56 protein-coding genes, 1 tRNA gene, 1 other RNA gene and 2 pseudogenes (2 of these 60 cut by a window edge) are annotated in these 57671 nt (G+C 30.6%); 48 read left to right on the plus strand and 12 right to left on the minus strand.

Annotation, left to right across the window (positions count from 1 at the left end; translation table 11 throughout):
• The 9 genes and pseudogenes from AJ886_RS06055 to AJ886_RS06095 form a co-directional block, all read left to right on the plus strand.
• Positions 1-8: transfer RNA gene (locus AJ886_RS06055), tRNA-Arg, on the plus strand; it begins 69 nt to the left of the window's first position.
• A gap of 17 nt (positions 9-25) precedes the next feature.
• Positions 26-175, plus strand: coding sequence for a hypothetical protein (locus AJ886_RS06060; RefSeq protein WP_004306029.1), 150 nt, complete (start codon positions 26-28; stop codon positions 173-175).
• Between the two features lie 3 nt (positions 176-178).
• Positions 179-871 (plus strand): tRNA1(Val) (adenine(37)-N6)-methyltransferase, encoded by a 693-nt coding sequence (locus AJ886_RS06065; protein WP_070287378.1) that lies wholly within the window; start codon positions 179-181, stop codon positions 869-871.
• The gene (locus AJ886_RS06070) at positions 861-1235 is read left to right on the plus strand and encodes a YkgJ family cysteine cluster protein (protein WP_002933038.1); all 375 of its coding nucleotides are present in this window, start codon (positions 861-863) and stop codon (positions 1233-1235) included. The genes AJ886_RS06065 and AJ886_RS06070 overlap by 11 nt, the downstream gene beginning before the upstream one ends.
• Positions 1208-2485: a tetratricopeptide repeat protein gene (locus tag AJ886_RS06075; protein WP_002861227.1), complete on the plus strand. Its 1278-nt coding sequence runs from the start codon at positions 1208-1210 to the stop codon at positions 2483-2485. Before AJ886_RS06070 ends, AJ886_RS06075 begins: the two co-directional genes overlap by 28 nt.
• Positions 2482-3258: an indole-3-glycerol phosphate synthase TrpC gene (gene trpC, locus AJ886_RS06080; RefSeq protein WP_070287381.1), complete on the plus strand. Its 777-nt coding sequence runs from the start codon at positions 2482-2484 to the stop codon at positions 3256-3258. The genes AJ886_RS06075 and trpC overlap by 4 nt, the downstream gene beginning before the upstream one ends.
• 9 nt (positions 3259-3267) lie before the next feature.
• A complete protein-coding gene (locus AJ886_RS06085; RefSeq protein ID WP_044778774.1) occupies positions 3268-3753 on the plus strand; it encodes an HIT family protein in 486 nt (161 codons plus the stop codon).
• Entirely contained in the window at positions 3743-4741 is a 999-nt protein-coding gene (mnmH, locus tag AJ886_RS06090) for a tRNA 2-selenouridine(34) synthase MnmH (protein WP_070287419.1), read from the plus strand. Before AJ886_RS06085 ends, mnmH begins: the two co-directional genes overlap by 11 nt.
• Positions 4742-5078: 337 nt before the next feature.
• A pseudogene (locus tag AJ886_RS06095) lies at positions 5079-5670 on the plus strand (hypothetical protein).
• A 66-nt stretch (positions 5671-5736) separates the two neighbouring features.
• On the opposite strand, the gene hemH reads toward AJ886_RS06095, so the two are convergent.
• The 3 genes from hemH to AJ886_RS06110 are packed head-to-tail and all read right to left on the minus strand — an operon-like array spanning position 5737 to position 8595.
• Positions 5737-6654, minus strand: coding sequence for a ferrochelatase (gene hemH, locus AJ886_RS06100; RefSeq protein ID WP_044778773.1), 918 nt, complete (start codon positions 6652-6654; stop codon positions 5737-5739).
• Entirely contained in the window at positions 6651-7517 is an 867-nt protein-coding gene (locus AJ886_RS06105; protein WP_070233408.1) for a Gfo/Idh/MocA family protein, read from the minus strand. Before AJ886_RS06105 ends, hemH begins: the two co-directional genes overlap by 4 nt.
• Before the next feature lie 4 nt (positions 7518-7521).
• Positions 7522-8595 (minus strand): DegT/DnrJ/EryC1/StrS family aminotransferase, encoded by a 1074-nt coding sequence (locus AJ886_RS06110; protein ID WP_070233409.1) that lies wholly within the window; start codon positions 8593-8595, stop codon positions 7522-7524.
• A 114-nt stretch (positions 8596-8709) separates the two neighbouring features.
• Here AJ886_RS06110 and alaS point away from each other — a divergent pair, with 114 nt between their 5' ends.
• From alaS to AJ886_RS06130, 4 genes are read left to right on the plus strand one after another with little or no spacing between them, the layout of a single operon-like run.
• The gene (gene alaS, locus AJ886_RS06115) at positions 8710-11238 is read left to right on the plus strand and encodes an alanine--tRNA ligase (RefSeq protein ID WP_070287384.1); all 2529 of its coding nucleotides are present in this window, start codon (positions 8710-8712) and stop codon (positions 11236-11238) included.
• Positions 11238-11789, plus strand: a complete 552-nt coding sequence (maf, locus tag AJ886_RS06120) for a septum formation inhibitor Maf (RefSeq protein WP_070287388.1) — start codon at positions 11238-11240, stop codon at positions 11787-11789. The genes alaS and maf overlap by 1 nt, the downstream gene beginning before the upstream one ends.
• The gene (locus tag AJ886_RS06125; protein WP_070287390.1) at positions 11786-13717 is read left to right on the plus strand and encodes a penicillin-binding protein 1A; all 1932 of its coding nucleotides are present in this window, start codon (positions 11786-11788) and stop codon (positions 13715-13717) included. The genes maf and AJ886_RS06125 overlap by 4 nt, the downstream gene beginning before the upstream one ends.
• A 24-nt stretch (positions 13718-13741) precedes the next feature.
• Positions 13742-14638 carry an FkbM family methyltransferase gene (locus tag AJ886_RS06130; RefSeq protein ID WP_070287393.1) on the plus strand — a complete coding sequence of 299 codons (897 nt, stop codon included), beginning with the start codon at positions 13742-13744 and terminating at the stop codon, positions 14636-14638.
• Between the two features lie 17 nt (positions 14639-14655).
• Here AJ886_RS06130 and AJ886_RS06135 read toward each other — a convergent pair whose 3' ends face one another.
• Both AJ886_RS06135 and AJ886_RS06140 read right to left on the minus strand, forming a co-directional pair.
• Positions 14656-17229 carry an ATP-dependent Clp protease ATP-binding subunit gene (locus AJ886_RS06135; protein ID WP_070287395.1) on the minus strand — a complete coding sequence of 858 codons (2574 nt, stop codon included), beginning with the start codon at positions 17227-17229 and terminating at the stop codon, positions 14656-14658.
• 111 nt (positions 17230-17340) lie between these two features.
• Positions 17341-17631, minus strand: coding sequence for a metal-sensing transcriptional repressor (locus AJ886_RS06140; protein ID WP_002859054.1), 291 nt, complete (start codon positions 17629-17631; stop codon positions 17341-17343).
• Between the two features lie 117 nt (positions 17632-17748).
• On the opposite strand from AJ886_RS06140, the gene AJ886_RS06145 reads away from it, so the two are divergent.
• From AJ886_RS06145 to AJ886_RS06195, 11 genes and pseudogenes are all read left to right on the plus strand, one after another.
• On the plus strand, positions 17749-19083 hold the full coding sequence (locus AJ886_RS06145) for a S41 family peptidase (RefSeq protein WP_083267246.1): 1335 nt from the start codon (positions 17749-17751) through the stop codon (positions 19081-19083).
• A gap of 1 nt (position 19084) precedes the next feature.
• The gene (gene purC / locus AJ886_RS06150; protein ID WP_070276585.1) at positions 19085-19795 is read left to right on the plus strand and encodes a phosphoribosylaminoimidazolesuccinocarboxamide synthase; all 711 of its coding nucleotides are present in this window, start codon (positions 19085-19087) and stop codon (positions 19793-19795) included.
• 8 nt (positions 19796-19803) lie between these two features.
• Positions 19804-20049, plus strand: coding sequence for a phosphoribosylformylglycinamidine synthase subunit PurS (gene purS, locus AJ886_RS06155; RefSeq protein ID WP_002858611.1), 246 nt, complete (start codon positions 19804-19806; stop codon positions 20047-20049).
• Between the two features lies 1 nt (position 20050).
• Positions 20051-20723: pseudogene (gene purQ / locus AJ886_RS06160) on the plus strand (phosphoribosylformylglycinamidine synthase I).
• Complete coding sequence (locus tag AJ886_RS06165; RefSeq protein WP_070276581.1) at positions 20695-21891, plus strand: SH3 domain-containing protein; 1197 nt, start codon at positions 20695-20697, stop codon at positions 21889-21891. The pseudogene purQ and the gene AJ886_RS06165 overlap by 29 nt, the downstream one beginning before the upstream one ends.
• Entirely contained in the window at positions 21872-22564 is a 693-nt protein-coding gene (locus AJ886_RS06170; RefSeq protein ID WP_070276579.1) for a lysophospholipid acyltransferase family protein, read from the plus strand. The genes AJ886_RS06165 and AJ886_RS06170 overlap by 20 nt, the downstream gene beginning before the upstream one ends.
• Positions 22558-22926, plus strand: a complete 369-nt coding sequence (gene crcB, locus AJ886_RS06175; protein WP_070276576.1) for a fluoride efflux transporter CrcB — start codon at positions 22558-22560, stop codon at positions 22924-22926. Before AJ886_RS06170 ends, crcB begins: the two co-directional genes overlap by 7 nt.
• Before the next feature lie 72 nt (positions 22927-22998).
• Positions 22999-24825, plus strand: coding sequence for a molecular chaperone HtpG (htpG, locus tag AJ886_RS06180; protein ID WP_002921604.1), 1827 nt, complete (start codon positions 22999-23001; stop codon positions 24823-24825).
• Positions 24822-25139, plus strand: coding sequence for a rhodanese-like domain-containing protein (locus tag AJ886_RS06185; protein ID WP_002872637.1), 318 nt, complete (start codon positions 24822-24824; stop codon positions 25137-25139). Before htpG ends, AJ886_RS06185 begins: the two co-directional genes overlap by 4 nt.
• On the plus strand, positions 25139-25573 hold the full coding sequence (locus tag AJ886_RS06190) for a hypothetical protein (RefSeq protein WP_044778764.1): 435 nt from the start codon (positions 25139-25141) through the stop codon (positions 25571-25573). Before AJ886_RS06185 ends, AJ886_RS06190 begins: the two co-directional genes overlap by 1 nt.
• A 3-nt stretch (positions 25574-25576) precedes the next feature.
• Complete coding sequence (locus AJ886_RS06195) at positions 25577-27346, plus strand: Na/Pi cotransporter family protein (RefSeq protein ID WP_052857920.1); 1770 nt, start codon at positions 25577-25579, stop codon at positions 27344-27346.
• Here the strand turns inward: AJ886_RS06195 and AJ886_RS06200 are convergent.
• The 5 genes from AJ886_RS06200 to mltG form a co-directional block, all read right to left on the minus strand.
• Complete coding sequence (locus tag AJ886_RS06200) at positions 27343-29151, minus strand: peptidoglycan D,D-transpeptidase FtsI family protein (RefSeq protein ID WP_002870954.1); 1809 nt, start codon at positions 29149-29151, stop codon at positions 27343-27345. The genes AJ886_RS06195 and AJ886_RS06200 overlap by 4 nt on opposite strands.
• Before the next feature lie 6 nt (positions 29152-29157).
• The gene (fliE, locus tag AJ886_RS06205; protein WP_002856884.1) at positions 29158-29454 is read right to left on the minus strand and encodes a flagellar hook-basal body complex protein FliE; all 297 of its coding nucleotides are present in this window, start codon (positions 29452-29454) and stop codon (positions 29158-29160) included.
• 6 nt (positions 29455-29460) lie between these two features.
• On the minus strand, positions 29461-29955 hold the full coding sequence (gene flgC, locus AJ886_RS06210; RefSeq protein WP_002855235.1) for a flagellar basal body rod protein FlgC: 495 nt from the start codon (positions 29953-29955) through the stop codon (positions 29461-29463).
• 9 nt (positions 29956-29964) lie between these two features.
• Positions 29965-30396, minus strand: coding sequence for a flagellar basal body rod protein FlgB (gene flgB / locus AJ886_RS06215; RefSeq protein ID WP_002854879.1), 432 nt, complete (start codon positions 30394-30396; stop codon positions 29965-29967).
• Positions 30397-30475: 79 nt separating this feature from the next.
• A complete protein-coding gene (mltG, locus tag AJ886_RS06220) occupies positions 30476-31477 on the minus strand; it encodes an endolytic transglycosylase MltG (protein WP_044778761.1) in 1002 nt (333 codons plus the stop codon).
• On the opposite strand from mltG, the gene AJ886_RS06225 reads away from it, so the two are divergent.
• The 21 genes from AJ886_RS06225 (at position 31392) to AJ886_RS06325 (ending at position 53135) form a co-directional block, all read left to right on the plus strand.
• On the plus strand, positions 31392-33962 hold the full coding sequence (locus AJ886_RS06225) for a DUF3971 domain-containing protein (RefSeq protein ID WP_070276572.1): 2571 nt from the start codon (positions 31392-31394) through the stop codon (positions 33960-33962). The two genes, mltG and AJ886_RS06225, sit on opposite strands and share 86 nt — an antisense overlap.
• A 115-nt stretch (positions 33963-34077) precedes the next feature.
• Positions 34078-36282 carry an NADP-dependent isocitrate dehydrogenase gene (locus AJ886_RS06230; protein ID WP_070276570.1) on the plus strand — a complete coding sequence of 735 codons (2205 nt, stop codon included), beginning with the start codon at positions 34078-34080 and terminating at the stop codon, positions 36280-36282.
• Positions 36279-37181: a malate dehydrogenase gene (locus AJ886_RS06235; RefSeq protein WP_053872536.1), complete on the plus strand. Its 903-nt coding sequence runs from the start codon at positions 36279-36281 to the stop codon at positions 37179-37181. The genes AJ886_RS06230 and AJ886_RS06235 overlap by 4 nt, the downstream gene beginning before the upstream one ends.
• Positions 37182-38345 (plus strand): ADP-forming succinate--CoA ligase subunit beta, encoded by a 1164-nt coding sequence (gene sucC / locus AJ886_RS06240; RefSeq protein ID WP_002855069.1) that lies wholly within the window; start codon positions 37182-37184, stop codon positions 38343-38345. It abuts the gene before it with no gap.
• Positions 38346-38354: 9 nt separating this feature from the next.
• Complete coding sequence (sucD, locus tag AJ886_RS06245) at positions 38355-39224, plus strand: succinate--CoA ligase subunit alpha (protein ID WP_044779927.1); 870 nt, start codon at positions 38355-38357, stop codon at positions 39222-39224.
• A 12-nt stretch (positions 39225-39236) separates the two neighbouring features.
• Positions 39237-39548 (plus strand): 4Fe-4S binding protein, encoded by a 312-nt coding sequence (locus tag AJ886_RS06250; RefSeq protein ID WP_070287401.1) that lies wholly within the window; start codon positions 39237-39239, stop codon positions 39546-39548.
• A gap of 8 nt (positions 39549-39556) precedes the next feature.
• Positions 39557-40681 carry a 2-oxoglutarate synthase subunit alpha gene (locus AJ886_RS06255; RefSeq protein ID WP_070276566.1) on the plus strand — a complete coding sequence of 375 codons (1125 nt, stop codon included), beginning with the start codon at positions 39557-39559 and terminating at the stop codon, positions 40679-40681.
• Positions 40682-41527, plus strand: coding sequence for a 2-oxoglutarate ferredoxin oxidoreductase subunit beta (locus AJ886_RS06260; protein WP_070240561.1), 846 nt, complete (start codon positions 40682-40684; stop codon positions 41525-41527). It abuts the gene before it with no gap.
• A complete protein-coding gene (locus AJ886_RS06265) occupies positions 41524-42081 on the plus strand; it encodes a 2-oxoacid:acceptor oxidoreductase family protein (RefSeq protein WP_002870949.1) in 558 nt (185 codons plus the stop codon). The genes AJ886_RS06260 and AJ886_RS06265 overlap by 4 nt, the downstream gene beginning before the upstream one ends.
• Positions 42082-42219: 138 nt before the next feature.
• Positions 42220-42483 (plus strand): DUF2018 family protein, encoded by a 264-nt coding sequence (locus AJ886_RS06270; RefSeq protein ID WP_002854834.1) that lies wholly within the window; start codon positions 42220-42222, stop codon positions 42481-42483.
• A 2-nt stretch (positions 42484-42485) separates the two neighbouring features.
• Positions 42486-43022 carry a hypothetical protein gene (locus AJ886_RS06275; protein ID WP_044778759.1) on the plus strand — a complete coding sequence of 179 codons (537 nt, stop codon included), beginning with the start codon at positions 42486-42488 and terminating at the stop codon, positions 43020-43022.
• A 13-nt stretch (positions 43023-43035) separates the two neighbouring features.
• Positions 43036-43929: a hexaprenyl-diphosphate synthase gene (locus AJ886_RS06280; protein WP_044778758.1), complete on the plus strand. Its 894-nt coding sequence runs from the start codon at positions 43036-43038 to the stop codon at positions 43927-43929.
• Complete coding sequence (gene hemA / locus AJ886_RS06285) at positions 43929-45227, plus strand: glutamyl-tRNA reductase (RefSeq protein ID WP_070287403.1); 1299 nt, start codon at positions 43929-43931, stop codon at positions 45225-45227. Before AJ886_RS06280 ends, hemA begins: the two co-directional genes overlap by 1 nt.
• Entirely contained in the window at positions 45211-46920 is a 1710-nt protein-coding gene (locus tag AJ886_RS06290; RefSeq protein WP_083267247.1) for a proline--tRNA ligase, read from the plus strand. The genes hemA and AJ886_RS06290 overlap by 17 nt, the downstream gene beginning before the upstream one ends.
• Positions 46917-47306, plus strand: a complete 390-nt coding sequence (gene fxsA, locus AJ886_RS06295; RefSeq protein ID WP_070287405.1) for an FxsA family membrane protein — start codon at positions 46917-46919, stop codon at positions 47304-47306. Before AJ886_RS06290 ends, fxsA begins: the two co-directional genes overlap by 4 nt.
• A complete protein-coding gene (gene hemC / locus AJ886_RS06300) occupies positions 47303-48226 on the plus strand; it encodes a hydroxymethylbilane synthase (protein ID WP_070287406.1) in 924 nt (307 codons plus the stop codon). Before fxsA ends, hemC begins: the two co-directional genes overlap by 4 nt.
• The gene (locus tag AJ886_RS06305; RefSeq protein WP_070287407.1) at positions 48223-50025 is read left to right on the plus strand and encodes a menaquinone biosynthesis decarboxylase; all 1803 of its coding nucleotides are present in this window, start codon (positions 48223-48225) and stop codon (positions 50023-50025) included. The genes hemC and AJ886_RS06305 overlap by 4 nt, the downstream gene beginning before the upstream one ends.
• A 156-nt stretch (positions 50026-50181) precedes the next feature.
• Complete coding sequence (locus AJ886_RS06310; RefSeq protein WP_070287410.1) at positions 50182-50547, plus strand: FlaG family protein; 366 nt, start codon at positions 50182-50184, stop codon at positions 50545-50547.
• A gap of 2 nt (positions 50548-50549) precedes the next feature.
• Positions 50550-52481 carry a flagellar filament capping protein FliD gene (gene fliD, locus AJ886_RS06315; RefSeq protein ID WP_002872647.1) on the plus strand — a complete coding sequence of 644 codons (1932 nt, stop codon included), beginning with the start codon at positions 50550-50552 and terminating at the stop codon, positions 52479-52481.
• 11 nt (positions 52482-52492) lie between these two features.
• Positions 52493-52879 carry a flagellar export chaperone FliS gene (gene fliS, locus AJ886_RS06320; RefSeq protein WP_002776169.1) on the plus strand — a complete coding sequence of 129 codons (387 nt, stop codon included), beginning with the start codon at positions 52493-52495 and terminating at the stop codon, positions 52877-52879.
• Positions 52860-53135, plus strand: coding sequence for a hypothetical protein (locus tag AJ886_RS06325; RefSeq protein ID WP_002776186.1), 276 nt, complete (start codon positions 52860-52862; stop codon positions 53133-53135). The genes fliS and AJ886_RS06325 overlap by 20 nt, the downstream gene beginning before the upstream one ends.
• Here AJ886_RS06325 and rnpB read toward each other — a convergent pair.
• Positions 53133-53453, minus strand: an RNA gene (rnpB, locus tag AJ886_RS06330) — RNase P RNA component class A. The two genes, AJ886_RS06325 and rnpB, sit on opposite strands and share 3 nt — an antisense overlap.
• 113 nt (positions 53454-53566) lie before the next feature.
• Between rnpB and efp the strand changes: the two genes are divergently transcribed.
• The 3 genes from efp (at position 53567) to AJ886_RS06345 (ending at position 56604) form a co-directional block, all read left to right on the plus strand.
• Positions 53567-54136, plus strand: coding sequence for an elongation factor P (efp, locus tag AJ886_RS06335; RefSeq protein ID WP_002855210.1), 570 nt, complete (start codon positions 53567-53569; stop codon positions 54134-54136).
• 367 nt (positions 54137-54503) lie between these two features.
• Positions 54504-55796, plus strand: coding sequence for an SLC13 family permease (locus AJ886_RS06340; protein WP_079860385.1), 1293 nt, complete (start codon positions 54504-54506; stop codon positions 55794-55796).
• A gap of 10 nt (positions 55797-55806) precedes the next feature.
• Positions 55807-56604 (plus strand): amidohydrolase family protein, encoded by a 798-nt coding sequence (locus AJ886_RS06345; RefSeq protein ID WP_044779921.1) that lies wholly within the window; start codon positions 55807-55809, stop codon positions 56602-56604.
• On the opposite strand, the gene AJ886_RS06350 is transcribed toward AJ886_RS06345, so the two are convergent.
• Positions 56601-57671, minus strand: the 3' portion of a protein-coding gene (locus tag AJ886_RS06350) for an FUSC family protein (protein WP_070276557.1). 15 nt of this gene lie beyond the right edge of the window; the window shows 1071 of its 1086 coding nt (coding positions 16-1086); its start codon lies beyond the right edge, outside the window — the gene reads right to left on this strand; it ends in the stop codon at positions 56601-56603. The genes AJ886_RS06345 and AJ886_RS06350 overlap by 4 nt on opposite strands.

The following is a 57671-nucleotide window of genomic DNA, read 5'->3' on the forward strand; positions in this document are numbered from 1 at the left end:
GGACACCATTTTATGAGGTGTTATTATGATAAAAATTGCTTTTTTTATAACTTTTGTAATTTCTTTTTTGGTAGCACAAAGCCCAGTAAATTTTAAAGAAGATAATAATATAACAAAAGAACAAAATATATTTAAAGAACAACCTCCAAAACGCATTAAAATTCCAACTCATTAAAATATGGTTACGCTAGCACAATTATCACAAGGGTATCGTTATAATAGTGATTCTTTAATTTTAGCTGATTTTATTTTAAAACAAGGAATTAAAGGCGCTGTTTTTGATGTAGGTGCAGGCTGTGGTATCATAGGTATTTTACTTAAAAAAAATATTGCAAATTTAAGTTTATCTTTGATTGATATTCAAAAAGAAAATATAAAATTGATTGAAAAAAATTTAAAATCCAACCAAATACAAGGCGATATTTTTCATGATGATTTCAATCAATTTCAAAGCATAAAAAAATTTGACTTCATAGTTTGCAATCCTCCATTTTATAGACAAGGAGCTTACAAGAGTGAAGATCAGCATAAAGTTATAAGTAAATTTCAGGAATTTTTACCCTTGCATAGCTTTTTAACTAAAGCAAATTCTATGCTTAAGCCAAATGGTACTTTGTATTTTTGCTATGAAGCTTTAGCTTTAGATGAAATTTGTTTTATTTTAAAAGATATGAAAATAAAAATAACAAAGCTTTGCTTTGTACATACACATCAAAACAAAAAAGCAAGACTTGTTTTGATACAGGTAAAAAAAGGTTCAAAATCGCCTTGTGAGATTTTACCTCCTTTTTTTGTATATGAAAATGAAATTTTAAGCAAACAAATGCAAGAAATTCACTTAAGATTTAGGTTAAAAAGTTATGATATTTGATAAAAATTTTTCTTATGCTTTTGATGAAAATGCTTGTGAGAAATGCGGTGGAAAGTGTTGCACTGGAGAAAGTGGCAATATTTTTGCGAGCAAGGAAGAATTAGAAGCATTAAGAAAGCATTTAAATTTAGAAAGCAAAGAATTTGCTGAAAAATACTTGAGAAAAGTGGGCTTTAAAATGAGTTTTAAGGAAGTCGAATTTGAAGATGGCTTTGCTTGCATTTTTTTTGATACTCAAAAAAGAAATTGCAGTATCTACGATTTTCGTCCAAAACAATGCAGAACTTTTCCATTTTGGGAATATTTTAAAACACATCAAAAGGAATTAGAAAAAGAATGTATAGGTATTTGTTATTTGTCTTAGTAGCCTTTTTTTTGGCAGCTTGTGGAAGTTCAAAAATCAATGTTGTTTATCCTGATTATACAAAATATAAAAGCAATGATTTTGATTTAAGGGTTATGAAGGCTTATAATTATGAGTATTATAAACAATACAAAGAAGCCAGAGATGAATTTTTAAGTCTTTATCAAGATTATAATAATGCTAATTTTTTAGAAAATGCATTTTTACTTACTTTGGCAAACAATCTTGACAAGCAAGCAGAGTTAAATAATCTAGCAAAGCCTTATTTAAATCAAAATGACAATCTTAAGCGACTTAGTGCTCTTTATGCTTTAAATTCAAATGATATCAATAATGCTCAAAAACTTATGAAAGAGCTTTTAACAAAAAAGGATAGTGATCCTAGAAATTTAGAGCTTTACGGAGATATTTTGGTTAAAAAAAATGATTTAAAAAATGCCACAAAGTACTATAGATCTGCTTATAATCAAGTGCAAAACGAAGAAATTTTATTTAAACTCATAGGAATTTATGCGATTTTAAATGATACTTTAAATATTAAAAATGTTTTAGAATTTTCAAGAAAAACCAATGGTTGCACTCTCAAAACTTGCGTCTTGCTTGCTAAAATTTATTTTGATGAAAAAAATATCGAAGCTTTAAAAAGTATATATAAAGAGCTTTATCAACTTACCAAAAATAAAAGTTTTGCATTGGCTTTGGTTGAGCTTTTAAATTCTCAAGGCAAAACAGAAGAAGCTTTAAAAATTTCTTTGAAGTATGATTTAGATGATGATATTAAACTTGCTTTGTATCAGAATTTAAAACGCTTTGATGATGCTAAAAAAATGAGTTTAGCTCTTTATCATAAAACAAAAAATAAAGAATATCTTCTACGAGCGGCAGTTTTTGAATTTGAAGCTGCAAATGAAGCTAAAAAAATCACTCCAAAAGTAATTGATTCTGTAAAAGAAAAATTCGAACAGGCTATCGATAAAGATAGCAATGCTTTGTATTTAAACTACTATGGATATTTGCTTATAGATTATGATTTAGATGTTAAAAAAGGTATAGAGCTTGTGAAACTTGCCTTAGAAAAAGATCCACAGAATTTGTATTATTTAGATTCTTTAGCTTGGGGGTATTATAAACTAGGCAATTGTAAGCAAGCATGGGAAATTTTAAAACAAACATTAGATGATAAAGAATTTGCAAATTCTGATGAGAGTAAAGCTCATATAAAAGCGATAAAGGCGTGTGTAAAACCATGATATTGGATAAAATTTTTAAAAAAACAAAAGAAGATTTAAAAGAACGCAAACTAAAACTTCCTTATGATATGTTAGGGCGTTCTTTAGCTTCAAATCCTTTCTTTCCAAAAGATGTGATTAAAGCTTTAAAAAGAGTAGAAAAAGAAGTTAAAATCATAGCAGAAGTAAAAAAAGCAAGTCCTAGCAAGGGAGTCATTAGAGAAGACTTTGATCCTTTGAGTATCGCTTTAAATTATGAGAAGAACAAAGCTGCGGCGATTTCTGTTTTGACTGAGCCACATTTTTTTAAAGGTTCTTTAGAATACTTAAGTCTTATACGCCGTTATACACAAATTCCTTTACTTAGAAAAGATTTTATCTTTGATGAGTATCAAATTTTAGAAGCTTTGGTTTATGGGGCAGATTTTGTATTGTTAATCGCTAAAATGCTAAGCATGAAAGAGCTTAAAAAACTGCTTGAGTTTGCAAGACATTTAGGTCTTGAGGCTTTGGTTGAAATTCATGATAAAGAGGATTTGAGTAAGGCTATTTTTGCTGGAGCGGATATTATCGGTATCAATCATCGTAATTTAGAGGATTTTACTATGGATATGAGTTTGTGCGAAAAACTTATCCCACAAATCCCAAATTCAAAAATCATCATCGCAGAAAGTGGTTTAGAAAATAAAGAATTTTTAGAGCATTTACAAAATTTAGGCGTTGATGCTTTTTTAATCGGCGAATATTTTATGCGTGAGGAAGATGAAGGAAAGGCTTTAAAAGCTTTGCTTTAAGGAGGGAAAATGCAATATTTGTATGCACCATGGCGGAGTGAGTATTTTGAAAAAGAAAAAACTGTTTGTCCATTTTGTGATTGTACTAATAAGATCAAAAGTGATAAAGAATTAGGTGTGATTTTTAGAGCAAAGCATTGTTTTGGAGTGATGAACCGCTATCCTTATTCTGCGGGGCATTTTATGGTGATTCCTTATGTACATGAAGAGCATATAGAAAATTTAAGCGATGAAATTTGGCAAGAAATGAGCCATTTTGTGCGTTTGGGAGTGAAAATTTTAAAAGAGCAAATTCATGCAAATGGGGTCAATATCGGTATGAATTTAAGCAAAGATGCAGGAGCTGGCATAGCTTTTCATTGTCATTATCATCTAGTGCCACGCTGGACAGGAGATACAAATTTTATCACAACCATAGGAGAAACTAGGGTTTGTGGCACTAATATCGAGCAAGTTTATCAAAAACTTGTTTTGGCTTTTAAAAATGCTCAGTGAAGTTGAATTTACAGAATTTCAAAAAGAAAATTTCTCTCTTTTAATCGATGCAAGAAGCCCTAGAGAATTTTTGCATTCTCATTTGATAGGAGCTTTAAATTTTTATGCACTCAATGATGAAGAATATCAAGAAATAGGAACGATTTATAAGAAAAATCAAGTTTTAGCCAAGGCTAGGGGTGCGAGTTATATTTGTCAAAATACCGCTAAACATATATTAGAAATCACTCAAAATTTTCGCATAGGAGAAAAGGTGGGGATTTATTGTTCTCGTGGGGGTTTGCGTTCAAAGTCTATCGCAGTGATTTTAAGTGAGCTTGGTTTTAGAGTGGTGCGTTTAAAAGGTGGCTTTAAAGCTTATAGAACTTTTGTAACGCGTTATTTTGAAAATGAAATAAATTTTGATTTTTTTGCTCTTTGCGGCAATACAGGCTGTGGAAAAACAGAGCTTTTAGAACAACTCCCACAAGCTATAAATTTAGAAAAAATGGCAAATCATTTAGGCTCATCTTTTGGTGATATTTTAGGAAAACAACCTACGCAAAAAGCTTTTGAAGCAGAACTTTTTCACAATATGCAAAATTTAGAAAATTTTGCTTTCATAGAAAGTGAAAGTCGCAAAATAGGGGATATCATCTTACCTTTGAAATTTTATGAAAAAATGCAAAAGGCTTTTAAAATTTATTGTTTTTGTTCTTTGGAAAATCGCGTTAAAAGAATACAAAAAATTTATCAAGAAAAAATGACTCCTTTAAAATTTCAACAATGTGTGCAAAAAATCAGCCCTTATATCAGCTTAAATTTACGCCAAGAATTGCTTCAAAGTTATGAGAAAAAAGAATGGCAAAAGCTTATTGTTATGCTTTTGGAGTATTATGATAAAACTTATAAAAAACCAGACAAGATTGATTTTGAGTTAAATACCGATGATATTTTAAAAGCTCAAGAAGAGCTTTTAGATCATTTTAAAGCGCAATTACTTTTTTAATATTAGATAATTTTATTAAATAATCAAATTTTTTCTTCATCATCTTACAATAATCCTTTTTTATCTTTGTTGTTTTTTAGCTTGGCCCAAATTTGTATTTTAATGCTAGTAAATTTGAATCATAGAGAAGTAAAATATTTTTTAAATCCCTATTTATAGTAATTTAAAATAAAAAAATAAACTTTTATAAAAAAATATATAAAATATTTCTTAAATTTATATTTTTTAAATCATTTTAAATATAATTATCTTGTAATTATATTTTGTAAGAAAGGGTAGGTAAGCGAATGCGGTAAATTCAAGTTTTATTGTATTGTGTACTCTGCTAGTTTTGCTTATGACTCCAGCTTTAGCAATGTTTTATTTGGGTATGGTAAGAAGTAAAAATACATTCAATACCATAATGAATTGCTTTATTGTTTTTAGTGTCATTGCTTTACAATGGGTAGTGCTTGAGTGGCTCATCCATAAAAACCAACTATTTTAGGTGGACTTAGTGGGCTTGTAGTTGCGGTTATGTAGATTTTATGCTTCTCTTGTTATAGGAGCTTTGTCTTTCTGTATTTTGTTGTTTTGGTTTGAGTTTTATTAAATACAAACTCAAATAGGATTGATTCTTTAGATGCTTTTTCTTTACACGGAATCGGAGGTGTTTGAGAGGAATTGCTACAGGGCTTTTTGCAAGTGCTAAAGTAAATCCTAATGTGATTGCCTAAAATGCGCTTGGCGAGATTTTTTATCAGTGGAAGTTTAGAGCTTTTAAAAGAGCAAATTCTTGCTATTATGATTTGTATGTTTTTTCAGCTCTCATAAGCTTTATTATTCTTAAGATTATTTCTTATTTTGTAGACTTAAGAGCGAAAGAAGAAGTAGAACAAAAGGGCTTAGATGTGAGTTTGCGCGGAGAAAAAGCTTATACTTTGGCTTAGTCAGCTAAATTTTTACCAAAAAGTCCTTGTTAATCTTTAAAAAAATGATAGACAAGGGTCTCAAATTCATTCTTGGTTAAGATCAGATAAATATTTTAAAATAAATTCCATAAATTCATCACTATCATTAGGACAACTTATTAAATCATAATCACATTTTGCTAAATGTTTATACTCCATACCTAGTTCAAAAATCGTTTCAGAACAATCTATACAAAAAGAAATAGGATAAATCAAAGCTTTATCGTTTAAATTTGCCAAAATATCGCTTGTATTTGGTTCAAGCCATTTTACAGGGCCTAGTTTGGACTGATAAGCTAAAATAAATTCATCAAAATGATCTTTTAATTTTTCTTTTAAAATTTCTACATGATTATTTACATGCTTTTCGTATAAATCACCCTTATCAATAATGCTTTGTGGTAAAGAATGCGCTGAAAAAATCAAAATTTTGGCATCAAATTTACTTTTTTTATCCAAAATGTGCGAAACTATCATCTCATTATAAAGCTCATTTTTGTAAAAAATATCTATAGTTTTTACTTTTGCTTGAATTTTTTGCTTTGAAATTTCATTTTGCAGAACTTCTAAAGATGAAGTTACTGTGGTACAAGAATGGTGCGGATAAAGTGGAAAAAGAATGATTTCATCATTTTCATTTAAAGTGTATTTTTGCAAAATTTCTGTGGCAAAAGGAGGCACATAAAGATTTACAAAATCAAATTTAAATTCATCTTGTTTTAAATTAAGCTTGTCACACAGGCTTTGAGTAAGTTCGTTTAAAGGGGATTTTCCGCCCATTTTTTTATAGTTTTCTTGCATGGCTTTAACGCGAGCCTTTGTTATGATCCATGCTACAAATTTTCTTAAAAATCGATTTTTGATTCCTAAAATATAAGGATCATTAAACATATTTTTTAAAAAAACTTCACAATCTTGTAAATTCGTAGCTCCGCCCATATTTAAAAATAAAACTAATTTCACGCAAACCTTTCTAAAATTTCTTGAACTTTGTAAGCATCGCTCGTGCTGGCTAGATGATTGGGTTGATTATCGATAAGTTTTAACAAAGCTTCGTGTTCTGAAAAAAGTGGACTTTGTTGAGTAAGTTCTATAAAATTTCCATCTTTTAATAAAGAAAAATCATTTAAATTGGCTTCATAAAAATGATTTTTAGTAATAAGATGAATTTTTCTTAGTTTTTGTGTGCTATTCCAACTTTGATGTATGCTAGCAATACATTTTTCAAGCCCACATAGAATAATGCTTTCACTTTCTCTTGTTTGATCTTGAGTGTATTTTTTAAGCAAATTGGTTTTTGTTATTTCTTGCTTGCTTAAAAAACAAAGCAAATCAAGATCATGTACAGCCAAATCTTGCAAAATCCCTACATCGCTGATTCTTTGCGGGTAGGGTGAAAATCTTTGTATGTTAATGCTGATAATTTCTTCATTTTCAAGCTCTTTTTTTAGGGCTAAAACTGCAGGATTAAATCTTTCGCAAAAACCTACGCCTACTTTTATGCTGTATTCTTTAGCTAAATTTGAAATTTCGTCTATTTCTTTTAAATTTAGAGCTAAAGGCTTTTCGATTAAAACGCATTTGCATTGTTTAAAAACTTTTTTTGCTATTGCTAAATGTGAATTTGTAGGTGTTGCTATGATGATAATATCATTATTTTGATTTAAAAATTTATTCAAATCATCATAAAAAATATCATCAAAAATATTTAGATTTGGATTTTTGCAAAGATCAAAAAGTGCATTAAGCTTAAAATGAGAATTTTTGCTAAGTTCATTTAAGTGGTTTTGCCCCATTTTTCCAAGGCCTATGATACCTATTTTCATGGAGTTAATCTTTAAAAATATAAATAACTTGTTCTTGTTCTTCTTCGCTTAAAAAAGGTGAAAAAGGCAAAGATAAGATGTGTTTGCTTGCATATTCTGAATTTTTAAGTTCTAAATTTGAAAACTTACTAAAGCAAGGTTGTTTATGCAAAGGGGTTGGATAGTGTATAGCATAAGGTATATTAGCTTTTTCAAATTTTTGCAATACGCTAGCTCTATCTTCAACTAAAACGCTGTATTGTGCATAAGCGCTAAAAGCATTTGGATCAATTTGCGGAATTTGGCAGTTTTTTAAATTTGCATTATAAGTTTGTGCTAATTTTTGTCTTTTGTCTAATTCTTTTTCTAGGTATTTTAACTTAACATTTAAAATCGCCGCTTGTAAAGTATCAAGGCGTCCATTTATACCTATAAATTCATGTTTATAACGCTGAGTTTGTCCGTGATTGAGTAAAATTCTTATTTTTTTAGCAACTTCATCATCATGGCAAAAAATAGCCCCACCATCGCCATAAGCTCCCAAAGGTTTTGAGGGAAAAAAGCTTGTGCATGAAATTTTAGCTATAGAGCAGGATTTTTCTCCTTTGAAACTTGCGCCAAAACTTTGTGCACCATCTTCGATCAAAGTGATATTTTTATCTTTTAAAATTTCTTCTAAAGCCCTTAAATCACTCATTTGTCCAAACATACTCACTGCTATAACAGCTTTAGTTTTTGGGGTTATTGCTTTTTGCACTGCTTCAAAATCAAGATTGTAATTTGATAGATTTATATCTACAAAAACAGGTTTTGCACCTGTTAAGGCCACAACTTCAGCTGTTGCTATGAAAGTAAAACTAGGCACTATAACTTCATCATCTTTGCCAATATCTAAAGCTCTTAAGGCAAGATATAAAGCACTGGTTCCACTTGAGCAACCTATAGCGTGTTTAACACCTAAAAAATGAGATAAATTTTGCTCAAATTCGTTAAGCTTTACACCGCCTATGAAAGAAGAGCTTGATAAAACGCTTTCAATTTCAGTATTGATTTCATCTTTGTATGCGAGATATTGGGCTTGAAGATTGATAAAATTCATAAAAAACCTTAGAGAAATAAAATTAAATAAAAATGTTTATTGTATTTTAGTTTTACTTAATTTAAAGTAATTTTGGTATGATATGTTTTTATAAAAATTTCTTTAGGAAAATTCATGGATATTAGAAAAGCTTATTTGGATTTTTTTGCATCAAAAGGACATGAGATAACCCCGTCAAGTCCTTTAGTTCCTGATGATGCAACTTTACTTTTTACTAATGCGGGTATGGTGCCTTTTAAAAGTATATTTACAGGAGAATTTCCACGCCCAAACCCTCCACGCAAAACAAGCTGTCAAACTTGTATAAGAGCGGGTGGAAAACACAATGACTTAGATAATGTAGGATATACCGCACGCCATCATACTTTTTTTGAAATGCTTGGAAATTTTAGCTTTGGAGATTATTTTAAAGAACAAGCCATAGCTTATGCTTGGGAATTTGTAACTGAAGTTTTAAAACTACCTAAAGATAGACTTTATGTAACCGTGCATGAAAACGATGATGAAGCTTTTAATCTATGGCAAAAACACATTCAAAAAGAAAGAATTTACAAATTTGGTGATAAAGATAATTTCTGGCAAATGGGCGATACTGGTCCTTGTGGTCCTTGTAGTGAGATTTTTTATGACCAAGGACAAGAGCATTTTAACTCAAGCGAAGATTATATGGGTGGAGATGGAGATAGATTTTTAGAAATCTGGAATCTTGTTTTTATGCAATACGAAAGAAGCGCTGATGGAGTGCTTAGCTCACTGCCAAAGCCAAGTATTGATACAGGAATGGGGCTTGAAAGGGTAACAGCGATTAAAGAAGGTAAATTTAGTAATTTTGATAGCTCGCTTTTTATGCCAATCATCAATGAAATTTCAAAACTTTGTAATAAAACTTATGTTTATGAAAGTGGAGCAAGTTTTAGAGTAATAGCCGATCATATAAGATCAAGTGTATTTTTACTTGCGCAAGGGGTAAGTTTTGACAAAGAAGGCAGAGGCTATGTTTTGCGTCGTATTTTGCGTCGTGCTTTAAGGCATGGATATTTGCTAGGTTTTAAACAAGCTTTTATGTATAAACTAGTTGATGTTGTGTGCGATTTAATGGGCGGACATTATACCTATCTTAATGAGAAAAAAGACTTTATAAAAGAACAAATTCGCCTTGAAGAAGAAAGATTTTTAAGCACTATAGAAAATGGGATTGAAATTTTTAATGAAGAGCTTAAAAACACTAAAGAAATTTTTAGCGGAGAAGTAGCCTTTAAGCTTTATGATACTTATGGTTTTCCGCTTGATTTAACAGCTGATATGCTAAGAGAAAAAAACCTTAAAGTTGATGAAGAAAAATTTGAACTTTTAATGAATGAGCAAAAAGCACGCGCTAAGGCTTCTTGGAAAGGAAGTGGAGATAAAACTGCAAGCGGAGATTTTAAAAACTTGCTTGAAAAATTTGGAGAAAATCATTTCGTAGGTTATGAAAAAGCAGAATGCGAAAGTAAAATTTTAGCCCTTTTAGATGAAGAATTTAAAGAAGTTTCTACTCTTAAAGATGCGGGTTGGGTGATGCTTGAAAACACACCTTTTTATGCAACAAGTGGAGGGCAAAGTGCTGATAGTGGATTTATAGCTAAGCGTGAAGTTTTAGATACGCAAAAGTTTTTTAATCTCAATCTTAGCTTTATAAAAGCAGGTGAAGAACTAAAAGTTGGCGATATAGTTCATGCAAAAATCGATACAGAAAAAAGAGAACAAATCGCACGCCACCACTCAGCTACTCATCTTTTACATCATGCTTTAAGAGAAATTTTAGGTTCTCATGTAAGCCAAGCAGGATCTTTAGTTGAAAGCAATAAACTAAGATTTGATTTTACTCATCATAAAGCTTTAAGCAAAGAAGAGCTAGAAAGCATTGAAAAAAGAGTGAATGAAATGATTATAAACTCAAGTGAAGCTATATTAGAAAATATGCCTTTAGAAGAAGCTAAAAAAAGCGGCGCTATAGCATTGTTTAATGAAAAATACCAAGGCAATGTGCGTGTTTTAACTCTAGGTGAAAGCAAGGAGCTTTGCGGGGGAACTCATGTTAAAAATACTGCTCAAATAGGAAGTTTTTACATAGTTAAAGAAAGTGGTGTGAGTGCTGGAGTTAGACGCATTGAAGCTGTGGTTTCTAAAGCGGCTTTAGAATTTGTAAAAAATCAACTTGAAGAACTTTCTAAAGCAAAAGATGAGCTTAAAAATAATGATATTTTAAGCGGGCTCAAAAAGCTTAAAAATGAAATTTTAAGTTTAAAAAATGAGCTTAAAAACTCAAGTAAAACCGAGCTTGATTCTAAAAATATCCAAGGTGTTGAAATTTGCGTAAAACGCGTAGATAATGGCGATATTAAAGCTATGATTGATGATTTTAAAAACAAATTTGCTAAAGCGGTGATTTTACTTATCCAAGTAAAAGATGAAAAAATCACTTTAGCAGCTGGCGTTAAAGATGTGCCTTTAAAAGCAGGAGCTTTAGTTAAAGAAGCGGCGCAAATTTTAGGTGGAAATGGTGGCGGAAGAGATGATTTTGCTACTGCAGGTGGAAAAGATTTAAACAAAATTGATGAAGCTTTAAAACAAAGCTTAGAAACGATAGAAAAAGCACTTTAATGTTAATTCTTGCTTCAAGTTCCATTTCAAGAGCTAACTTGCTTAAAACCGCAAAGATTGATTTTAGGCAAGTTAGTTTTGATTATGATGAAAATTTAAATAAAAATATTTCACCTTTTTTATATGTTCAAAAAATAGTTCTTGAAAAAGAAAGACAATTTTTAAGTGCTTTAGGCAAAGATTTTCAAAACCAAAATTTGCTTTTTGCAGATAGTATAGTTTGTATAGATGAAAAAATTCTTACCAAAGCAAAGGATAAAAAAGAAGCTTATGAAATGCTTACCTTGCAAAATGGAAAGTATGCAAGTATTTTATCGGCTTTTTTGCTTGTAAAACCTGAAAAAAGAGTTTTTTCTCTTTCAAAAACTACGCTTTATTTTAAAAATTTTGATGAAAATGCTTTAAGAGATTATGTAGAAAATGATCTTTATAAAGGCAAGGCGGGTTGTATTATGTGTGAGGGTTTTCATCAAAATTTCATCACCCAACAAGTAGGAAATCTAAGCACTGCTTTAGGGCTTGATATCCAAACTTTAAAGGCTTATTTATGAAAATATTAAAATATATTTTTTCATTTTTTACTCTTTTGTTTATAGCTGGATTTATTTATGTGGCTTATCTTTTCACAAGTGCTGATACTGAGGGTTATACTTTTAAAGAATACAAACCTCCTCTTACAACACAAATTTACGATAGAAATGGCAAGCTTGTGGCTAATATTTTTGAACAGCATCGTTTTTACGCTCCTTATGAAGAGCTTCCTCCACGCCTTATAGAAGCTTTGGTTGCTATAGAAGATACAAGCTTTTTTGAACATAATGGAGTTAATATCGATGCCATTTTTAGAGCTGCTGTAAAAATCATAAAAAGCGGTGGAAAAACCATGGAAGGAGCTTCCACTCTTACCCAGCAATTTATTAAAAACACAGAATTAACCCCAGAAAGAACTATTACGCGTAAAATTCGCGAAGCTTTGCTTGCTTATAAAATGGAAACCATTTTAACTAAAGAGCAAATTTTAGAAAGGTATTTAAATTTTATCTTTTTTGGACATGGGTATTATGGAGTAAAAACCGCATCTTTGGGGTATTTTCATAAAAATTTAAATGAATTAAGCCTTAAAGAGATTGCTATGTTAGTAGGTATGCCAAAAGCACCTAGCAGTTATGATCCTACAAAGCATTTAGATCTTTCCATCTCAAGAGCAAATAATGTTATTTCAAGAATGTATAATCTAGGTTGGATTTCAAAAGCAGATTATGATACAGCTATTAAAGAAATTCCGCAAGTTTATGATGACACGCTTACTCAAAATGCTGCTCCTTATGTCGTAGATGAAGTGATTAAACAATTAAGCCCTAATATCAAAGACTTAAAAACAGGTGGATATAAAATCATTTTAAATATAGACTTAGATGTTCAAAATATGGCGCAGAATGCTTTGAAATTTGGTTATGATGAGATAGTAAAACGCGATAAAGATGCAAATTTAAGCACTTTAAACGGAGCTATGGTCGTGGTAAATCATCAAAGTGGCGATGTTTTAGCTTTGGTAGGTGGGGTTGATTATGAAAAAAGTAATTATAACCGTGCTACTCAAAGTATGCGTCAACCTGGAAGCTCTTTTAAACCTTTTGTGTATCAAGTGGCGATTAATTTAGGATATTCGCCTATGAGTGAAATTGCTGATATTTCTAGAATTTTTGAAGGTGGAGCGGGTAATAATGAGGATTGGAAACCTAAAAATGAAGGGGGTAAATTTTTAGGTTTAATTACCTTAAAAGAAGCTTTAACAAGATCAAGAAATTTAGCTACCATTAATCTCGCACTTGATATGGGGCTTGATGTTCTTTACTCTAAACTAATGGAATTTGGATTTAAAGATATACCGCCTAATTTATCAATCGTATTGGGAAGTTTTGGTATTTCTCCTTTGGAGTATTCGAAATTTTATACCATGTTTGGGAACTATGGAACGATTAAAGATCCTCAAATTATCAGACAAGTTCAGGATAAAACCGGTAAAACCATCATGGAATTTAACTCAAATGAGCGTAAAGTCAGCGATGAAGCGCAAAGTTTTCTGGTTTTAGATATGATGAGAAATGTTGTTGAAAAAGGCACAGGGCGTAATGCAAGAGTAAAAGATATAGAAATAGCAGGAAAAACAGGAACAACGAATAAAAGTGTTGATGCTTGGTTTTGTGGACTTACGCCTGAAATAGAAGCAATCATTTGGTATGGAAATGATAACAACAAGCCTATGCGTTATACAGAAGGTGGCGCTAGAACGGCTGCTCCTGTGTTTAGAGAATTTTTAACTCAATATATAGAAAAATTCCCTGATACAACTAGAAAATTTAGCATTCCTAATGGAGTTTATCGTGGAAATTATAAAGGAGAAAGTGCTTATTATACCACCAAATCACCATTACCAAAAGCAAATATGAAATTTAATGAAAGTGAGATTTTATTTTGATTTTTATAACTTTAAGGAGAAGTAATGTATTTTCAAGTTTTAAATTATAAAATGTATCTGCCATTTTACAAAAAAGATATGATACAAAGATATATTTCGGCAACCAATGAACCTTATGAATTTGATATTTTAAAAAATATATTTACATTTTTAGAGTCAAATTGTAATGAGATAAATAATTCTTCTTTGAACGATAAAATAACAAGAAAAAGGGTTGTTGTTGATATTGGTGCAAATGTTGGCAATCATTCTTTATTTTTGGCTTCAAAAGGGATTGAAGTTATAGCTTTTGAAGCTAATCCAAAATTGTGTGAAATAATAAAAGAAAATATTAAAATAAACAATTTTGAAGATAAAATTACTCTATTTAACTATGGGCTTTCCAATAAAAGAGAAAAGGCTAATTTTACCAAAGAAAAACCATCAAATTATGGAGGTATGACATTAAAATGTCAATCTAAAGGAACTATCCAATGTGATACATTGGATAGTTTTACAATTCAAGAAAAAATTGATTTAATTAAAATTGATGTTGAAGGCATGGAATTAGCAGTATTGCAAGGGGCAGAACAAACGATTTTACGCAATAAACCATTTATTTTTCTTGAAAGTAATGAGGTAGTATCTTTTTACAATATCAAACGTTTTTTAGAAAAATTACAATATGTTCATCAAGAAATTTTAGGAGATTATGGTGCTTTAATACACATATTTGTACCGAAAGAAAAAGTTAATAATCAAATTTTGCAAACAAATCTTTATAAAAATTTTTCACTTCCATTATTACATTCAATTTTAGGTAATCGTTATTTTTATCGCAAAATTGAACAAGTAAGAAATATCACCTATGCTGTTTTAGCATTCAGTCTTATTAACATTATCATTAATCTTGTATTCTATATTTTATACTTACAAAAATAAAGCGATAAAATCTCGCTTTATTTTGTTTTGATGATTATTTCATCATCTTTTGCATCAATGATAATGCTATCATTTTCATGAAGTTCATCAGCAAGTATCATATCGCTTAATTTATCCTCTATAAGATCATAAATAGCTCTTCTTAAAGGTCTAGCACCAAAATCAGGGTCAAAACCATCTTTAGCGATTAAAAGAGCTGCATTTTCGCTTAAACTCGCTTTTATCCCCTTGTTTTCTAAGCTCATTTGTAAATCTTTAAATAAAAGCTTAACTATTTCATAAGCTTCATCTTTTCCAAGTGGATTAAAGGTGATAATATCATCTAAGCGGTTTAAAAACTCAGGTTTAAAGAAAATTTTTAACTCATTTTTTACCGCATCTTCTTGTTCTTTTCCACTTAAATTCATAATAGCACTTGAGGCGATATTAGAAGTTAAAATGATAATGGTATTTTTAAAATCCACTGTTACACCTTTGCTATCGGTTGCTCTACCATCATCTAAAATCCCTAAAAGCACATTAAATACATCTTTATGTGCTTTTTCAACTTCATCAAACAAAAGCACGCTATAAGGTTTTCTTCGTACAGCTTCAGTAAGCTCTCCACCTTCTTCATGTCCTATGTATCCTGGAGGCGCACCTAAGAGTCTTGAAACACTATGTTTTTCCATAAATTCACTCATATCAAAGCGAATCATTGCTTTTTCATCATCAAATAAAAATTTCGCCAAAGCTTTAGCTGATTGTGTTTTTCCTACCCCTGTTGGCCCTAAAAACAAAAAGCTTCCTATAGGTTTATTGTCCGCATTAAGTCCTGCTTTGTTGCGTTTAATGGCTCTAGCTAAAGCACTTAAGGCCTTATCTTGTCCTATGACACTTTCTTTTAAATGTTTTTCCACTTCTAAGAATTTTTGTTTTTCAGAGGTTAGCATTTTTTGCACGCTAATACCTGTCCATTTGCTTAAAATTCCAGCAACCAAATCCTCATCTACTTGATTTTTAAGTAAAACTCCATTTTCGCTCATTTTTTTCCATTTATCTTCTAAAATTTCTACTTCTTTTTCAAGACTTGGAATTTTTCCATACTCTAGCTCGGCTGCTTTTTGAAATTCACCTCTAGCTTTAGCTAAAGAAGCTTCATTTTTAAGTAGATCAATTTCTTTTTTCTTAGTGCTTATATCATCAAAAACACTTTTTTCATTTTCAAACTGTGAATTTAGGGCATTTTGTTTTTCTTTTAAATTAGCTAGTTCTTTTGCGATTTCATTAAGTCTTTTTTGATTTTTCTCGTCATTTTCCATTTTTAAAGCTTCATTTTCAACTTCTAAAGTTTCTATATCTTTGCGTACTTTTCTTAAAGAACTTGGTTCGCTTTCAATTTGCATTTTCAGTTCAGCTGCAGCTTCATCGATTAAATCAATAGCCTTATCAGGTAAAAAACGATCCGCTATATAACGCTTTGAAAGTTTAGCTGCGGCTACTAAAGCGCTATCATTTATAGTTACATTATGATGAATTTCAAGCTTTTCTTTTATACCCCTTAACATAGCCAAAGCCTCATTAACACTTGGCTCACCTACATTTACAGGCTGAAAACGGCGCTGCAAGGCTGCATCTTTTTCAAAATATTTACGATATTCTTTTAAAGTAGTTGCGCCTATGGTATGGAGTTCACCTCTTGCAAGAGCGGGTTTTAAAATATTTGCCGCATCCATACTACCTTCACTCGCTCCAGCACCTACTATAGTGTGAATTTCATCGATAAAAAGAATGATATTTTCACTTTTTATCACTTCATTAACCACAGTTTTTAATCTATCTTCAAATTCTCCTCTGTATTTTGCACCTGCAATTAAAGCACTCATATCAAGAGCGATGACTTTTTTATTTTGTAAAGATTTTGGAACATCTTTTTTGATAATTCTTTGCGCTAAAGCTTCTACTATAGCTGTTTTTCCTACACCTGGTTCACCTAAAAGTATAGGGTTATTTTTGGTTTTACGTATTAAAATTTGCATCAAGCGTTCGATTTCTTCTTCTCTACCTATAACAGGATCGAGTTTACCCTCACTTGCTTTTAAGGTTAAATCTATACCAAATTTATTTAAGCTATCTAAGGTTTCATCGCTTGTTTTGCTATCTATTTTGCGTCCTGCTCTTAGACTTTCAAGCTCTTTTTGAAATTCTCTTAAATCTAAAAATTGCGCTAAAATTTCTTTAATAGGACTTTTTTGACTTTCACTTATAAGCCAAGTATCCACACTTAAATAACTATCTCCATTAGCACTCATCAATCCTTTAGCATTTTCTAATGAATTTATAAGTTCATTGGAAAAGCGTATATTTTCACGGCTTACATTTGAACTCGTTGCAAGTTTTGAAATTCTGCTTTTAATTTCAAGCTCTAAGGCTTCTTTAGAAATATTTAATTTATTTAAAATTTGATTTAAAATACTTGTACTATCTACGCTTAAAGCCCATAAAAGGTGCAAAGATACGACTTCGGTATTTTTAGAATGTATAGCTAAAGATGCTGCACTTTCAAGGTTTGAAAGCATATTATCAGTTAAAAAATCTTGTATATTTGCCATGTTTTATCCTTTATTTAGTTTATATACTTGACATTATATAACTTTAGTCATATAATGTCAAGTTAATTGAGTAAAATTTTTTAAATAATAGGACAAATGACTAATTTTAGATTATTTCATAAACATATCTATAGCCTTGTTTAATTCTTCTATGCTTTGAATATCATTTTCTTCTATAGCATGTACCATACAATGAGCTAAATGTTCTTTTAAAACTACTTTTGCGGTATTGTTAACTTCGGCTTTTACGGCAGCAAGCTGGATTAAAATTTCACTACAGTCTTTGTCATTTTCAACCATTCTTTTAATAGCACTTAAATGCCCTATGGTTCTACTTAGACGATTGCAAACTGCTTTAAGATGTTTTTGAGAATGTGTATGAGTATGTTTTTCTTGGCACATTGTATTAACTTTCTTTTTGGAATTTTTAGTCTATTTTAACATATTTTTAAGAATTTAAATTTATTTACGAAGTTTTAAGTAATTTTTATTAAAATTTACTCTTTAAACTAAAACTCAATAATGGAGCTTATTTTGAAAACAAAACGATTTTTTGCAGGTCTTGCAGGCTTTGCCACTACTTTTATTTTATGTCTATTTTTAACGAGTCATTTACAAGCTAAAGTTGATCAAAAAGAAGAGCAGGTTCAAAAACGCCTAGAAGCTTTAGATAAGCTTACAAAAACTCTTGCCATAGTAGAGCAATATTATGTGGATGATCAAAATATCAACGATTTGGTGGATAAATCTTTATCAGGGCTTTTAAGCAATCTTGATGCGCATTCTTCTTTTTTAAATGAAAAAGATTTTAATGATATGAAAATTCAAACCAATGGTGAATTTGGTGGCCTTGGTATAACCGTAGGTATGAAAGATGGTGCTTTAACAGTTGTTTCTCCTATAGAAGGAACACCAGCAGATAAAGCAGGGATAAAATCAGGAGATATTATTTTAAAAATTAATGATGAGGCCACTTTAGGAATTAATCTCAATGATGCGGTAGATAAAATGCGTGGTAAGCCAAAAACTCAAATCACTTTAACCATTTTTAGAAAAGGTGCAACAAAACCTTTTGATGTTGCACTTACAAGAGAAATTATTAAGATAGAAAGTGTTTATGCAAAAATGATAGAAAATGAAAACATTCTTTATCTTAGGGTTACAAATTTTGATAAAAATGTTGTAGATGTGGCAAGTAAAGAACTTAAAAAATATTCTAATGTTAAAGGAGTTATTTTAGATCTTAGAAATAATCCTGGTGGACTTTTAAATCAAGCCATAGGACTTGTAAATTTATTTGTAGATAAAGGTGTTATTGTTTCTCAAAAAGGACGCATCGCAAGTGAAAATCAAGAATATAAAGCCGATCCTAAAAACAAAATTTCTAATGCTTCTTTGGTTGTGCTTGTAAATGGTGGAAGTGCTAGTGCAAGTGAAATTGTAAGTGGAGCTTTACAAGATCTTAAACGCGGTGTTATTGTGGGTGAAAATACTTTTGGAAAAGGTAGTGTTCAACAAATCATACCTATTAATAAAACTGAAGCTTTAAGGCTTACTATTGCAAGATATTATCTTCCAAGCGGGCGCACTATTCAAGCAGTGGGTGTAAAACCTGATATTGAAGTTTTTCCAGGTAAAGTAAATACTCAAGAAGATGGTTTTTCTATAAAAGAAAGCGACTTAAAACAACATTTAGAAAGTGAGCTTGAAAAAATAGATAAAAATAAAAAAGAAGATAAACAAGAAAATAAAGACAATAAAAATCTAATCAGTCAAAAACAAATCAATGATGACGCACAGTTAAAATCAGCTATTGATACTATTAAAATTTTAAATATTAAACAAGGACAATAAAATGACAAAAAAAGAAATGCTCTACGAAGGAAAAGGTAAAAAACTTTTCAAAACCGATGATGAAAATTTACTAATTAGTGAGTTTAAAGATGATTTAACTGCTTTTAATGCAGAAAAAAGAGGCAATGAAAGTGGAAAAGGCGCATTAAACTGTAAAATCAGTACTGAAATTTTTCATTTGCTCGAAGAAAATGGGATTAAAACCCATTTGGTAGAAACTATAAGCGATACAGAACAAGTGGTTAAAAAATGTAAAATTGTTCCTATTGAAGTTATAGTACGCAATGTTGCAACAGGTTCTCTTACAAAAAGACTAGGCATTAAAGATGGCACTGTGCTACCTTTTGCTTTGGTGGAATTTTGTCTTAAAGATGATGCCTTAGGCGATCCTTTTATCAATGATGAGCATTGTTTGATTTTAAATTTAGTGCAAAATGAAGCTCAAATTAGTGAAATTAAAAATATAGCTAGAAAGATTAACTCTATTTTAACTCCATTTTTTGACAATAAGAATTTAAGGTTGATTGACTTTAAAATCGAACTGGGTTTAACTAAAGATAATGAGCTTGTTTTAGCTGATGAAATAAGCCCTGATAGTTGTAGATTTTGGGATAAATTTAGTAATGAAAAATTAGATAAAGATAGATTTCGTCAAGATCTAGGTAATGTAAAAATGGCTTATGAAGAAGTTTTAAAAAGAATATTAAATTAAGGAAAAATATGGAAGTTATTGTAAATATTTCTTTAAAAAATGGGGTTTTAGATCCACAGGGCAAAGCGGTGGAAAAAGCTTTGCATTCTTTAAATTTTAATAGTGTTAAAGAAGTAAAAATAGCAAAACAAATCAAAATTTCTCTTGATGAGAAAGATGAAAAATTAGCCAAAGAACAAGTAAAAAAAATGTGTGAAGAGTTGTTGGTAAATAGCGTCATTGAAGATTATGAGCTTATAATTGAGAAAGAGTAAAATGAAAGTTGCTATTATTAGATTTCCAGGGACAAATTGTGAATTTGATACAGCTTATGCCTTTGAAAAACTTGGAGTAAAAATGCAGATTGTTTGGCATGAAGAAAAAGAATTTGATACAGATTTAGTTGTTTTGCCAGGCGGATTTTCTTATGGAGATTATCTAAGATGTGCAGCTATTGCAAAACTTGCTCCTGTTATGCAAGGTGTTTTTAATCATGCAAAAAAGGGAGGATATATCTTAGGTATTTGTAATGGTTTTCAAATTTTACTTGAAAGCGGTCTTTTAAAAGGTGCAATGAAGCATAACAATAATCTTAGCTTTATCTCAAAAAACCAAAATTTAAGAGTAGTTTCTAATGATAATGCCTTTTTGAAAAATTTCAAAAAAGATGAAATTATTAATTTACCAATTGCTCATGGAGAGGGAAATTATTACGCTGATGAGGCTACTTTAAAAGAATTACAAGATAAAGATCTTATTACTCTAAAATACGAGCCAAATCCAAATGGCTCTGTATTTGATATCGCAGGAATTTGTGATGAAAACAAAAAAATCTTTGGGCTCATGCCACATCCTGAGCGTGCTTGTGAAAAAGTTCTAGGTAATGATCTAGGTTTGAAAATGCTTAAAGGCTTTTTATTTTGAAAATTTTATTAACTTTAATTTTTAGTGTTGTTGTATTGTTTGGCAGAGGTGAAATTTCTGTATTTAGCGGCCAAGATGAAAATATGCAAAAAGAATTACAAAAATTACCCCAAGAAGAACAAAAAATTTATCAAAATATTCCGCCAAGCGATGAAAATAATGACTTTGAAAGCAATGTAGATGATCCTTTTATAGCTAAAGGGAGTTTGGTTCTTACAAATGATGAATATCCAAGTAGGGTATATGTTGGAGAAGTTTTTCCTATTACGATCTATGCTCGCACTACGGAAAATACAAAATTTGATTTTAACATAAGCGTAGAAAAAACTAATTTATCTTTTTTAAATCCAGATGCAAAATGGGAATTTATCAATAACGAATATAAAACAACTTTATGGTTTGAAGCTAAAAATTCAAATGCTAGTTTGAGTAAAATTTCTATCAAACTTCTTAGAAATAATGAAGCTTTTCAAGAGGCTGATATCAATCTTAATCCTATCAAATTTGAAAATACTTTATCCAATAAAGATTTTTCACACCTTGTGGCAAGTTCTTTGGAAATTAAAAAAGTTAAAGCGAGTTATTTTGATGATGCTAATATCATTATGATGGTAGAACTAAACGCAACCAATACAAATCTTAAAAGCTTTTTTATAGAAGGAATTCAAAAGCAAGGCATTGAAAATTTAAAAGGGGATTTTAATGCTTCTAGTGCTTTTTATTATGCTATTTTGCCATTAAGTAAAACAAATTTTGAATTTTCGTATTTCAATAAGGACAGTAAAAAGCTTGAAAATATAAATTTAAAACTAAAAATTAGTGACGATGAGATCAGCACTCAGAGTGATTTAAATCCTGTAAATAAAGACTTAAATATTTATAAACAATATACCTTATGGTTTTTAGCGGTTTTATTTGGAGCTTTATTTGTATGGAGAAAAAATTACATTATTCTGGCTTTGGCAGTTGTTTGTTTTGCGCTTAGTTTTCTTGTAGATACCAATACTCAAAATGCGATTATCAAGGCTGGTTCTAGGGCTAAAATTTTACCTACAGAGCCTTCAACTTATTTTTATACGGCAAATGCAGATGAAAAAGTAGAAGTTTTAGGCAAAAGACAAAATTATATTAAAGTACTGTTTTCTGATGGAAAAATAGGTTGGATTAATAAAGATGATTTACAAAAAAATTAAAGCTCTTTATTTTTGGATTTTTTTTGTTTTAAGCGTTGCTTTAGTGGTTTTTTGTTTTTGCTTTACAAAATCTCAAAACACACTTTGGAAAATCCGCAAAATTTGGGCTAAATTTCAAAGATACACCATCTCTTATAAACAAGAAATCATTGGCACTTTTAATCCGCAAGCTCAGATGATTTTAATGAATCATCAAAGTGCTTTAGATATTATCGCTTTAGAAGAATTATATCCTAAAAATTTATGCTGGATTGCCAAAAAAGAATTAGGAGAAATTCCTATTTTCAAAGTTGCTATGAAAAAACCAAAACTTCTTTGTATAGATAGAAAAAATCCGCGTGATTTAGTGCGAGTTTTAAAAGAAGCAAAAGAAAGAATTAGTGAAGATAGGGTTTTGGCTATTTTTCCAGAAGGAACTAGATCTAAAAATGAAAAAATGCTTAAATTTCAAAGTGGAGCAAAAATTTTAAGTGAAAAATTAAATCTTAAAGTTCAGCCTATTTTAATTGTGGATTCTGCAAAAATTTTAGACACAAAAAGTTTTAGTGCAAGCAGTGGAGTGCTTAAAATCATTTGTATGGATTTAGTCGATACAAATGATGAAAAATGGCTTGAAAACACCAGAAAAAAAATGCAAGAATTGCTCGAGCAAGAAAGAGCTAAGCTTTGCTAAATACCCTTTTAGTTGTTGGTTTTGGGGGATTTATAGGAGCAATATTAAGAATGCTTTCTATTAATTTAGTGAATAAATTTTTTCCTTATTCTATCAACCTTGGAACTCTTTTTGTTAATGTTTTGGGTTCTTTTATCATAGGACTTTTGTTTTCTTATGTGCAAAATAAAGGTTTATCTCCTTTACTTAAAAGCTTTATAAGTACAGGTTTTTTAGGAGCTTTTACAACTTTTTCTACTTTTTCTTATCAAAATTTACTTCTTTTGCAAAGTGGAAATTATCTTTATTTTGCGTTAAATATTCTCTTAAATGTCTTTCTTTGTTTATTTGCCGCATGGCTTGGTTTTATAATTTTCAAATAAATCTTTAAATTTACTTTAGAATTTGTATTTTTTGCTAAAATACCACTTTAAAAAATTACAAAGGAGATTAAAATGCAATTTCAAACCGAAGTAAATCAGCTTTTACAGCTTATGATACACTCTTTATATTCTAATAAAGAAATTTTTTTAAGAGAACTTATTTCAAACGCAAGCGACGCTTTAGATAAGCTTAATTTTTTGAGTGTAAGTGATGATAAATATAAAAGCTTAAAATTCGAACCTAAAATTGAAATCAAAATTGACAAAGATAAAAAAACTTTAAGCATTAGTGATAATGGTATAGGTATGGATAAAGATGATCTTATCAACAACCTTGGAACCATAGCAAAAAGCGGTACTAAAAGCTTTTTAGAAAATTTGAGCGGTGATGCTAAAAAAGATTCTCAACTCATAGGACAATTCGGAGTAGGTTTTTATTCTGCTTTTATGGTGGCTAGTAAAATCGAAGTTTTAAGTAAAAAAGCTTTAGATGATAAAGCTTATCTTTGGAGTTCTGATGCAAATGGTTATGAGATTGATGACGCAAACAAAGAAGAACAAGGAACAAGCATTACTTTATATTTAAAAGATGATGAGTTTGCTAATACTTATAAAATCGAAAGCATTATTGAAAAATATTCTAATCATATTCAATTTCCAATTTTCATGGAAAAAGAAGAATTTACTCCTGCTAAAGAAGGCGAAGAAGAAGGGAAAACTGAACTTAAAATTTCTCAAATCAATAAAGCCAATGCTTTATGGAGAATGCAAAAATCAAGCCTTAAAGCAGAAGATTATGAAAGATTTTATGAGCAAAATTTTCATGATTCAAACAAACCTTTACTTTATCTTCACACTAAAAGCGAAGGAAAATTAGAATACAATTCTTTATTTTTCATACCACAAAATGCACCTTTTGATTTATTCCGTGTGGATTATCAAAGTGGCTTAAAACTTTATGTAAAACGCGTATTTATCAGTGATGACGATAAAGAACTTTTACCAACTTATTTGCGTTTTGTGCGTGGGATTATCGATGTAGAAGATTTGCCGCTTAATGTAAGCCGTGAAATTTTACAAGAAAATCAAATTTTAAAAGGTGTTAAAGAAGCTAGCGTTAAAAAGATTTTAGGTGAACTTGAAAAACTAAAAAACAATGATAAAGAAAAATACTTATCTTTCTTTAAAACCTTTGGCAAGGTATTAAAAGAAGGACTTTATGGTTTTGGTGGAGAAAAAGACGGTCTTTTAAAACTCATGCTTTATAAAAGCACTAAAGGTGAAAATTTACGCTCTTTAGAGGAGTATAAAAATGACCTTCAAGGCGAACAAAAGGAAATTTTTTATATAGCAGGAAATAATGAAAGTTTATTAAGAACCTCTCCTTTACTTGAAGAGTATAAACAAAAAAATATAGAAGTTTTACTCATGGACGATGAGATTGATTCTTTAGTAACTCCTATGCTAGAATTTGAAGGTTTGAAATTTGTAGCCATCAATCAAGTAGAAGATAAAAATGAACTAAGCGATGAAGAAAAAAATACTTTTGCTCCACTTGTAGCTAAATTTAAAGAACTTCTAAAAGATCAAGTTGAAGATGTAAGACTAACCAGTCGTTTAAAAGATAGCCCAAGTTGTATAGTTTATGATAAAAATAAACCTGATTTTGCTATGCAACAACTCTTAAAACAAATGGGTCAAGAACAAAATTTCAAACCTATTTTAGAAATCAATCCAAAACACGCTATTTTTACAGGTCTTAAAAATAACGAAACCTTTAGTGCAGATATAGCAACTTTGGTTTTAAATATGGCAAAACTAAGCGAAGGTATGGGTGTGGATAATCCTGCTGAATTTAATGCAAGCCTTACAAAAATCATCAACAAGGCTTTTTCATGATAGAAAATATCCCTGCGAGTCTTTGGACAAAGCAAGATTTAAACGCATATCAAATTTTTGATGTGCGTACTCCTTTAGAATGGGAAGAAGGCATTTTACCTAATGCGCAATGTGTAGCTTTATATGATAATCAAGGGCTTTTAAATGCTAAATTTTTAGATGAATTTCAAAGCAAAAGAGATGAAAATAAAAAACTTGCTTTTATTTGTCGTAGTGGTCATAGAAGCATGGTTGCAGCTGAATTTATAGCTGAAAAATTGGGACTTGAAAGCATCAATTTAGATGGCGGAATGCTAGCCCTTAAGGGTTATTAATGCTAGGAATTTATTTACTCATAGCAGCTTTGTCTTTTTTAGCTCTTTATTTTGCTGTTAAAAAGCTTACTTTAAATATAGATGAGCGAACTCTTTTAGAGCCTATTAAAATGGATATTTATCCGAAATTTTGTGATTTAATCGATGAAAAAATCAGAGAATTTAAAGAAAATATCCAAAATGCTAATTTAGCATTAAAAATTTCTGATCAAAAAGATGAATTTTTAGAAAAACTTGGGGATTTAAGCAGGGAGCTGACTTTCATACAAACCATGAATTTGAGTAATAAAAACGATAGTATCTGGCAAAATGAACTTTTTTCTTTTTTAAAGGAATTGGAAAATTTATTACTTGAGTATCTAGAAAAAGGCGAAGAAGAAGCTGAAAATTTAAGAGAATTTCTGATGAATGAATTTGAAAAATTAAAAGGTTAGGTATTGCAAGAGGAAAGAAATTCTTTAAAATATTTTAAATTTATTTCATGGAGCATTTTTACTTTAGTTCTGATTTTTATTTTAATTCGTTATGACGAGCTTGCCAATCTTTTAGCAGGAGTGGCAATACTTCTTATTGGAATGACTAATTTAGGTATAGGTTTTAAAGCTTTTAGTGGTGGTTTGCTTGAAAAAATTTTAGCAAAGTCAACTGATACAAAGATAAAAAGTATACTTTTTGGTACTTTAAGTACTTTAATTATGCAATCTTCAACTTTAGTTTCTATTATTACGATTTCTTTTTTGAGTGCAGGGCTTATTTCTTTAGGTGCGGGCATAGGGATTATTTTTGGAGCAAATTTAGGAAATACGGCAAGTTCTTGGCTGATTGTTGGTTTGACAAATATTAAAATTTCAATGTTAGCTATCCCACTTTTGATTATTGGAGTATTATTTTTCTTTCAAAAAGATAGTGTATTAAAGGGTTTGGGTAATATTTTTATTGGTATAGGATTTTTCTTTTTGGGTGTGGATTATATTAAAAGTGGTTTTGAAAATTTTAAACATATAATTGATCTTTCTCGCTTTGATTTTGCTGGTTTTAAAGGAGTTTTTGTTTTTTTAGGATTAGGTGCTTTGCTTACAGGAGTTATACAATCAAGCACAGCTACAATGGCTATTATTGTTGCTGCTTTACTTGCTGGACAAATCAGTTTGGAAAATTCCTTAGCAGCAACTTTAGGTACTAGTGTTGGAGGGGTTGTAACGGCTGTTTTAGCTTCTTTAAGTACCAATATTGAAGGAAAGAAATTAGCGTTTGCAAATTGTATTTTTAATTTTGGTATAGCTTTTTTAATAGTGCTTATTTTTCCTTATTTTATACATTTTCTTAATTTTTTATCCATTATATTAAACATAGAAGATATAGCTTTGAAAGTAGCATTATTTCACACTTTGTTTAATTTAATTGGTGTTGTGCTTTTTTCATTCTTTACTCCTCAAATTGTTCTTTTTTTAAATAAGATAGTAAAAGCTCCTAAAGATAAGAATAAAGACAAACCTTTATATCTTGATAGTAGTTTGGTTAAGTTTAGCGACACAGCCATCGAAGCTTTAAGGAAAGAAAGCGAGCATCTTTATAACAATACCTATGCAATTGTTGCTCATGCTATAGGTTTTAGTCGTAAAGATATACAAAGTGATAAAAGTTTTAAAGAAATTTTAGAAAATAAAAGGTGGTTTAGTAAAAATGTGGATTTGGACTATTTGTATCAAACTAGGATAAAGGTTCTTTTTGAAGCTATTATTGATTTTTCAACTAAAGCACAAGTTTATATTAACGATGAAACAAAGAATCATAAAATTTTTACCTTTAAGATGGCAGCTAAAAATTTAGTCGAAACAACTAAAAATTTAAAAATTATCCAAGCAAATATTAAGAAATATTCTAGTTCTTCTAATGAATTTTTGGCTTTAGAGTATAATAAAATTAGATCGAATTTAGGAGAGCTTTTAAGAAGTATCGAAGAGCTTAGAGTGGTTGAAGATCGTGAAAAGCTTTATTTGATTATTAAAAATCTTCAAAAAGGAAAAGAAATTTTAAAAGAAATCGATACTTTAACCTTGAGCAATGTTGAACATCTTATTTCAGTAAGAAAAATCACAACAGCTGAAGGAATTTCAATACTTAATGATACAACTTTTGCTGCTAAGATTGCTGAAGAACTTATAGGTGCTGTTGAGGTGATATTTTCTAAAGATATATCAAACTAGTTGTTTGTGTTAGTTTGGTTATTGTCTTGTATAGGCGTTAGAAATTCTTCATTGATTAAAATATCAACAACATCTTTAAACATAGGCAAAGCACTTTGTGCAGCATAATAACTATAAGGTTTAGTAGGATGTCTTACGAGAACTCCTATGGTATAGGCGTGATTTAAATCATTTGCAAAACCAAAAAAGGATGCATTGTAGCGATTTGAGGTGTAACCTTGTCTTTCGGCTATTCTTGCCGTTCCTGTTTTACCTCCTGCAATAATACCTTGTGTAATTGCCTTTTTTCCTGTTCCTTTTTCTATAACATTTATAAGAACATTTTGCATCGTTTTAGTGGCTTCGCTAGAAAGAATTTTTTCTTTTTTTACATCATTATCAAGATTTGTAAAGCGTCCATTTTGATAGAATTTTTCAGCTAAACGCGGTGTGATATAAAACCCATCATTGTTGAAAACATTATAAGCTGCAAGGAGTTGTATAAAGGTTGTTTTAAGTCCATAACCATAACTTAAAACAGATTTTTCTATATCTCTTAAGCGCTTAGGATTTGGAATTTCTCCTTTTTGTTCATAGGGTAGGTCAATACCACTTTTTTCGCCAAATTTAAATATTTTAAGTCCTGATACGATTTCTATATTGTTAAGTCTTTTAGCAATTTGTATCATGCCTATATTTGAAGAATATCTTATAACTTCCTCCATAGTCATTTTGTCCATTTTGTGATCGTCTTTGATGGTGAAACGTCCTAGCTTATAAGAACCGCCATAAGTATTAATGACTTCATCCATTTTTATTTTACCAAGTCTTAAGGCTGTTGTAAAGATAAAAGGTTTTATAACAGAACCTGCTTCATAGCCGTATTCTATAGCACTTGCATTAAGAACTGATAGATCTTTTCCACGATTTTGCGGGTCATAGCGCCTTGAGCTTGCTAAAGCTAAAATTCTTCCTGTTTTGCTTTCCATTACCCCAACGATGATTTCATTGGCTTTTAAATCCTCATTTCTTTGATCTATAGCTTTTTCTATGCTTTTTTGTAGTTTCAAAGAAAGATTTAAATATAAATCACAACCATTGATCTTTTTTTGCTGTAGTGAATTTAGATTTAAAATAATATTTCCACCTATATCTTTAAGTCCTTGAATTTTTTCATTTTGAACAGGACTTAGACATTCATCGTAGTATTTTTCTAAACCTTTAACTCCTATATTTTTTAAAATTCCACTTTCTGGATCTAATATCATTTTAGTATAACCGATAATAGGAGTAAAAGAATCTTTTGACATGTAAATTCTATCTTCTTCATGTTCGATGATATTTAATCCTCTTGTTTCAACTCTTCCAGAATTATTTGTAAAAGCTTTGAAAAAGCCTTGTATATAAAGTTTTTTAGCAAGGTCTTTAAGGTAGCTTGCTTGCTTGGAATCTAAGTTTTGTAAAAGAACAAAATTATAAGAACGTTTTTTTTGATTTTGCATTCTTTTTTTAATATCTGCTATTTGATCGTTACTTATCCCACTATAAATTTGAAAAAGCTTTAAAAATAGATCAAATTTATCTTTGTTGATACTTCTAAGATCAATTTCAGCACGATAAATTTGTTTAGAACTTGTGATAGTAAAATTATCTTTAGTTATAATCGATCCTCTTAGAGCAAGAGCGTATTGATCTTTTTCAGTGTTAGGTATATGACGTTTTGATGTAAGAAAAAAAGTAGAGCTGATAAAAATAATCATAAACAAAAGTGCCATGCAGTAGGCAAAGGCAACTTTTGAAACCCTATTTTTTTTATATTCTTGCATTAGGGTTTAAATTTGAGTTCTTGTGATTTCTTTATAAGCACTGATCGCTTTATTTCTTACTTCTAGCATAAATTTCATACTGCTTTCAGCTTTAGTGATAGCTATAGCTGCTTGATGTAAATCTTTTACTTGTCCTGTGGCAATGTCTGTCATTGCAGCTTCTCCACTTTCTTGTGCTTTATTTAAATCATCGATTTCATTTTTAAGCATCTTGGCAAATTCATCACCAATTCCTGTGGAATTTTGACTTTTGTTGGTATTTGAAATATTATTATTTAATCTTAAATCATTAATATTGTTCATTTTTTATTATCCTCTTAATAAATCAATCGCACTTTGAGCTATAGTTTTTGCACTTGTAAAAGCACTTACATTGGCTTGATAAGCTCTTGTAGCTTCAATCAAATCTGCCATTTCAATAACAGGATTTACATTTGGATACGCTACATAACCTTCAGCATTTGCATCAGGATGGCTCGGATCATACTTCATACGAAAATCTTTGTCATCTCTGACCACTTTATCCACTACAACACTTTGAATAGCAGGTTTAGCTTCTTCTGGCGAACTTGGATCATTTAAAGGATTTTCATATTTTAAAAAATTATTATCTTTGTTAATTTGCTCATTTAAAAGCTTATCAAAATCTGTTGCTTTAAAGATCACTTCGCGTCTTCTATAAGGCCCACCCTCAGCTGTTCTTGTAGTGTTTGCATTAGCTATATTAGAGCTAATAACATTCATTCTAAAACGTTGAGCACTTAAACCATAACCACTAATATCAAAATCACTTAAGTATGCCATAATTTACCTTTAACTTAATTTAGAGCTTGCGTCAAGTATAGAACTAAAGATATTGCTTTGTCTTCTTAAAACTCCATCAAGAGCTGTTATCATAACTGTATTTTTGCTCATTTCTGTGGTTTCTACATCTAGATCAACAGTATTTGCATCATTTCTTGCTAAATGTCCGTCTCTTAAGTAAATAGTAGATTTACTAGGATCTGGAAATTTCCAAGGTTTTTGATGTCCTTCTTCAGTTACGGCTAATTGCAATTCTTTATTATCATTTTTTTTAAAAATTTCATTTGCACGATTTACCAAAGCTGTTTCAAATTCAATATCTCTTGCTTTATAAAAAGGAGTATCAACATTTGCAAGATTGGCATTGATGAGTTGATTTCTTAGATTTCTACCCGCTAAAGCACCAGTGACTAGTTCTTTTGACTTAAATGGGTTAATCATTTTTTATCCTTTTTATAATTTTTAATATTAGCAAGCAAATACTGTTCCAATTTAATTATTTTGTATAAAAATATCAAAATTATTTTCCTTTTTGTAAATTTATAGCTTTATTGTGATCATCTATATTTGTGTTAAAAATATGAACTCCAGTATTTTTATCACGCACAAAATATAAATAATCTGTTTTTAAAGGAAAAATAGCTGCACGAATAGCAGCTAAAGAAACATTACAAACCGCTTCTTTAGGCAATCCCGTAAATTTATAGGTATTATAAGAGCTATTATCTTGTCTTATTCTTTGTGGGGTAACTTTTACATGGGAGTAAATTCCATAATTTAAAGTTCCATCCATTTGAAGCTTCATACCTTTTTTAAGTCGATTGTAAATTACGCTTGCAACTATAGGCATTTCATTTTCATTGGCAGCTTCTTTTTGTATTACAGAAGCGATGATGATATATTGGTGCCATTTTTTTGGATTATAATCCCCAAAAATTTTCTCAGAAGTTTTTTTATTGGAAATTTCAGCATGATTTAAAAGCATTTGAATGAGTAGATTTTCTGTAATGCCTTTTGGGATTTTATAAGTTTCTGGTAAAAAAACTCCTTCATCATAAGGAGCTTGAGCTTGAAATTCTTTTAAAAGTATATCTTTATCAAGTCCAAGTTGTTTGGCTGCTTGTTCTAAAAAGATTACACTTGTTTCCCCTGGGATAAGAGTAATGGTTTGAAGTGCTGCTTTAGCAATAGTGAGTTTATGTAGAAATTCAGCTCTATTTAAATCTTTTGTACCTATGTTGATCCAGCCTGATTGAGGGTGTCCTAAAAAAAATAAAATATATTTATCAATACTACTCATCTGATATTTATTTTGCTTTAAATATGTTATAATTTGAGAAATTGAACCTTGGGGAATAAATACCACAGAATTGCTTTTTAAAGGCTGAGTTAGATAATAAAAAATCCCCAAAATAAATATCAAAAAGAAGTTGCGTATGAAAAAGAAAATTTTATATATTGTTGTATTTTTTGTTGTGCTTATATTAGCTTTGTTTATAGTGCTTAAAAATGGGATTGTCATCTCTAGTATCCAATTTGATTTTTTAAAATTAGAACAATTATATATTAAATTAGATAAAAAATTAATTGTACGAGCAAAAAATATCACTATAAATGAGACTCAAAATTCCGAAATTTCATCACAAACTCACTCTTCTGATAATGCTTCAACAGAGATTTTAAAAATAACAAAAAATTTAAAATATCTATATACTTTTGTTGAAGAGATTGATATACAAAATTTAAATATAAAAGATAATCATGTGCGTATTTTATTTAAAGATAATGAATTTTTTATAGATAATGATTTATTGTTTTTAAAATTAACATTACAGCGTCAAAATAAAGAACTTATAGCTGGTATTAAAAAACTTTTATTAAAAGATTATGATTTAAATATTGATGGAAATTTAAGTATCAATACTAAGAGCGAGTTTTATTATTTTCAAGGTAGAGCAACTGGAGAATTGCTTGACTTTAACGCAAGTATCTCTTACAAAGATAAAAATTTAGCTTATAAAATAGAAGATTTAAATATTAGAAATATTACGGAAATTTTTAAAAGAGTTAATAAAAGAATAGAACTTCCACAGAGTTTAAATCTTTGGATGGCATATAGGGCTAAGGGAGAATTTTATCATTTAGATTATTTGCAGGGCTTTATAGATTTTACTAAAAATAATTATTATTTAGACAATATTAGCGCATCAGGTTATGTTAATAATGTCAAAGTTCGTTTGGATGATAAAATGAATGCTATTGAAATTCCAAAACTCGATTTAAATTTAAACAAACAAAAGCTTGATTTTGTCTTTAATAAAGCTTTCTATAATGGTGCTGATTTAAGTTCTAGTAAGGTTTATCTATATGATTTATTTGATGAAAAAAAAGCTGGGATTTATTTGCGTATTAAGTCTAATAATCTAAAATTTGACGAAAAACTTGCTAAAGCTTTGGAAGATTATCATTTTTCATTACCTTTTTATCAAAAAAGCGGAAAAATTAAAAGTGATTTAGAGCTTAAAATTGATTTTCATGATAAGGGTGAAATTTTTTATAGTGGTATTTTAGCTTTAGAGAATGCTAGTATTTCTTTGGCTGATTTTAATATTGCAAAAGCATTTGTCAAATTAAATCAAAATAATTTAAATATAGAAAATGCTAGTGTTGAAAATGGCTTTTTAAAAGCTGATTTTAATGCTAAATTTGACTTGCAAAAACAGCAAGGAAATTTCAATACTCAGATTTCAAGGCTTTATTTTGACAATGGGGAGCTTTTAGATTTAAAAAATCAAAATGTAGAAGTAAAATTAGATTATTCGCAAAATGTTAACATTAGCATTCCTCAGTGGAATTTGATTTTAAATTTTAAAGATGGACTTGAGGCTAATCTTAGTAATCCTAAGATTTTATTTTCATTTTCTCCATTGCTTAAAAAGTTTGGGTTTATCGATGCTAAAAATGTTTATTATAAAACTTTAAATTTCGAAGATTTTAATGCAAGCGTTAATGATGCTTATTTTAAAAATAATTTACTTATCAACGGTCAAACTCCTTATGAAAATGATAGCTTTGATATTGTAAAAAATAAAGGCATTATAGAAATTCATACTCAAAGTGATACAGCAAGTGCTAAAATAAGTTCTGATAATAAAGAAATTCATTTGAAAAATTTAAGTTATATTTATAGAAAAGATTCCAACTCTTCAAATTCAACATTTGATATTTCTACTAATACCCAAAATATTAGTTTTGGTGGAGCAAATGTAGCTTTAATTTTGCCAGATTCTAATAAAACTTTGGCTTTTGATAGGGTAGAGGCTGATTTAAAAGGCAATGCTTTGGATCTTAAAGGTTCTAGAGGAAATGCAAAATTTGATCTTTATTATTCTTCTAATGATTTAAATTTAAACGTTAGCAATATTGATGATAATTATTTAAATGAGTTTTTACAAAAACAAGCTGTTCAAGATGGAGTGTTTAACTTAAGTATAAAAGGAAGTGGATTGGAGTATTTTGACGGACAGATCGATTTTAAAAACACTTATGTGAAGGATTTAAAAGGTGTAAATCAGCTTATTTCCTTTATTGATACTGTACCAAGTTTATTGATGTTTAAATCTCCAACTTTTAATCAAAAAGGTTTAAGCTTGCATGATGGAAAGATTATTTTTAATAGGAAAAAAGATCTTTTAAGTGTTTCAGCTATTAATTTAAATGGCGATAGTGTAGATATATATGGTTTAGGATCAGCAAATTTAAGATTAAATACAGTGGATTTTAGTTTAGAGCTTAAAACTTTAAAATCAGCTTCAGAAGCTATATCCAAGGTTCCAATTTTAAATTATGTAATTTTAGGTAAAAATCAAGAAATTAGCACAAACTTAAAAATAGATGGAAGTATAGATGACCCTAAATTTCATACCGAAATTTTAACAGATACCCTAAAAACCCCTTTTAATCTTATTAAAAATATCATACAACTTCCTGCTAATTTACTTAATTAAAAATATTTAAAGTTTGTTTGAAAACTAAAACAAACTTTAAACTTACTCTTGCATTTTTTTTTATTTGTAATATACTTAAAAATGAAAATAAAAATAAGTTTTTAAAGGACTAAAAATGCAAATTACTTATACCTTAACAGATGAGTCCCCAGCTCTTGCGACTTATTCGTTTTTGCCTATAGTGAAAGCTTTTTTAAGTAGAGCGCATATAGAAGTAAAAACCTCGGATATTTCTTTATCTGGAAGGATTTTAGCTACTTTTAGTGAGTATTTAAAAGAGGAACAAAGATGTGAAGATGCTTTAGGGCTTTTAGGCGAGCTTGTCAAAAGATCGGATGCAAATCTTATTAAAACCCCAAATATTTCAGCTTCTATTCCTCAGCTTAAGGCGGCGATTAAAGAATTGCAAGTTAAGGGTTATATGTTACCAAATTACCCAGATGAGCCAAAAAATAATGAAGAATTGCAAATTAAAACAAAATATCAAAAAGTTTTAGGTTCAGCGGTTAATCCTGTATTAAGACAAGGAAATTCAGATCGTCGTTCAACAAAAGCAGTAAAAGACTATGCAAAAAACAATCCTTATCGTGCGGTTGAGTTTAATCCAAACTCAAAAACTCGTGTTTCTTACATGAAAGAAGGGGATTTTTTCTCTAATGAAAAAGCGGTTTTAATCGATCAAGATTGTGTGGCTAATATAGAATTTACAAGTATTGATGGTAAAAATGAAATTTTAAAAGAGGACTTAAAACTTGAAAAAAATGAAATTTTAGACGCTACTTTTATGGATGTGCAAAAACTTCAGGAATTTTATGCAAAAGAAATTAAAGCAAGCAAAGATGATGATGTGCTTTTTTCTTTGCATTTAAAAGCTACAATGATGAAAGTAAGTGATCCTATACTTTTTGGTTATGCGGTAAAAGTATTTTTTAAAGAATTATTTATCGAATTTCAAGATGAATTTGAAAAATTAGGTATTAATCCAAATAATGGTTTAAGTGAGCTTTTAAGTAAGATCGAAAATTCAAGTAAAAAAGATGAAATTTTAAAAAAATACAATGAAATTTTAGCTAAATCTGCAGATATTTCTATGGTAAATTCAGATAAAGGCATTACAAATCTTCATATTCCAAGCGATGTTATTGTTGATGCTTCTATGCCTGCAATGCTTAAAAATGGCGCAAGATTGTGGGATAAGGAAGGTAAGGAAAAGGACACAAATGCCGTAATTCCTGATCAAACTTACGCAACTATTTATGAAGCAGTTATTGAAGATTTGCATAAAAATGGTACTTTAAATCCTTCAAAACTTGGCAGTGTATCTAATGTAGGTTTAATGGCTAAAAAGGCCCAAGAATATGGCTCGCACGATAAAACCTTTGTGGCTAAAGAAGAAGGAGCTTTTAAAATAGTTTCTAACGGTAAAGTTTTATTAGAACATAAGGTTAGAAAAGGTGATATTTATAGAGTTAATCAGGCTAAATTTGATGCGGTGCTAAATTGGATTGATTTAGGTATAGAAAGATCAGAACTTAGTGGAGCCGAAGCTATTTTTTGGTTAGATAGCAAAAGAGCTAGTAATAAAATCATGATAACTTTGGTGCAAAATCGTTTAAAAGAAAAGGGTAGAAATATAGCCATTTTAGCTCCAAAAGAAGCTTGTTTAAGAAGTTTAGAGTTAATCCGAGAAGGTAAAGATGTTATTTCTATCACGGGTAATGTTTTAAGGGATTATTTAACCGATCTTTTTCCTATTTTAGAGCTTGGAACAAGTGCAAAAATGCTTTCTGTTGTGCCTATGTTAAAGGGTGGAGCTATGTTTGAAACAGGAGCAGGGGGTTCAGCACCTAAACAAGTAGAACAATTAGTCGAAGAAAATCATCTGCGTTGGGATAGTTTGGGTGAATTTTTGGCTTTGCAAGCAAGTTTGGAATTTTATGCAAATAAGTGTAGTAATCATAAAGCTAAGGTTTTAGCAGAATGTCTTGATGAGGCTATAGGCGAATGGCTTGAAAATAATAAAGCTCCATCAAGAAAAGTTAAAGAAGATGACAATAGAACAAGTCATTTTTACTTAGCAATGTATTTTGCAAATCATTTAGCAAGACAAGCAAGTGATATGGAGCTTCAAAGCTTTTTTAAAGATATTGCCCTAGAGCTTTCTTCTAATGAAGAAAAAATCAGAGCCGAATTTAATGATGCACAAGGTGTGAAAGTGGATTTGGGTGGATATTATAAATTTGATGATGAAAAAGCAAATAAAATCATGCGTCCAAGTGCAACTTTTAACGCTATTTTAGAAAAAATAGGACAAAGATGAAAATTACTGTTATAGGGGCTGGTAATGTGGGCTCAAGCGTAGCTTATGCTTTGATTTTAAGAGAAATAGCAAATGAAATTGTTTTAGTAGATATCAATGAGGATTTACTTTATGCAAAAGAACTAGAACTTACTCAAAGCATAGCTGCTTTAAATTTAAATATAGATTTACTTTGCACTAAAGATTATACTCATACCAAAAATTCAGATATAGTGCTTTTTAGTGCAGGTTTTGCTAGAAAAGATGGGCAAAGTAGAGAAGAATTGCTTCAGTTGAATACAAACATTATGCTTGATTGCGCTAAAAAAATTAAAGATTTTACAGAAGATCCGCTTTTTATTATTTTAACTAATCCTGTGGATTTTCTACTTAATACTCTTTATGAAAGCGGAATTTTTTCATCAAAGAAAATTATAGCCATGGCGGGAGTTTTAGACAATGCAAGATTTAAGTATGAGCTTGCCAAAAAACTTAATGTCAAAATGTCAAGCGTGGATACAAGACTTATTGGTTTTCATAATGATGATATGGTTTTGGTAAAATCTTACGCAAGTGTTAAAAATAAAAATATAAGCGAATTTTTAAATGAAGAAGAATTTGATGATTTGGAAAATGAAGTTAAAACAGGTGGAGCTAAAGTAATCAAACATCTTAAAACTTCAGCTTATTTAGCCCCTGCTAGTGCTTGCATAAGAATGCTTGAGTCCATAAGAAGTGGCGAGTTTTTACCCATGAGTGTGATTTTACATGGAGAATTTGGAGTGCAAAACAAAGCCTTGGGAGTTATGGCAAGATTAGGACTTGAAGGTGTGATTGAAATCATGAGATTAGATCTTAGTTCACAAGAAAAAGACAAATTGGAAAAATCTTTAATCAAATATCAATATAAAGGAGAATAAATGAACATACATGAGTATCAAGCAAAAGCAATTTTTGCGGATAATGGTATCCCTACCTTAAAGGGAAAAGTTGCATTTAGCGTAGATGAAGCTGTGGCTAATGCTAAAGAATTAGGCGGTAGTGTTTGGGCGGTTAAAGCTCAAATTCATGCAGGAGGCCGTGGTCTTGGTGGTGGTGTTAAAATCGCTAAAAATTTAGATGAGGTAAAAGATTATGCAAGTAAAATTTTAGGAATGAATTTAGTAACTCATCAAACAGGACCTGAAGGTAAGCTCGTGCAAAAACTTTATATAGAAAGTGGCGCTAATATAGTAAAAGAGTATTATTTGGCTATTTTATTTAATAGAATGGCAGAGCAAATTACCATTATCGCTTCAAGTGAAGGAGGGATGGATATAGAAAAAGTAGCCAAAGAAAGTCCTGAAAAAATTGCAAAAGTAGGCATTGATCCACAAATTGGTTTTAAAATGTTTCATGGACTTGAAGTAGCGAGAGTTTTAGGACTTGATAAAGATGAAGGCAAAAAACTCATTTCTATGATAGCTAAACTTTATAAGCTTTACATGGATAAAGATATGAATATGCTTGAAATCAATCCTTTAATTAAAACTGCAGAAGGGGATTTTTATGCCCTTGATGCAAAATGCAGTTTTGATGATAGTGCGCTTTATCGTCATCCTGAAATTGCTGAACTTAGAGATATTACTGAAGAAAATCCTGCTGAAAGAGAAGCGGCTGAATTTGGCTTAAGCTATGTGAAATTAGATGGAGATGTAGCTTGTATGGTAAATGGTGCGGGTCTAGCAATGGCAACTATGGATATTATTAATTATAGTGGTGCAAAACCTGCAAATTTCTTAGATGTAGGCGGGGGAGCTTCTCCTGAAACTGTTGCAAAGGCTTTTGAAATCATTTTAAGAGATAAGAATGTAAAAGTTATATTTATCAATATCTTTGGTGGTATTGTTCGTTGTGATAGGATAGCAAATGGAATTTTAGAAGCTACTAAGAATGTTGAGGTAAATATTCCAATTGTAGTGCGTCTTGATGGCACTAACGCAGCAGAAGCAAAGACAATTTTAGATAATTCAAATCTTAAAAATATCAAAGCAGCAACCAATCTTAAAAATGGTGCAGAGCTTGTAAAAAGTTTAGTAGGATAAGGATAGAAAATGAGTATATTGGTTAATAAAAATACAAAAGTAATAGTTCAAGGTTTTACAGGTAAAGAAGCAACTTTTCACGCTGAGCAATGCATGGCTTATGGTACAAATATAGTTGGAGGTGTCACCCCTCATAAAGGCGGACAAACTCATTTAGGTAAACCAGTTTTTGATACCGTTGTAGATGCGGTTAAAGCAACAAAGGCTGATGTGAGCTTGATCTTTGTACCTGCTTTTGCTGTGGGTGATAGCGTGATTGAAGCAGCTGATGCGGGTATTAAGCTTGCAGTTGTAATCACCGAGCATACGCCTGTAAAAGATATGATGTTTGCTAAGCAATATGCCAATAAAAAGGGTATGAAAATCATTGGACCAAATTGTCCAGGTATTATCACTTCTGAAGAATGCAAATTAGGTATTATGCCAGGTTTTATTTTTAAAAAAGGTTGCGTGGGGCTTATTTCAAAAAGTGGAACTTTAACTTATGAAGCTGCTAATCAGGTAGTTCAAGGTGGTTATGGAATTTCTACTGCAGTAGGAATTGGTGGTGATCCTATCATAGGTCTTGCTTATAAAGAACTTTTAAGTGAATTCCAAAAAGATGATGAAACTAAAGCTATTGTAATGATAGGTGAAATTGGTGGTAGTTTGGAAGTGGAAGCAGCTAAATTTATTAAAGAAAATATTAGCAAACCTGTGGTAGCATTCATTGCAGGCGCAACTGCTCCAAAAGGTAAAAGAATGGGGCATGCAGGTGCCATAGTAGGAAGTGCTGATGAAAGTGCTGCGGCTAAAAAAGAAGCTTTGAAAAGTTACGGAATTCATGTGGTGGATTCTCCGGCTTTAATTGGTGAAGAAATTCAAAAAATATTAGGTTGATAAAGGAAAAACATGAGTATGACAGCTCCAAAAGATACCCCTGTTTGGGTAGATGAGCATAGATGCAAAGCATGTAATATTTGTGTTAGCTATTGCCCCGCTGGGGTTTTAGCTATGCGCAATGATGTGCATGCGGTTTTAGGACAAATGATAGAGGTGGTACACCCTGAATCCTGTATAGGCTGTACCGAGTGTGAGACACATTGCCCTGATTTTGCTATTATGGTGGCAAAAAGAGATGAATTTAAATTTGCCAAACTTACTGCTGAGGCTAAAGATAGAGCTGTAGCCGTAAAAAATAACAAATACAAAAAATTAACATAGGAAAAATAATGAGAGAAGTTATAGCAACAGGTAATGTTTTAATCGCCAAAGCTGCGATTGATTGTGGATGTAAATTTTTTGGAGGCTATCCTATTACCCCTAGTAGTGAGATAGCTCACGAGCTAAGTCATATGCTTCCTGCAAATGATGGAACTTTTATACAAATGGAAGATGAAATTTCAGGTATTAGCGTGGCTATTGGTGCGGCAATGAGTGGAGTAAAATCCATGACTGCAAGTAGCGGTCCAGGAATTTCTTTAAAAGCAGAGCAAATAGGACTTGCATTTATTGCTGAAATTCCACTTGTGATTGTAAATGTTATGAGAGGTGGTCCTTCGACAGGTCTTCCAACTCGTGTAGCACAAGGAGATTTGTTTCAAGCTAAAGCACCAACTCATGGGGATTTTGCAAGTATTGCTATTGCTCCTGCAAGTCTTGAAGAAGCTTATATAGAAACCATTAGAGCGTTTAATTTAGCTGAAAAATATATGACTCCAGTATTTTTGCTTATGGATGAAACTGTAGGGCACATGAATGGTAAAGCGGTTTTACCTGATTTAAAAGATATTAAAGTTTATAACCGTAAAAAATTTGAAGGAGATAAAAAGGATTATAAACCTTATGCAGCAGGAGAAAATGAGCCTGCAACTTTAAATCCTTTCTTTACAGGTTATCGTTATCATGTTACAGGACTTCATCATGGAGATATAGGTTTTCCAACTGAAGATGGAGTCATAGTGAAAAAAAATATGGAAAGACTCATAGGTAAAATTAAAAACAATCAAGAAGATATTTGTTCTTATGAAGAGTATATGCTTGATGATGCTGAATTTTTAATCATTGCTTATGGAAGCGTGAGTCGTTCAGCAAAAGAAGCTATACAAAGATTAAGAGAACAAGGGATTAAAGTGGGACTTTTCCGTCCAATTACTCTTTATCCAGTGGCTGAGAAAAAAATCGCTGAAGTTGTAAGCAAATTTAAAAAAGTAATGGTAAGCGAGCTTAATATGGGGCAATATCTTGAAGAGATTGAAAGAGTAACTTCGCGTCGCGATTTTATTAGCTTGCACCGTGCAAATGGTCGTCCTATCACTCCAAGTGAAATTATTGCTAAGGTAAAGGAGAGTATATAAATGGCTTTTAATTATGATGAATATCTAAGAGTAGATAAAATGCCTACTCAGTGGTGCTGGGGATGTGGCGATGGTGTTGTTTTAAAATGTATTATCCGTGCAATAGAAAAACTTGGTTGGAATATGGATGATGTTTGTCTTGTTTCGGGTATAGGTTGTAGTGGTAGAATGAGTTCTTATGTAAATTGCAATACAGTTCATACAACTCATGGTAGAGCCATAGCTTATGCAACAGGTATTAAATTAGCCAATCCTAGTAAACATGTTATTGTAGTAAGTGGAGATGGGGATACTTTGGCAATTGGTGGAAATCATACCATACATGGTTGTCGTAGAAATATCGATTTAACACATATTGTGATCAATAATTTTATCTATGGACTTACGAATTCTCAAACAAGTCCAACTACTCCAAAAGGTTTTTATACAGTAACAGCTCAATTTGGAAATATTGATCCAAATTTTGATGCGTGTGAATTAACTAAAGCTGCAGGAGCTTCTTTTGTGGCAAGGGGTAATGTGATCGAAGCTAATAAGCTTGAAAATTTAATTTATAAGGCTTTAGCGCATAAGGGTTATAGTTTTGTAGATGTTTTTTCAAATTGTCATATCAATCTAGGTAGAAAAAACAAAATGGGCGAAGCTGTAGCTATGCTTGATTGGATTAAAAATCGCGTTGTGGATAAAGCTAAATTTGAAAGCATGGATTTTGAAGAAAGAAAAGATAAATTTCCAACAGGAATTTTACATGAAGATAATTCTCAGCCAGAATACTGCCGCGCTTATGAAGAAGTACGTCGTGCAGCCAAAGAAAAAAGAATGGTGGATTTAGGAGCTTTAAAATGAAATATCAATTAAGATTTGGCGGTGAAGGCGGACAAGGTGTTATCACTGCAGGAGAAATTTTAGCAGAAGCAGCCATTAAAGAAGGCCGTCAAGCTTTTAAGGCTTCAACTTATACTTCACAAGTACGTGGCGGTCCTACTAAAGTGGATATTATCATTGATGATAAAGAAATTTTATTTCCTTATGCTGTAGAAGGGGAGATAGACTTTATGCTTTCGACTGCAGATAAGGGCTATAAAGGTTTTCGTGGCGGTGTAAAAGAAGGAGGCATCATAGTTGTAGAGCCAAATTTGGTGCATCCTGAAAGTGAAGATTATAAAAAATGGCAAATTTTTGAAATTCCTATTATTACCATAGCTAAAGATGAGGTAGGAAATGTGGCTACTCAATCAGTTGTAGCACTTGCAATTGCTGCTTATATGAGCAAATGTATAGATTTAGATGTTTTAAAGGAAACTATGCTTCATATGGTTCCTGCAAAAACTCGTGATGCAAATGCTAAAGCTTTTGATTTGGGTGTAAAATACGCCACTCAAGCAAAACCACATTCATAATAAATTCCGCACCATGCGGAATTTAACTTCTAAAATTTTACATATTGCAAATAAAATTTAAATTTTAATTATTTTAATTTAGCTACTTTTAACGATTAAAATTTTATAATCAAAAACTTATATTTTCAAGGAAAATTAATGGATTTTTTTGATGAAATGTTTAATAAAACTCCAAAAGAAAAATTTATAGAAATTATACAAAATGGAAATTTAGGAGCCTTAGAAAAAGTTTTTGAGGAATTTTTTGCTGATCATATTGCCATGGTAGAACTTTTAGAAAAACAAGGTTTAACAGAAATGGATGTAAAAAATTTCATATTAGAAAATGGTGATTTTATAGAAGAAAGGCAAAATGATATTTATATAGAATTAGGCGCAAAAATTTTAGGACACGAAGGCTAAAATTGTTTAAAATAAGCCCTTGTTTAATTTGTATTTTTTTTATTTTTAGCAATGTTTTAGCATCTGAACCAACTTTTGATTATACTTATAAATTTATACTTAAAAAAGATGAGAGAGCTAGTGTGCAGATTAAAGAAATAGGCTATGAAGATAAGGTGCAAAATTTTGATTTTTATTGGACTTTGTTTGATAATACTAATATCATCGTACATTCGAAATTTCGCAAATATCCGCGTCAATTTGTGATGAGTTTAAGAAGAAATTTGGATTGGGTAACTCAAACTTTAATACCTGATTATACTAATCCACATATTGATAGAGCAAGACTGATTTTAGAATTTAGTGCTTATAATAAAGGTTTGGCAACTTTTACGGTTTATATAGAAGATAAGGAATCTCGCTTAATGGTAGAATTTTTAGATCCAAGAAAAAAAGCTTTACAAAATCCACCGCAAAATAATCAGGTTGTTCCTATGATTAATTTTAACGAACCTCAGGTAAAACCATTAACAAGCAAAGAAAATAATAATAGTAATTAACAAGGAAAAGATAGTGCAAAAAATAGATGAATTAATAAAACAGTTTTTACAAGAGCTTGGCTATGAACCTATTTTAAATATGCTTTCAAATGTAAAATCAGGAAAAAAATTACGTTCTAAATTATTATTAGCTATCGCAGATGAGAGTGAGATTGCTTTTAAAATTTGCGCAGCTATAGAATTGATACATCTTGCTAGTTTGTTACATGATGATATTATTGATGAGAGTGAGTTAAGACGTGGAGCAAGATCTGTTAATGCTGAATTTGGTACAAAAAATGCTCTTATGTTGGGCGATATTTTGTATTCCAAAGCCTTTTATGAATTAAGCAAAATGGATGCTAGATTTGCAAGTATTATTTCAGATGCTGTTGTAAAGCTTGCTATAGGCGAACTTATGGATGTTGATTTGGGAGAGAAATTTAATATCAATAAAGAAGCTTATTTGAAAATGATTTATAATAAAACAGCTGTTTTGATCGAAGCAAGTGCGAGATGCGGAGCTATTTTGGCTGGATTATATGAAAAAGATTTTGCAGAATATGGTAAAAATTTAGGACTCGCTTTTCAGATGATTGATGATATTTTAGATATTAAGAGCGATGAAAAAATTCTTGGAAAACCTGCTATGAATGATTTTAAAGAGGGTAAAACTACCTTACCCTATATTTATCTTTATGAAAATTTGCAAGAACAAGATAGGACATATTTGCAGACTTTATTTAAAAAAGATTTAAATGAAAATGAAAAAGAATGGTTAAAAACTAAATTTGAAGAACAAAAAGCTTTGGAAAAAGCTATTTTGAAAGCTAAAACTTATGCAAAAAAGGCTAGTAAAGCGATTGAAAAATATGATAATAACAAGCTTAATGATATTATTAAAGCTATGATAGATAGGGAATTTTAATGTATTATTGTATATCTTTTACTCATAAAAATACAGATATTACCTTAAGAGAAAAGTTAAGCTTTTCCAATGAAGCTAAAAAAAGTGAGTTTTTAAAAGTCATTAGTACTCATGAAAATATTGAAGAATGTTTGGTTATAAGCACTTGCAATCGTGTTGAAATTGTTGCTTTTGTAAAAATGGCCTGTGCGGAGTTTATTGTTAAATCTTTGGCTTTGCTTTGTGATGTGGATAAAGATATTTTACTTGAAAAAGCTGATATTTTTGAAGATAGTGGAGCAATCCACCATCTTTTTTCCGTAGCAAGTTCTTTGGATAGTTTGGTGGTTGGAGAAACTCAGATAGCGGGGCAATTAAAAGATGCCTTTGCTTTTGCTGTAAAAAATAATTTTTGCGGAGTACATCTTTCAAGAGCGGTACATAGTGCTTTTAAATGTGCTGCTAAGGTACGCAATGAAACTCAAATTTCTAAAAATCCTATTTCTGTAGCTAGCGTTGCCGTAGCAAAAGCAAAAGAACTTGCAGATTTAACGCAAAAAAAAGCTGTTGTTATTGGAGCTGGAGAGATGGGAGAACTTGCGGCAAAACATTTAATTGCTGCTGGTGCTAAAGTGATTATTTTAAATCGTGACTTGCAAAAAGCTAAAGATTTGTGTGAGAGACTTGGTGTTTTAAGCGAATATGATAGTTTAGAAAATTTAAAAAAATATTTAAATCAATATGAGTTTTTTTTCTCAGCTACTAATGCACCAAATGCTATTATTACAAATTCTTTAATAGAAGAACTTCCTTACAAAAGGTATTTTTTTGATATTGCAGTTCCAAGGGATATTGATATCAATGAAAATGAAAATATATCTGTTTTTGCTGTAGATGATCTTGAGATTGTAGTTCAAAAAAATTTAGCACTAAGAGAACAAGAAGCTCGCATGGCTTATGGGATAATAGGCCGTGAAACAAGTGAATTTTTTAGGTATTTAAACGATTTGGCTTTGATGCCTATTATCAAAGCTATACGCTTGCAAGCTAAAGAATATGCAGATAAACAACTTGAAATTGCGTTAAAAAAAGGATACTTGAAAAAATCCGACAAAGAAGAGGCTAGAAAGTTGATTCATCAAGTTTTTAAGGCTTTTTTACACACACCTACTGTAAATTTGAAGCATTTACAAGGTAAAATGCAAAGCGATACAGTGATTAAAGCTATGCGTTATGTTTTTGATTTGCAAAATAATCTTGAAGGTTTAAATCAATATAAATGTGAATTTGATATGGAGAATAATGATGAGATTTACTAAATTTTATGCACCAAGCTTAAAAGAAGCGCCAAAAGATGCGAGTTTACCTAGTCATATTTTTTTAACGCGTGCAGGTTTTGTAGAACAAATTGGTAGCGGACTTTATAATTTCTTGCCTTTGGGAAAAAGAGTTTTAGACAAGATTAAAAATATAGTTAAAGAAGAAATGGATAAGGCTGGAGCACAAGAAGTAAATCTTAGTTTTATCACTCCTGCAAGTTTGTGGCAAGAAAGTGGGCGTTATAATGTTTTTGGAAAAGAGCTTTTGCGTTTTAAAGACAGAAAAGAAAATGAATTTGTTTTAGGTCCAACACATGAAGAAGCTATGCTTTCTTTGGTAAAAAACAAAATCACAAGCTATAAACAACTTCCTTTGCATTTATATCAAATTGGACTTAAATTTCGTGATGAAGCAAGACCTAGATTTGGGCTTTTAAGATGTCGTGAATTTTTAATGAAAGATGGATACAGTTTTCATGCTAATGAAGAAGATTTAGGGCGTGAGTTTGAGCTTATGTATAAAACTTATTCTCAAATTTTACAAAGAATGGGGCTTGATTTTAGAGCAGTTGAAGCTGATAGTGGGGCTATTGGTGGAAGTGGTTCTAAGGAATTTATGGTTTTAGCAAAAAATGGGGAAGATGATATTTTAATTTGTGAAAATTGTGATTATGCGGCTAATGTTGAAGCTGCAAAAAGAGCTAAAAAAACTTGTCAAGATGAGCGTCCTGAAGCAAATTATGCAAGTAAATTTCACACTCCAAATATTAAAACTATAGATTCTTTAGCACAATTTTTTAAAATCAATGCTTTTTATACGATTAAAGCAGTGGTAAAAAAAGCTATTTACGAAAATGAAAGCAAATTAGTTGTGTTTTTTATAAGAGGAAGTGATGATTTGCAAGAAATCAAGGCACAAAATGCTTGTAGTGCTCTTGAACTAGTTGATGCGAGCGAAGAAGAATTAGAAAAAGCTGGTTTGGTAGCCGGTTTTATAGGTTTTGTGGGATTAAAAGATATAGATTTTTATATAGATTTTGAGCTTGAAAACGAAAAGCAAATGATTATAGGTGCAAATGAAAAAGATTATCATTTAATCGGTATTGATGTTGTAAATTTAAACAAAGATCGTTTTAAAGATTTGATTGAAGTTAAAGAAGGGGATTGCTGTGCTAAATGTGGAGCAAAATTAAAACAAAGCAAAGGTATAGAAGTAGGGCATATTTTTAAACTAGGGCAAAAATATTCCAAAGCGATGAATGCAAATTTTTTAGATGAAAATGGCAAAAGTCAGCCTTTTTATATGGGATGTTACGGCATAGGTGTTTCACGCTTGTTGGCTGTAGCTATTGAAGCAAGTCATGATGAAAAAGGATGTATTTGGAATAAAACTTTAGCTCCTTTTGTGCTTGAAATTATTGTTTCAAATCTCAAAGATGAAAAGGCTTTAGAATTTGCTAATAAGCTTTATGAGGATTTAACCAATCTTGGATTAGAAGTATTGCTTGATGATAGAAATGAGCGTTTTGGGGTCAAAATGAATGATTTTGAACTTATGGGTTTTCCTTATGCGTTAGTTATTGGTAAAGGATTAGAAAATAATGAAATAGAGTTTATCCAAAGAGAAGGTTTAGTAAAGGAACTTATAAAAACTGATGAACTTATGGAAATTCTTAAAAAGAAAGTGTTATGAATTATAAATTAAGTTTAAGCCCTTTATTTGTACTTGAAATTATTGCAAGTATATTTTTTATAGTGTTTTTTGGTTTTGGTAATTTTTTGTTTTTCATACTTTTGAGTATGATTTTTGGTGCGGTTTTATTGGGAATTTTTTGGAAAAATATGCTTGAATTTCAAATGGGTGGCTTAAAGGGTATGTTAACACAATTTTCTTTTGTTATCGCAGGGTTTTTACTTGTTGTTCCAGGGATTATTACAAGTGTTTTTGGAATTTTTGTATTTTTCTTTGGTATTGCTTTGAAAATAATGACTAAATCAAAATATCAATACACTAAGCAAGAGTATCAAAATTCTAATGAAGAAATCATTGATGTTGAAATTATAGAGGATAGAAAATGAAGCTTATTATCGCAACAAGAAAAAGTCAATTAGCTCTTTGGCAAAGTGAACATGTAGCCCAAATTTTAAAAAATACACATCAAATTGAAGTGCTTTTAGAAGGTTTTAAAACAAAAGGTGATGTTTTGCTAGATTCTCCTTTGGCAAAAATTGGCGGCAAAGGACTTTTTACAAAAGAACTTGAAGAAAGTATGCTAAGAAAAGAAGCACATTTGGCGGTGCATAGTTTAAAAGATGTGCCTAGTTTTTTTCCTCAAGGTTTAGTTTTGGCAGCGGTAAGTAAAAGAGAGCAAAGTAATGATGCCATGCTAAGTCAAAATTATAAAGATTTTCTTTCTTTGCCAAAAGGTGCAAAAATAGGCACTACTAGTCTTAGACGTAAAATGCAGCTTTTATTGTTAAGACCTGATTTAGAGATTATTTCTTTGCGTGGTAATGTTAATTCTCGTATAGAGAAATTAAAAAATAATGATTTTGATGCGATTATTTTGGCAATGGCGGGAATTAAACGCTTAAACTTAGATAAGCAAGTGAATTTTGTTTATGAATTTAGCAAGGATGAACTAATCCCTGCAGCCTCTCAAGGAGCTTTAGGTATAGAAAGTATAAATGATGAAAAAATTTTAGAACTTTTAAAATGTTTAAATGATGAAAATGCTTTGATTGAAACAAGCATTGAAAGAGAATTTATTGCTACTTTAGAAGGGGGTTGTCAAGTTCCTATAGGTATTAACGCAGAGCTTTTAGGAAATGAAATTTGTGTGCGTGCAGTGCTTGGACTACCCGATGGAAGAGAAATTTTAAAAGATAAAAGAATGATTAAAAAAGATGATTTTAAAGGTTTTGGAGAGAGTTTGGCTAAGGAGTTTATTGCTAAAGGTGCTAAAGAACTTTTAAAAAAAGCTGAGAGCATGCTATGAAAGAATTTATTCAAATTTTAAAAGAAAATGATCTTTTAAGGGTAATTGAAGAGCCTGTAGATGTAGATCTTGAAATCGCTCATTTAGCCTATATAGAAGCTAAAAAAGGAGAAAAAGGTAAGGCTTTATTGTTTAAAAATCCTATAGATAAAAAATTAAATAAACAATATAAATTTCCTGTTTTGATGAATACTTTTTGCAATGAAAAGGCTTTAAATTTAGCTTTTGGACGTGATTATGAAGAGGTGGCTGAAGAAATTTCAAAACTCATCAAGCTTCATATTCCTACGAGTTTTAAAGCAAAAATGGATTTTTTTATGAATTTGTTAAGTTTTAAAAATATTCCTCCTAAAAGACTGAAAAAAAATAAAGCCTTGTATGATTATGAAATTTTAAACTCACTTGAAGAACTTCCCATACTAAAAACTTGGGAAGATGATGCGGGTAAATTTATTACCATGGGGCAAGTTTATACACAAAATTTAGATAAAACTCAAAATAATCTTGGAATGTATCGTTTGCAAATGAGTGATAAAAATGAACTTTTAATACATTGGCAAATTCATAAAGATGGGGCAAATTTTTATCACGAATACAAAAATGCTGGTTTTAAAAAAATGCCTGTAAGTATAGCCATAGGTGGAGATCCGCTTTATATTTGGTGTTCTCAAGCACCTTTACCTAAGGGAATTTTTGAACTTTTACTTTATGGTTTTATTAAAAAAACTCCTGTAAAACTTACTCCTTGTGAAAATGGTATTTTTGTACCTTATGATAGTGATGTGGTTATTGAAGGTTATGTGGATTTAGAAGAGTTTAAAATCGAAGGTCCTTTTGGAGATCATACGGGTTTTTATACTCCTGCTGAACTTTTTCCTGTGATGAAAGTAGAAAAAATTTATGCTAAAAAAGATGCGATCTACCAAGCAACGGTTGTAGGAAAGCCTCCTTTAGAAGATAAGATCATGGGGCTTGGTACTGAAAGAATTTTTTTACCCTTGCTTCAAACTTCAGTACCTGATTTAATTGATTATAATATGCCTGAAAATGGGGTCTTTCATAATCTTATCTTAGCAAAAATCGATGCAAAATATCCCGCTCATGCGCAACAAATTATGCATGCATTTTGGGGAGTAGGGCAAATGAGTTTTGTTAAACATGCAATTTTTGTGGATAAAAATGCACCTTCTTTGAAAGATTATGATGCTTTAATTCCTTATATGTTAGATCGTTTTAATACAAAGAAAATTTTAATTTCAGAAGGAATTTGTGATCAATTAGATCATGCTTCACCTAATTCTTGTTTTGGGGGTAAAGCAGGACTTGATGCTTGCGAAGAAATACAAGTTGAAGAGCTTGAAATTTTAGAAGATGAAAAATTACTAGAACTTTTTAAAACTAAGGTAGAACTTTTAAATTTAAAGCAATTTTATAAAGAAAGTAAAAGTCCTATAGTTTGTATTTTGCTTGATAAAAAAGAAAAAATCGAACAAAGTTTTGACAAACTTTTAGAATTTAAAAAACATTTTAGGATTTTAGTGTTTTTAGATGCTGAAAATAAGCTTGAAAATTCTTATATGCTTGTTTGGCGTGTGGTAAATAATATAGATGCTAAAAGAGATATTTTTATCAAAGAAGAAAGACTTGGAGTAGATGCAAGTGCTAAAGGTGAAGCTGAGGGTTATTTAAGAGCTTGGCCTAAGCAAACAGATTGCACTAAAAGCGTGATAGAAGATTTGATCTTGCGTAATATTTTAGAAAATAATCCAGATCTTTTTAATAAATTTGAAATTTTTTAAGATAATTGAGATTTATTTTAAAATTTTGGCACAGTTTTTGCTTATTATTTTTTTATTATTGAAAAATAAAATTTTCTTTATAGGTGTTCATAAATTTATAAATTTGTCGATATAAGCTTTTAACTAGCAATAGGAAATTTTAAAAAGGATTTTAAAATGGAAATATCGAAGGCAAATGGGCAAATGGATACAGCTTTGGCAAACATTAGCCAAAGAACAAGTGAGACACAGGCTAGTTTAAACATTCAAACCGATAGAAGTCAAGGCCAAGAAGGCGATGATGGACAGCAACGAGGTGTGAGTGAAAAGTTGGCTGATATTACAAAAAAGTTAAATGAACAAATGGATTCTCTAGATACCAATGTTCGTTTTGGTTATAGTGATAAAATCGGTTCTATGTATATTAGCGTGACTGAAAAAAGCACTGGAAGGGAAATCCGTCAAATTCCTACTGAAGAAGCTATGAGATTAGCTGAGTATTTTAGGGATGTGATAGGAATGATATTTGATAAGGAGAGTTAAAAATGGCATTTGGTAGTCTATCTAGTTTAGGATTTGGTTCTGGGGTTTTAACTCAAGATACTATAGATAAATTAAAAGAAGCAGAGCAAAAAGCTCGTATTGATCCTTATACTAAAAAAATTGAAGAAAATACAACCAAACAAAAAGATTTAACAGAAATCAAAACTAAATTACTAAGTTTTCAGACGGCTGTTTCATCATTAGCCGATGCTACGGTTTTTGCGAAAAGAAAAGTTGTAGGAAGTATTAGCGATAATCCTCCAGCAAGTCTTACAGTTAATTCGGGTGTTGCTTTACAAAGCATGAATATCAATGTTACTCAACTTGCACAAAAAGATGTGTATCAAAGCAAAGGATTAGCAAATGACAGTGGTTTTATTAATGCAAATTTAACTGGAACCACCGATCTTACTTTTTTTTCAAATGGCAAAGAATATACTGTTACGGTAGATAAAAACACAACCTATAGAGATTTAGCTGATAAAATTAATGAAGCTAGTGGAGGAGAGATTGTCGCTAAGATTGTAAACACAGGAGAGAAAGGCACTCCTTACCGCTTAACTTTAACCAGTAAAGAAACAGGCGAAGACAGTGCGATAAGTTTCTATGCGGGAAAAAAAGATTCGAATGGTGCGTATAAAAACGATCCAAATGCAGAAACAATATTCAAAAATCTTGGATGGGAATTAGATACAACGACTCAGACTATTGATCCAGCTAAGGATAAAAAAGGTTATGGTATTAAGGATGCTTCTTTGCATATCCAAACTGCGCAAAATGCAGAATTCACACTTGATGGTATTAAGATGTTTAGATCAAGTAATACTGTTACCGATCTTGGTGTAGGAATGACTTTAACTTTAAATAAAACAGGTGAAATTAATTTTGATGTACAGCAAGATTTTGAAGGTGTGACAAAAGCCATGCAAGATTTGGTGGATGCTTATAATGATTTAGTAACCAATCTTAATGCTGCAACTGACTATAATAGTGAAACTGGAACAAAAGGAACTTTACAAGGCATCAGTGAAGTAAATTCAATACGCTCAAGCATTCTTGCTGATTTGTTTGATTCTCAAGTTGTTGATGGAACTACTGAAGATGCAAATGGTAATAAAGTAAACACTAAGGTTATGCTTTCTATGCAGGATTTTGGCTTAAGTTTAAATGATGCAGGCACTTTGAGTTTTGATTCTTCTAAATTTGAACAAAAAGTTAAAGAAGATCCAGACTCTACTGAAAGTTTTTTTTCAAATATTACTAAATACGAAGACATTAATCACACAGGAGAGGTAATTAAGACAGGAAGTTTAAGTAAATATCTTAATTCCAATGGAGGTAATACTAATGGTTTAGAATTTAAACCAGGAGATTTTACTATAGTTTTTAATAATCAAACATATGATTTATCTAAAAATTCTGATGGTACTAATTTTAAATTAACAGGGAAAACAGAGGAAGAATTGCTTCAAAATTTAGCTAATCATATAAACAGTAAAGGTATTGAAGGCTTAAAAGTTAAGGTTGAATCCTATAATCAAAACAATGTTACAGGGTTTAGGTTGAATTTTAGTGGAGATGGTAGCTCGGATTTTTCAATCAAAGGAGATGCTAACATTCTCAAGGAATTAGGTTTGTCTGACGTAAATATAACCTCTAAGCCCATAGAAGGTAAAGGTATTTTTTCAAAATTAAAAGCCACGTTGCAAGAGATGACTGGAAAAGATGGTTCAATTACAAAATATGATGAGAGTTTGACAAATGATATTAAATCATTAAATACCTCTAAAGACTCGACTCAGGCTATGATTGATACAAGATATGATACAATGGCGAATCAATGGTTGCAATATGAGAGTATTTTAAATAAACTCAATCAACAGCTAAATACTGTGACTAATATGATTAATGCGGCAAACAATTCTAATAATTAAGGATAAAAAAGATGCAAAATAATTTAGCCTATAATGCTTATTCTCAAAATCAAGTGGGGATAGAGTCCCCGCAAAAACTTATTGAAATGCTTTATGAGGGAATTTTGCGTTTTTGTGCAAGAGCTAAAGTAGCCATAAGAAATGAAGATATAGAACAAAGAGTGTATTTTGTAAAAAGAACCACGGCTATTTTTATAGAGCTTATTAATACTTTAAACTATGAAAAAGGCGGAGAAGTGGCACATTATTTAAGCGGGCTTTATACAAGAGAAATTCAACTTTTATCTTTGGCAAATTTAGAAAATAACGAAGATAGAATCAATGAAGTTATAAATGTAACCAAAGGTTTGCTAGAAGCTTGGAGAGAAGTGCATAACAATGAAACAGTGGCTCAGTGATTTTAAACTTGCATTAATCCAAGAAGATGTCAATAAACTTGAAAATTTACTTGATGAACTTGATATGAAAGCTTTTATTAAAAATTTAGCCAAAGAATCGCCTTCAGAAGATTTTTTAAAAGAAAATGCAAATGATGTATTCTATCAAGTTCAAGCTCTTTTGCAAGAAGCTGTTATACTGATTGAACAAAAGAAAAAAACAAAAGCTGTTGAAATTCAAAAATTTCAAAAAGCGTTGACATATTTTAAATCTTAAAAAAGCATAGCGATAAGCCGAGTTCTGTCTTGAATGCTCATTTATCTAGTTTTGTTTTTGCAAACAAAATCAAGCGAAGGGTTAAAACAAAGACGCTAACCATCCCTTCTTGCTGCACATTGGGTTTACATAGCCGAAATTGTTACCAAAATCGCTGGTGGGCTTTTACCCCGCCGTTTCACCTTTTCCACTTGCGTGGTAGTTTTCTTTCTGTTGCACTATCCCTTAGGTTACCCTAGCCATCTGTTAGATGGAATGTTTGTCTTTAGCAGCTCGGACTTTCCTCTCCTAAAAAGAAGCGAGCATTTACTATGCTTTAAATTTGGATTTTAACGTAATTTTACTTATTTTTTCATCAAATAAAATAATTTTATTGTGATATCAATCAAAATTTGATAAAATTGTTTTTTATTTTTTAACAAAGGAAATTTATGGCATCTTATTCAATGGGTGATTTAAAAAAGGGACTTAAAATAGAAATCGATGGAATTCCTTTTAAAATAGTTGAGTATCAGCATGTAAAACCAGGCAAAGGTCCTGCTTTTGTGCGTATTAAAATCAAATCTTTTATTGATGGTAAAGTACTTGAAAAAACTTTCCATGCAGGTGATAAATGTGAAGCTCCAAATTTAGAAGATAAAACTATGCAGTATCTTTATGATGATGGTGAAAATTGCCAATTTATGGATACGCAAACATATGAACAAGTAGCTATTAGTGATGATGATGTAGGTGAGGCGAAAAAATGGATGCTTGATGGTATGATGGTAGATGTGCTTTTCCATAATGGTAAAGCTATCGGCGTAGAAGTTCCACAAGTTGTTGAACTCAAAATCATCGAAACAGCTCCAAATTTTAAGGGTGATACTCAAGGATCAAATAAAAAACCAGCTACTTTAGAAACAGGCGCAGTAGTGCAAATTCCTTTTCATGTGCTAGAAGGTGAAGTTATACGCGTTGATACTGTGCGTGGTGAGTATATAGAAAGAGCGAACAAATAATATAAAAAAAGCTTTTGGAGTATTCCAAAGCTTTTTAAATTTATACAATTTTTTATTTTCTTTATTTTATTCTTCAAGACATTTTTTAAATTTTTAAACTTGACTTTTCTGTAGTGTTTTAATTCTATATTATAAAGATGAGCTTATGAGAATATTCTTTCTATTTTCAAATATTTTTAGATGGGATTATGGTATTGTTTTTTGCCTAAAAGGGGTTTTTGCTTGTTATAATTCAAGATATTCTGTAAAATATTTTATAAGATGAGTAAATTTGTTACTAAATAGATATTTTTTAAATTTTAGATTTTGTTTTTATGCTTTGAAAAATATATTTTTTGATATCATAAGCCCTATAATATTTTAAAGGATGATAATGGTTTTTTTAATCATCTCTAGTATTATAGTAGCCATCATTTTAGGCTATATTACTAGACATAATGTTGGAATTTTTGCTATGATTTTTGCTTATATTATAGGAGCCTTTTTTATGGATTTAGCTCCTAAAAAAATCATAGCTTTTTGGCCTATTTCTATATTTTTTGTTATTTTTGCTGTTTCATTGTTTTATAATTTTGCAACCGTAAATGGAACTCTTGAAAAATTAGCTGGACATTTGATGTATCGTTTTGCTAATCATCCCTATTTACTTCCTTTTGTTATTTTTGTGGTTAGTGCTATTATAGCTGCTTTAGGAGCGGGTTTTTATACGGTTTTGGCTTTTATGGCACCCCTTACTTTTTTACTTTGCGATAAAATCGGTTTAAGTAAAATTGCCGGAGCTATGGCCATAAACTATGGTGCTTTAGGAGGAGCAAATTTTATGACTTCTCAAAGTGGGATTATTTTTCGAGGATTGATGCAAAATTCAGGTATTGAAGCAAATGAAGCTTTTATAAATTCTAGTATTATTTTTGCTTTTACTATAATTTTGCCTATTGTGGTATTATCTTTTTTTGTGTTTAATGCTTTTAGAAATAAGATGCAAACCAGTGTTATTTCAAAACCTGATCCATTTGATTGTAAACAAAAAACTACTTTAATTCTCATGTTTATGATGATTATTGTTGTTTTAATCTTTCCTGTGCTAAATATTATTTTTCCACATAATGAGACAATTAGTTATTTTAATAAAAAAATAGATATAGCTATGATAGCCATGATTTTTGTTGCCATTGCTTTATTTTTAAAATTAGCCGATGAGAAACAAGTTGTTGCTTTAATTCCTTGGGGAACCTTAATAATGATTTGTGGAGTAGGGATGTTAATTAGCATAGCAGTTGAAGCAGGGGCTATAAAATTATTTTCAGATCTTGTAGAAAATGAGATCAATGTGATTTTTATCCCGTTAATAATGTGTGCTATTGCAGCTTTTATGTCGCTTTTTTCAAGTACTTTGGGTGTGGTTACTCCAGCGCTTTTTCCTATAGTTCCAAGCATTGCTGCAAGCAGTGGATTAAGCGAGGCATTGCTTTTTTCTTGTATTGTTGTAGGGGCTCAAGCTTCTGCTATTTCTCCTTTTTCTTCTGGAGGAAGTTTAATTTTAGGATCTTGTCCTGATAAATATAAGGAAAAATTATTTAAAGATTTACTTATTAAAGCTGTGCCAATAGGATTTATGGCGGCGATTTTAGCTACTATTATAATGAGTTTTATTTTATAAGGATAATTTAATGAAGATTGATACTCATGCACATATATTTTTGAAAAAGTTAAATACAGTTGCAAATGCAAGATATAAGCCTGATTATGACGCTAGTTTTAAAGATTATAAAGCAAATTTAGATCATTATGATTTTGATAAAGGGGTTTTAGTTCAGCCAAGTTTTTTAGGTGTTGATAATGAATTTTTGCTTCAGAGTATCGAAAAAGATGAAAATATAAAAGCTATAGTTGTGGTTGATGAAGGTATTAAATTTGATGAGCTTCAAAAACTAAAAGAAAGAAAAGCTTGTGGAGTTAGATTAAATTTAATTGGCAAAGAATTGCCAAATTTTAAAAGTACGGTTTGGACTCAATTTTTTGAAAATTTAAGTAAGCTTAAAATGCAAATAGAAATTCAAAGAGATTTGGATAATAATCTTGTTGATATTGTTAAAAATTTAATTCCTTATGGTTGTAATATTGTTATTGATCATTTAGCAAGAGCTAATGCAAACTTAACAAATTTAGAGGATTTAATTTGCTTAAAAAATTCTAGAATATTTTTTAAAATTAGCGGTTTTTATAGGGCAAAAATAGACTATGTTAATAATGAACAAGCTATAAAATTTGCAAAGAAAATATATGAAATTTTAAAAGAATATTTTCCACTTAGCAATTTTGTTTTTGGAAGCGATTGGCCACATACAAATTTTGAAGCAAATGTTAATTTTTCATCGGCTCTAGCAGCTTTTAATGAAGTTGTCGTATCTAAAAAAGAACAAGAGCAAATTTTAGGGGATAATGCTTGTGTTTTATTTGACTTTTAAGCTTTTCGTTTTATCCTAAAGATGTATTTTGCAATGCGTTCAAAATGTACTCTTAGATAAGGTTTATAAATTACAAAACCACCTAAAAGTCCTAAAATGCTTCCTATTACGACATCAACTAAACGAGCGAGTATTAATGTATTTGCATTTTCACTCATAAAATTAGCTGCTTCCGAAAGATAAGTGGCATAAGGAGTAAAGAAAATCATAGCTAAAGCATAGTTTCGATTGACTAAAAATTGTCCTATAAAAAACAAAGACATCATAAGTAAAACAAGTTCTATATTGTGAAATTGTTTAGATAAAAGCCACCAAGCAAAACATACTCCCAAGGCCGTTCCTATGATACGTTGAATTTGTTTAATCCATATAGAGTTTAAAGTTACACCTTGCATAATAGCTGTGCAAGAAATGGCTATCCAATAACTTCTTTCAAGTTCTAAAAAAATTCCTATAAATATAGAAAAAGCCACAAAAGAACCCATAATCAAAGAATCCACAAAAACTGCATCAAAACCTATGTATTCTCTAGGTGGAATTTCGCTAGGTAAAGCATTTTTAAATCCATAAATCACAACGATAGAGTATAAAAAAGCCATTAAATTAGCTACCATTGCCCCAAGAAAAACAAGACCCACTAAAAAGATAAAATCCTTAGCTTCAAAAGGAGAATAAGCTCCTAAAATACAAGAAAATACAAAGAAAAAATATCCAGGTGCACCAATGTTATAATATCTAATTAAAATAGAACTTCCCATGGCCACAAGTCCTATAGGGATGAAGGCAAAAATTGCAGGTAAAAAATGGGTTAAAATTCCTAAGAAAAAACTAGAAACTATGCCAAAAGAACAGCACATCACAACAGCCATTCTATGATATAAAGGAGTGTTTGGAACATATAAAAAAGATAAAGCTCCTATCATGGCAATGAGTCCATAGTTTAATTTTCCAAAAAATACACTAAACCCTAAAACTATACCCACACCTAAAGCCGCAAAAAAAGGCATTTGCCAAACTTGTTCACTTGAATTTAGTTTAGCAATTTCTTTAAAGTGTTGCTTTAGCAT

The organism is Campylobacter sp. BCW_6465, assembly GCF_001762815.1.
In the GTDB taxonomy this organism is placed as follows: Bacteria; Campylobacterota; Campylobacteria; order Campylobacterales; family Campylobacteraceae; genus Campylobacter_D; species Campylobacter_D jejuni.

What these genes read in the sequence shown, in the direction of transcription:
- AJ886_RS06270 (WP_002854834.1), top strand. Translation starts at nt 42,220, where the DNA reads ATGGATTTTTTTGATGAAATGTTTAATAAAACTCCAAAAGAAAAATTT.
- AJ886_RS06190 (WP_044778764.1), top strand. Translation starts at nt 25,139, where the DNA reads ATGCTAGGAATTTATTTACTCATAGCAGCTTTGTCTTTTTTAGCTCTT.
- fliE (WP_002856884.1), bottom strand. Translation starts at nt 29,454, where the DNA reads ATGAACAATATTAATGATTTAAGATTAAATAATAATATTTCAAATACC.
- AJ886_RS06105 (WP_070233408.1), bottom strand. Translation starts at nt 7,517, where the DNA reads ATGAAAATAGGTATCATAGGCCTTGGAAAAATGGGGCAAAACCACTTA.
- fliD (WP_002872647.1), top strand. Translation starts at nt 50,550, where the DNA reads ATGGCATTTGGTAGTCTATCTAGTTTAGGATTTGGTTCTGGGGTTTTA.
- sucD (WP_044779927.1), top strand. Translation starts at nt 38,355, where the DNA reads ATGAGTATATTGGTTAATAAAAATACAAAAGTAATAGTTCAAGGTTTT.
- AJ886_RS06235 (WP_053872536.1), top strand. Translation starts at nt 36,279, where the DNA reads ATGAAAATTACTGTTATAGGGGCTGGTAATGTGGGCTCAAGCGTAGCT.
- AJ886_RS06130 (WP_070287393.1), top strand. Translation starts at nt 13,742, where the DNA reads ATGTATTTTCAAGTTTTAAATTATAAAATGTATCTGCCATTTTACAAA.
- AJ886_RS06265 (WP_002870949.1), top strand. Translation starts at nt 41,524, where the DNA reads ATGAAATATCAATTAAGATTTGGCGGTGAAGGCGGACAAGGTGTTATC.
- AJ886_RS06305 (WP_070287407.1), top strand. Translation starts at nt 48,223, where the DNA reads ATGAAAGAATTTATTCAAATTTTAAAAGAAAATGATCTTTTAAGGGTA.
- hemA (WP_070287403.1), top strand. Translation starts at nt 43,929, where the DNA reads ATGTATTATTGTATATCTTTTACTCATAAAAATACAGATATTACCTTA.
- htpG (WP_002921604.1), top strand. Translation starts at nt 22,999, where the DNA reads ATGCAATTTCAAACCGAAGTAAATCAGCTTTTACAGCTTATGATACAC.
- AJ886_RS06230 (WP_070276570.1), top strand. Translation starts at nt 34,078, where the DNA reads ATGCAAATTACTTATACCTTAACAGATGAGTCCCCAGCTCTTGCGACT.
- sucC (WP_002855069.1), top strand. Translation starts at nt 37,182, where the DNA reads ATGAACATACATGAGTATCAAGCAAAAGCAATTTTTGCGGATAATGGT.
- AJ886_RS06260 (WP_070240561.1), top strand. Translation starts at nt 40,682, where the DNA reads ATGGCTTTTAATTATGATGAATATCTAAGAGTAGATAAAATGCCTACT.
- flgB (WP_002854879.1), bottom strand. Translation starts at nt 30,396, where the DNA reads ATGATTAACCCATTTAAGTCAAAAGAACTAGTCACTGGTGCTTTAGCG.
- AJ886_RS06225 (WP_070276572.1), top strand. Translation starts at nt 31,392, where the DNA reads ATGAAAAAGAAAATTTTATATATTGTTGTATTTTTTGTTGTGCTTATA.
- AJ886_RS06065 (WP_070287378.1), top strand. Translation starts at nt 179, where the DNA reads ATGGTTACGCTAGCACAATTATCACAAGGGTATCGTTATAATAGTGAT.
- fliS (WP_002776169.1), top strand. Translation starts at nt 52,493, where the DNA reads ATGCAAAATAATTTAGCCTATAATGCTTATTCTCAAAATCAAGTGGGG.
- AJ886_RS06340 (WP_079860385.1), top strand. Translation starts at nt 54,504, where the DNA reads ATGATAATGGTTTTTTTAATCATCTCTAGTATTATAGTAGCCATCATT.
- AJ886_RS06075 (WP_002861227.1), top strand. Translation starts at nt 1,208, where the DNA reads ATGTATAGGTATTTGTTATTTGTCTTAGTAGCCTTTTTTTTGGCAGCT.
- AJ886_RS06325 (WP_002776186.1), top strand. Translation starts at nt 52,860, where the DNA reads ATGAAACAGTGGCTCAGTGATTTTAAACTTGCATTAATCCAAGAAGAT.
- AJ886_RS06085 (WP_044778774.1), top strand. Translation starts at nt 3,268, where the DNA reads ATGCAATATTTGTATGCACCATGGCGGAGTGAGTATTTTGAAAAAGAA.
- AJ886_RS06310 (WP_070287410.1), top strand. Translation starts at nt 50,182, where the DNA reads ATGGAAATATCGAAGGCAAATGGGCAAATGGATACAGCTTTGGCAAAC.
- AJ886_RS06060 (WP_004306029.1), top strand. Translation starts at nt 26, where the DNA reads ATGATAAAAATTGCTTTTTTTATAACTTTTGTAATTTCTTTTTTGGTA.
- purC (WP_070276585.1), top strand. Translation starts at nt 19,085, where the DNA reads ATGACAAAAAAAGAAATGCTCTACGAAGGAAAAGGTAAAAAACTTTTC.
- fxsA (WP_070287405.1), top strand. Translation starts at nt 46,917, where the DNA reads ATGAATTATAAATTAAGTTTAAGCCCTTTATTTGTACTTGAAATTATT.
- AJ886_RS06200 (WP_002870954.1), bottom strand. Translation starts at nt 29,151, where the DNA reads ATGCAAGAATATAAAAAAAATAGGGTTTCAAAAGTTGCCTTTGCCTAC.
- AJ886_RS06345 (WP_044779921.1), top strand. Translation starts at nt 55,807, where the DNA reads ATGAAGATTGATACTCATGCACATATATTTTTGAAAAAGTTAAATACA.
- hemC (WP_070287406.1), top strand. Translation starts at nt 47,303, where the DNA reads ATGAAGCTTATTATCGCAACAAGAAAAAGTCAATTAGCTCTTTGGCAA.
- AJ886_RS06135 (WP_070287395.1), bottom strand. Translation starts at nt 17,229, where the DNA reads ATGGCAAATATACAAGATTTTTTAACTGATAATATGCTTTCAAACCTT.
- AJ886_RS06125 (WP_070287390.1), top strand. Translation starts at nt 11,786, where the DNA reads ATGAAAATATTAAAATATATTTTTTCATTTTTTACTCTTTTGTTTATA.
- AJ886_RS06140 (WP_002859054.1), bottom strand. Translation starts at nt 17,631, where the DNA reads ATGTGCCAAGAAAAACATACTCATACACATTCTCAAAAACATCTTAAA.
- purS (WP_002858611.1), top strand. Translation starts at nt 19,804, where the DNA reads ATGGAAGTTATTGTAAATATTTCTTTAAAAAATGGGGTTTTAGATCCA.
- trpC (WP_070287381.1), top strand. Translation starts at nt 2,482, where the DNA reads ATGATATTGGATAAAATTTTTAAAAAAACAAAAGAAGATTTAAAAGAA.
- AJ886_RS06290 (WP_083267247.1), top strand. Translation starts at nt 45,211, where the DNA reads ATGATGAGATTTACTAAATTTTATGCACCAAGCTTAAAAGAAGCGCCA.
- mltG (WP_044778761.1), bottom strand. Translation starts at nt 31,477, where the DNA reads ATGACAATCCCATTTTTAAGCACTATAAACAAAGCTAATATAAGCACA.
- AJ886_RS06255 (WP_070276566.1), top strand. Translation starts at nt 39,557, where the DNA reads ATGAGAGAAGTTATAGCAACAGGTAATGTTTTAATCGCCAAAGCTGCG.
- AJ886_RS06170 (WP_070276579.1), top strand. Translation starts at nt 21,872, where the DNA reads ATGATTTACAAAAAAATTAAAGCTCTTTATTTTTGGATTTTTTTTGTT.
- AJ886_RS06250 (WP_070287401.1), top strand. Translation starts at nt 39,237, where the DNA reads ATGAGTATGACAGCTCCAAAAGATACCCCTGTTTGGGTAGATGAGCAT.
- mnmH (WP_070287419.1), top strand. Translation starts at nt 3,743, where the DNA reads ATGCTCAGTGAAGTTGAATTTACAGAATTTCAAAAAGAAAATTTCTCT.
- flgC (WP_002855235.1), bottom strand. Translation starts at nt 29,955, where the DNA reads ATGGCATACTTAAGTGATTTTGATATTAGTGGTTATGGTTTAAGTGCT.
- maf (WP_070287388.1), top strand. Translation starts at nt 11,238, where the DNA reads ATGTTAATTCTTGCTTCAAGTTCCATTTCAAGAGCTAACTTGCTTAAA.
- efp (WP_002855210.1), top strand. Translation starts at nt 53,567, where the DNA reads ATGGCATCTTATTCAATGGGTGATTTAAAAAAGGGACTTAAAATAGAA.
- AJ886_RS06185 (WP_002872637.1), top strand. Translation starts at nt 24,822, where the DNA reads ATGATAGAAAATATCCCTGCGAGTCTTTGGACAAAGCAAGATTTAAAC.
- AJ886_RS06110 (WP_070233409.1), bottom strand. Translation starts at nt 8,595, where the DNA reads ATGAATTTTATCAATCTTCAAGCCCAATATCTCGCATACAAAGATGAA.
- AJ886_RS06070 (WP_002933038.1), top strand. Translation starts at nt 861, where the DNA reads ATGATATTTGATAAAAATTTTTCTTATGCTTTTGATGAAAATGCTTGT.
- alaS (WP_070287384.1), top strand. Translation starts at nt 8,710, where the DNA reads ATGGATATTAGAAAAGCTTATTTGGATTTTTTTGCATCAAAAGGACAT.